Origin of the sequence: Paraburkholderia sp. Clong3 (genome assembly GCF_050436485.1) — a bacterium.
Taxonomy (GTDB): Bacteria; Pseudomonadota; Gammaproteobacteria; order Burkholderiales; family Burkholderiaceae; genus Paraburkholderia; species Paraburkholderia tuberum.
This window is the reverse complement of the sequence record NZ_JBNDMH010000002.1, coordinates 344686-400668: the sequence shown is the minus strand read 5'-3', so window position 1 is coordinate 400668 and position 55983 is coordinate 344686. Positions and strand designations below refer to the sequence as shown.

General features: G+C 64.9%; 56 protein-coding genes, 1 tRNA gene, 1 pseudogene and 1 riboswitch (1 of these 59 only partly in view). Of the genes and pseudogenes, 27 read left to right on the top strand and 31 right to left on the bottom strand.

Annotation, left to right across the window (positions count from 1 at the left end; all coding sequences use genetic code 11):
• The 9 genes from OKW30_RS06180 to OKW30_RS06140 form a co-directional block, all read right to left on the bottom strand.
• Positions 1–1359 carry the 5' portion of a cbb3-type cytochrome c oxidase subunit I gene (locus tag OKW30_RS06180; protein ID WP_429346263.1) on the bottom strand. Its footprint begins 264 nt before the window's first position, so 1359 of the gene's 1623 nt are visible here — the first part of the coding sequence; it begins with the start codon at positions 1357–1359; the stop codon falls past the left edge of the window.
• Positions 1349–1918: a cytochrome C oxidase subunit II gene (locus OKW30_RS06175; RefSeq protein WP_429346262.1), complete on the bottom strand. Its 570-nt coding sequence runs from the start codon at positions 1916–1918 to the stop codon at positions 1349–1351. Before OKW30_RS06175 ends, OKW30_RS06180 begins: the two co-directional genes overlap by 11 nt.
• A 29-nt stretch (positions 1919–1947) precedes the next feature.
• Complete coding sequence (locus OKW30_RS06170) at positions 1948–2139, bottom strand: hypothetical protein (protein ID WP_429346261.1); 192 nt, start codon at positions 2137–2139, stop codon at positions 1948–1950.
• Positions 2140–2146: 7 nt separating this feature from the next.
• On the bottom strand, positions 2147–3430 hold the full coding sequence (locus OKW30_RS06165; protein WP_410452363.1) for a c-type cytochrome: 1284 nt from the start codon (positions 3428–3430) through the stop codon (positions 2147–2149).
• A gap of 13 nt (positions 3431–3443) precedes the next feature.
• Positions 3444–4112, bottom strand: a complete 669-nt coding sequence (locus OKW30_RS06160) for a c-type cytochrome (protein ID WP_184071144.1) — start codon at positions 4110–4112, stop codon at positions 3444–3446.
• Positions 4113–4482: 370 nt separating this feature from the next.
• Positions 4483–4854 carry a response regulator transcription factor gene (locus OKW30_RS06155; RefSeq protein WP_184071019.1) on the bottom strand — a complete coding sequence of 124 codons (372 nt, stop codon included), beginning with the start codon at positions 4852–4854 and terminating at the stop codon, positions 4483–4485.
• Between the two features lie 265 nt (positions 4855–5119).
• Positions 5120–5248: a hypothetical protein gene (locus OKW30_RS06150; RefSeq protein ID WP_260336567.1), complete on the bottom strand. Its 129-nt coding sequence runs from the start codon at positions 5246–5248 to the stop codon at positions 5120–5122.
• Between the two features lie 73 nt (positions 5249–5321).
• Complete coding sequence (locus OKW30_RS06145; RefSeq protein ID WP_429346260.1) at positions 5322–5810, bottom strand: hypothetical protein; 489 nt, start codon at positions 5808–5810, stop codon at positions 5322–5324.
• 412 nt (positions 5811–6222) lie between these two features.
• A tRNA-Leu gene (locus OKW30_RS06140) sits at positions 6223–6307 on the bottom strand.
• A gap of 144 nt (positions 6308–6451) precedes the next feature.
• Between OKW30_RS06140 and OKW30_RS06135 the strand changes: the two genes are divergently transcribed.
• The 8 genes from OKW30_RS06135 (at position 6452) to OKW30_RS06100 (ending at position 14142) form a co-directional block, all read left to right on the top strand.
• Positions 6452–7546, top strand: coding sequence for a LacI family DNA-binding transcriptional regulator (locus OKW30_RS06135; protein WP_184071023.1), 1095 nt, complete (start codon positions 6452–6454; stop codon positions 7544–7546).
• Positions 7547–7630: 84 nt separating this feature from the next.
• Positions 7631–8713 carry an ABC transporter substrate-binding protein gene (locus OKW30_RS06130; RefSeq protein WP_184071025.1) on the top strand — a complete coding sequence of 361 codons (1083 nt, stop codon included), beginning with the start codon at positions 7631–7633 and terminating at the stop codon, positions 8711–8713.
• Positions 8710–9534: an ABC transporter permease gene (locus tag OKW30_RS06125; RefSeq protein WP_187626599.1), complete on the top strand. Its 825-nt coding sequence runs from the start codon at positions 8710–8712 to the stop codon at positions 9532–9534. Before OKW30_RS06130 ends, OKW30_RS06125 begins: the two co-directional genes overlap by 4 nt.
• Before the next feature lie 50 nt (positions 9535–9584).
• Complete coding sequence (locus tag OKW30_RS06120) at positions 9585–10499, top strand: ABC transporter permease (protein ID WP_184071028.1); 915 nt, start codon at positions 9585–9587, stop codon at positions 10497–10499.
• Complete coding sequence (locus OKW30_RS06115; RefSeq protein ID WP_429346259.1) at positions 10496–11542, top strand: ABC transporter ATP-binding protein; 1047 nt, start codon at positions 10496–10498, stop codon at positions 11540–11542. Before OKW30_RS06120 ends, OKW30_RS06115 begins: the two co-directional genes overlap by 4 nt.
• 57 nt (positions 11543–11599) lie before the next feature.
• Positions 11600–12424: a phosphodiesterase gene (locus tag OKW30_RS06110; protein WP_184071032.1), complete on the top strand. Its 825-nt coding sequence runs from the start codon at positions 11600–11602 to the stop codon at positions 12422–12424.
• Positions 12425–12565: 141 nt separating this feature from the next.
• Positions 12566–13765 carry an MFS transporter gene (locus OKW30_RS06105; protein WP_184022067.1) on the top strand — a complete coding sequence of 400 codons (1200 nt, stop codon included), beginning with the start codon at positions 12566–12568 and terminating at the stop codon, positions 13763–13765.
• A 23-nt stretch (positions 13766–13788) separates the two neighbouring features.
• Positions 13789–14142 carry a DUF1493 family protein gene (locus tag OKW30_RS06100; protein ID WP_429346258.1) on the top strand — a complete coding sequence of 118 codons (354 nt, stop codon included), beginning with the start codon at positions 13789–13791 and terminating at the stop codon, positions 14140–14142.
• 23 nt (positions 14143–14165) lie between these two features.
• Here the strand turns inward: OKW30_RS06100 and OKW30_RS06095 are convergent, their stop codons facing one another.
• The 5 genes from OKW30_RS06095 to OKW30_RS06075 form a co-directional block, all read right to left on the bottom strand.
• On the bottom strand, positions 14166–14597 hold the full coding sequence (locus tag OKW30_RS06095) for a response regulator (RefSeq protein ID WP_018421103.1): 432 nt from the start codon (positions 14595–14597) through the stop codon (positions 14166–14168).
• 20 nt (positions 14598–14617) lie between these two features.
• Positions 14618–15250, bottom strand: coding sequence for a response regulator (locus OKW30_RS06090; RefSeq protein ID WP_187626596.1), 633 nt, complete (start codon positions 15248–15250; stop codon positions 14618–14620).
• A 162-nt stretch (positions 15251–15412) separates the two neighbouring features.
• Entirely contained in the window at positions 15413–15958 is a 546-nt protein-coding gene (locus OKW30_RS06085; protein WP_429346257.1) for a ferritin-like domain-containing protein, read from the bottom strand.
• A 208-nt stretch (positions 15959–16166) separates the two neighbouring features.
• Positions 16167–16328, bottom strand: a complete 162-nt coding sequence (locus tag OKW30_RS06080; RefSeq protein WP_006052455.1) for a DUF1328 domain-containing protein — start codon at positions 16326–16328, stop codon at positions 16167–16169.
• A gap of 93 nt (positions 16329–16421) precedes the next feature.
• Positions 16422–16598 (bottom strand): DUF1328 family protein, encoded by a 177-nt coding sequence (locus OKW30_RS06075; RefSeq protein WP_090805380.1) that lies wholly within the window; start codon positions 16596–16598, stop codon positions 16422–16424.
• A 24-nt stretch (positions 16599–16622) separates the two neighbouring features.
• Here OKW30_RS06075 and OKW30_RS06070 point away from each other — a divergent pair, with 24 nt between their 5' ends.
• The 3 genes and pseudogenes from OKW30_RS06070 to fadH all read left to right on the top strand — a co-directional run.
• On the top strand, positions 16623–18278 hold the full coding sequence (locus OKW30_RS06070; protein ID WP_429346256.1) for a sensor histidine kinase: 1656 nt from the start codon (positions 16623–16625) through the stop codon (positions 18276–18278).
• 230 nt (positions 18279–18508) lie between these two features.
• The gene (locus OKW30_RS06065) at positions 18509–18646 is read left to right on the top strand and encodes an entericidin A/B family lipoprotein (RefSeq protein ID WP_184022056.1); all 138 of its coding nucleotides are present in this window, start codon (positions 18509–18511) and stop codon (positions 18644–18646) included.
• A gap of 96 nt (positions 18647–18742) precedes the next feature.
• Positions 18743–19168, top strand: a pseudogene (gene fadH / locus OKW30_RS06060) (NADPH-dependent 2,4-dienoyl-CoA reductase); the annotation flags it as partial.
• Between the two features lie 36 nt (positions 19169–19204).
• On the opposite strand, the gene OKW30_RS06055 reads toward fadH, so the two are convergent.
• From OKW30_RS06055 to OKW30_RS06030, 6 genes are all read right to left on the bottom strand, one after another.
• Positions 19205–20134, bottom strand: a complete 930-nt coding sequence (locus tag OKW30_RS06055; RefSeq protein ID WP_184071038.1) for an EamA family transporter — start codon at positions 20132–20134, stop codon at positions 19205–19207.
• A 436-nt stretch (positions 20135–20570) separates the two neighbouring features.
• Entirely contained in the window at positions 20571–20813 is a 243-nt protein-coding gene (locus tag OKW30_RS06050; protein WP_187626594.1) for a pentapeptide MXKDX repeat protein, read from the bottom strand.
• A gap of 92 nt (positions 20814–20905) precedes the next feature.
• Entirely contained in the window at positions 20906–21709 is an 804-nt protein-coding gene (locus OKW30_RS06045; protein ID WP_184071041.1) for a molybdopterin-dependent oxidoreductase, read from the bottom strand.
• A gap of 70 nt (positions 21710–21779) precedes the next feature.
• Positions 21780–22424 (bottom strand): cytochrome b/b6 domain-containing protein, encoded by a 645-nt coding sequence (locus OKW30_RS06040; protein ID WP_184022043.1) that lies wholly within the window; start codon positions 22422–22424, stop codon positions 21780–21782.
• A gap of 48 nt (positions 22425–22472) precedes the next feature.
• Complete coding sequence (locus tag OKW30_RS06035) at positions 22473–23336, bottom strand: DUF1223 domain-containing protein (protein WP_429346255.1); 864 nt, start codon at positions 23334–23336, stop codon at positions 22473–22475.
• A 112-nt stretch (positions 23337–23448) separates the two neighbouring features.
• Entirely contained in the window at positions 23449–23907 is a 459-nt protein-coding gene (locus OKW30_RS06030; protein ID WP_187626591.1) for a hypothetical protein, read from the bottom strand.
• A 594-nt stretch (positions 23908–24501) separates the two neighbouring features.
• On the opposite strand from OKW30_RS06030, the gene OKW30_RS06025 reads away from it, so the two are divergent.
• The 6 genes from OKW30_RS06025 to OKW30_RS06000 all read left to right on the top strand — a co-directional run bounded on the left by OKW30_RS06025 (position 24502) and on the right by OKW30_RS06000 (position 31392).
• Positions 24502–24903: a GreA/GreB family elongation factor gene (locus tag OKW30_RS06025; RefSeq protein WP_429346254.1), complete on the top strand. Its 402-nt coding sequence runs from the start codon at positions 24502–24504 to the stop codon at positions 24901–24903.
• A gap of 143 nt (positions 24904–25046) precedes the next feature.
• A riboswitch (TPP riboswitch) is annotated at positions 25047–25164 on the top strand.
• An 89-nt stretch (positions 25165–25253) separates the two neighbouring features.
• Positions 25254–27185 (top strand): phosphomethylpyrimidine synthase ThiC, encoded by a 1932-nt coding sequence (thiC, locus tag OKW30_RS06020; RefSeq protein ID WP_184071047.1) that lies wholly within the window; start codon positions 25254–25256, stop codon positions 27183–27185.
• Positions 27186–27331: 146 nt separating this feature from the next.
• Positions 27332–27556 carry a glycine zipper 2TM domain-containing protein gene (locus tag OKW30_RS06015; RefSeq protein WP_184071049.1) on the top strand — a complete coding sequence of 75 codons (225 nt, stop codon included), beginning with the start codon at positions 27332–27334 and terminating at the stop codon, positions 27554–27556.
• A gap of 244 nt (positions 27557–27800) precedes the next feature.
• A complete protein-coding gene (locus OKW30_RS06010; RefSeq protein ID WP_187626590.1) occupies positions 27801–28280 on the top strand; it encodes a hypothetical protein in 480 nt (159 codons plus the stop codon).
• A 295-nt stretch (positions 28281–28575) separates the two neighbouring features.
• Positions 28576–30174 carry an L-lactate permease gene (locus OKW30_RS06005; RefSeq protein WP_429346253.1) on the top strand — a complete coding sequence of 533 codons (1599 nt, stop codon included), beginning with the start codon at positions 28576–28578 and terminating at the stop codon, positions 30172–30174.
• A gap of 291 nt (positions 30175–30465) precedes the next feature.
• Positions 30466–31392, top strand: a complete 927-nt coding sequence (locus OKW30_RS06000) for a DMT family transporter (RefSeq protein ID WP_260336569.1) — start codon at positions 30466–30468, stop codon at positions 31390–31392.
• A gap of 170 nt (positions 31393–31562) precedes the next feature.
• On the opposite strand, the gene bamC is transcribed toward OKW30_RS06000, so the two are convergent.
• A complete protein-coding gene (bamC, locus tag OKW30_RS05995; protein ID WP_184071057.1) occupies positions 31563–32798 on the bottom strand; it encodes an outer membrane protein assembly factor BamC in 1236 nt (411 codons plus the stop codon).
• Positions 32799–33196: 398 nt separating this feature from the next.
• On the opposite strand from bamC, the gene OKW30_RS05990 reads away from it, so the two are divergent.
• Together OKW30_RS05990 and OKW30_RS05985 are read left to right on the top strand one after the other, a co-directional pair.
• Positions 33197–33661: a DUF2844 domain-containing protein gene (locus tag OKW30_RS05990; protein WP_429346252.1), complete on the top strand. Its 465-nt coding sequence runs from the start codon at positions 33197–33199 to the stop codon at positions 33659–33661.
• Positions 33662–33730: 69 nt separating this feature from the next.
• Positions 33731–34999 (top strand): DUF3443 domain-containing protein, encoded by a 1269-nt coding sequence (locus OKW30_RS05985; RefSeq protein ID WP_187626586.1) that lies wholly within the window; start codon positions 33731–33733, stop codon positions 34997–34999.
• Between the two features lie 49 nt (positions 35000–35048).
• Here OKW30_RS05985 and OKW30_RS05980 read toward each other — a convergent pair whose 3' ends face one another.
• Positions 35049–35492 carry a hypothetical protein gene (locus OKW30_RS05980; RefSeq protein WP_429346251.1) on the bottom strand — a complete coding sequence of 148 codons (444 nt, stop codon included), beginning with the start codon at positions 35490–35492 and terminating at the stop codon, positions 35049–35051.
• A gap of 206 nt (positions 35493–35698) precedes the next feature.
• Between OKW30_RS05980 and OKW30_RS05975 the strand changes: the two genes are divergently transcribed.
• A complete protein-coding gene (locus OKW30_RS05975; RefSeq protein ID WP_187626691.1) occupies positions 35699–36325 on the top strand; it encodes a cadmium resistance transporter in 627 nt (208 codons plus the stop codon).
• Positions 36326–36424: 99 nt separating this feature from the next.
• Here OKW30_RS05975 and OKW30_RS05970 read toward each other — a convergent pair whose 3' ends face one another.
• Positions 36425–36757, bottom strand: coding sequence for a hypothetical protein (locus OKW30_RS05970; protein ID WP_184071067.1), 333 nt, complete (start codon positions 36755–36757; stop codon positions 36425–36427).
• Positions 36758–37154: 397 nt separating this feature from the next.
• Between OKW30_RS05970 and leuA the strand changes: the two genes are divergently transcribed.
• Positions 37155–38861 (top strand): 2-isopropylmalate synthase, encoded by a 1707-nt coding sequence (gene leuA / locus OKW30_RS05965; protein WP_429346250.1) that lies wholly within the window; start codon positions 37155–37157, stop codon positions 38859–38861.
• A 128-nt stretch (positions 38862–38989) separates the two neighbouring features.
• On the opposite strand, the gene OKW30_RS05960 is transcribed toward leuA, so the two are convergent.
• From OKW30_RS05960 to OKW30_RS05940, 5 genes are all read right to left on the bottom strand, one after another.
• A complete protein-coding gene (locus OKW30_RS05960) occupies positions 38990–39769 on the bottom strand; it encodes an amino acid ABC transporter substrate-binding protein (RefSeq protein WP_429346249.1) in 780 nt (259 codons plus the stop codon).
• A gap of 277 nt (positions 39770–40046) precedes the next feature.
• On the bottom strand, positions 40047–41285 hold the full coding sequence (boxA, locus tag OKW30_RS05955; protein ID WP_429346248.1) for a benzoyl-CoA 2,3-epoxidase subunit BoxA: 1239 nt from the start codon (positions 41283–41285) through the stop codon (positions 40047–40049).
• Positions 41286–41344: 59 nt separating this feature from the next.
• Entirely contained in the window at positions 41345–42772 is a 1428-nt protein-coding gene (gene boxB, locus OKW30_RS05950) for a benzoyl-CoA 2,3-epoxidase subunit BoxB (protein WP_429346247.1), read from the bottom strand.
• A 98-nt stretch (positions 42773–42870) separates the two neighbouring features.
• A complete protein-coding gene (gene boxC / locus OKW30_RS05945) occupies positions 42871–44550 on the bottom strand; it encodes a 2,3-epoxybenzoyl-CoA dihydrolase (RefSeq protein WP_184071077.1) in 1680 nt (559 codons plus the stop codon).
• A 114-nt stretch (positions 44551–44664) separates the two neighbouring features.
• Positions 44665–45666: a helix-turn-helix transcriptional regulator gene (locus tag OKW30_RS05940; protein ID WP_184071079.1), complete on the bottom strand. Its 1002-nt coding sequence runs from the start codon at positions 45664–45666 to the stop codon at positions 44665–44667.
• Positions 45667–45904: 238 nt separating this feature from the next.
• Between OKW30_RS05940 and OKW30_RS05935 the strand changes: the two genes are divergently transcribed.
• From OKW30_RS05935 to OKW30_RS05915, 5 genes are all read left to right on the top strand, one after another.
• Positions 45905–46372 carry a DUF4863 family protein gene (locus OKW30_RS05935; protein WP_429346246.1) on the top strand — a complete coding sequence of 156 codons (468 nt, stop codon included), beginning with the start codon at positions 45905–45907 and terminating at the stop codon, positions 46370–46372.
• Positions 46373–46431: 59 nt separating this feature from the next.
• Complete coding sequence (locus OKW30_RS05930; protein ID WP_429346245.1) at positions 46432–48021, top strand: benzoate-CoA ligase family protein; 1590 nt, start codon at positions 46432–46434, stop codon at positions 48019–48021.
• Between the two features lie 11 nt (positions 48022–48032).
• Entirely contained in the window at positions 48033–48893 is an 861-nt protein-coding gene (locus tag OKW30_RS05925) for an alpha/beta fold hydrolase (RefSeq protein ID WP_429346244.1), read from the top strand.
• Positions 48894–49013: 120 nt separating this feature from the next.
• On the top strand, positions 49014–49325 hold the full coding sequence (locus OKW30_RS05920) for a hypothetical protein (protein WP_409340054.1): 312 nt from the start codon (positions 49014–49016) through the stop codon (positions 49323–49325).
• Positions 49326–49454: 129 nt separating this feature from the next.
• Positions 49455–51572 carry a phosphocholine-specific phospholipase C gene (locus tag OKW30_RS05915; RefSeq protein ID WP_429346243.1) on the top strand — a complete coding sequence of 706 codons (2118 nt, stop codon included), beginning with the start codon at positions 49455–49457 and terminating at the stop codon, positions 51570–51572.
• Between the two features lie 106 nt (positions 51573–51678).
• Here the strand turns inward: OKW30_RS05915 and OKW30_RS05910 are convergent, their stop codons facing one another.
• Together OKW30_RS05910 and OKW30_RS05905 are read right to left on the bottom strand one after the other, a co-directional pair.
• Positions 51679–52059, bottom strand: coding sequence for a DUF5594 family protein (locus tag OKW30_RS05910; protein WP_090800962.1), 381 nt, complete (start codon positions 52057–52059; stop codon positions 51679–51681).
• A 49-nt stretch (positions 52060–52108) separates the two neighbouring features.
• Positions 52109–53773, bottom strand: coding sequence for an acyl-CoA synthetase (locus OKW30_RS05905; RefSeq protein ID WP_429346242.1), 1665 nt, complete (start codon positions 53771–53773; stop codon positions 52109–52111).
• A 319-nt stretch (positions 53774–54092) separates the two neighbouring features.
• On the opposite strand from OKW30_RS05905, the gene OKW30_RS05900 reads away from it, so the two are divergent.
• Positions 54093–54959, top strand: coding sequence for a hypothetical protein (locus OKW30_RS05900; protein ID WP_184071094.1), 867 nt, complete (start codon positions 54093–54095; stop codon positions 54957–54959).
• Positions 54960–54969: 10 nt separating this feature from the next.
• Here OKW30_RS05900 and OKW30_RS05895 read toward each other — a convergent pair whose 3' ends face one another.
• Entirely contained in the window at positions 54970–55878 is a 909-nt protein-coding gene (locus OKW30_RS05895; protein WP_429346241.1) for a LysR family transcriptional regulator, read from the bottom strand.
• Positions 55879–55983: the final 105 nt, after the last annotated feature.

The window sequence follows — 55983 nt, the reverse complement described above, 5'->3', positions numbered from 1 at the left end:
GATCGCCGACATCACCACCCAGATCGCCTGCGCCGCGATCTCCGGGTCGGTGTAGTCGTAGTACGCCATGCGGCGCGGCATGCCCAGAATGCCGACCCAGTGCCACGGGAACGTCAGCACGATCATGCCGATGAACCACAGCCACAGCTGCAGGCGCATGAGCCTCCAGTTCGTCATCGCGCGGCCCGTGATCTGCGGCCACAAGTCGTAGGCGATCGCGAAGTACATGATGACGATCGCGCCAGCGTAGATCAGGTGGAAGTGCCCGGTAATCCACTGCGTGTTGTGGATCGTCAAGTCGAGCTGGTAGCTCATGTTGATGAGGCCACCCGCGCCGCCGAAGCCCAGCATCACAAACGAGAGCGCGAGCGCTAGCATCTGCGGGTTGTCCCACGGCAGCGCGCGAAGCCAGCCGAACGCGCCCTTGCCGCCGCGCAGGCGCGCGGCAATCTCCACCGATGCACAGATCGTGAACACCGTCAGAAGCGTGGGCACCGCCACCAGCGCCGTGAACACCGACTGCAGGAACTTGAAGCCCGAGCCCACTTGCGGATCGGCGAACAGGTGGTGAATGCCAATCGGCATCGCCACCACGAGAAACAGGATGAACGCAATGCGCCCCATCATATCGCTGTAGAGCCGCCCGCCGATCGCGCGCGGCACGATCGTGTAGAACGCGATATAGGCCGGCATCAGCCAGAAATAGACAATCGCGTGAAGCGTCCACGAGAAGAACACGCGCGCGAGGCCCGCATCGATCGTCGTCTTCCAGCCGAAGGCGACCGGCAGGATCTGGAAGATGATTTCGAGCGCCGCGCCCACGGCGGTCCACCCCCACAGATAAGCACCCGCCACGGTCGCGAACATCGGCAGCGGCACCGGCGTGCCGGGGTTGTCGCGCTTCCACGCCGCGAGGTTCACCGACATCAGCGCCACCCATATCCACGAGCCCACCACCACCAGCACCACGCCGAGGTAATAGAACACGCTGCCGATCGTCGGCGGATAGAACGTGTAGAGCACCGAGGCCAGCCCGAGCGCGACCGTGATCGAGGCCATGACCGCGCCCGCCGCCACCAGCACGAACCCGAGCCACGCCCAGCGCACACCGATGAGCGTGCGCTTGAGAGAAAGCTCGGTGACCGCATAGCCGAAGCCCATCGCCACGAGCGTCGGGAACACGTAGCCCATGACAGTGCCGTGCTCGGTCACCGAGCGGTAGTAGATTTCGGAGTTTTGCAGCCACGCGTGCAGCGGGCTGCGCACATACATCTGCCACGCGCCGAGCAAGAGCGCTGCGCCGAAGACGCCGAACGCCAGCCAGAAATGCGAGAGCACGAGTCGCTTGTTATTTAACACAGCTGAGTCTCCGCGAATTGGCGGCCATTTGCATGAACCTGGCCTTGTCGATGACCTTCACATGCGCCCACATCCCCTGGTGGCCCGTGCCGCAATATTCGTGGCACGGCATCAGGTGATCGCCCGGCTCCGGGAAGGTGGTGCTGAAAGTGGAGATATAGCCGGGCTCAACCATCGAGTTGATGTTGGTATGGGTGACGAGAAAGCCGTGCACGACGTCGGCGCTCGTCGCGCGAAAAGTAATCGGTGTTTCAGCGGGAACCAGTAGGCACTGCGGCGTGAACGAGTACTGCTGCGCGATGATGCGCACGGTGACTGAGCCGTCGGACTCGAGAGCGCTGCCGAGATTGCTCTCGATAAATTCGCCTGCGATGTTCAGCGTTTCAGGCCGGATCGTCTCGACGCGCGAGGGCGGCATCGCCGCCCAGTGCAGTCCGGTGAAGATCACCACTGCGACGGTGCTCGCGATGAGCAGCACCGCGAGTGCTGCCCAGCGGCGCTCGATGCGCGCGGCGACTTCAGCGGAGGTGTGCGGGTCGGGAACGGTAGGGTTCGACATGGCGCCATCTGGTTCGATGAGGGGTTCGCTTATTGGATGACGCCGCGCGGCAGGAACACCAGGAAGTAGAACGCGTACCACATGCCTATCACGATGGCCGTCGCGACGCCGGCCACCGCGATCGCGCCGCGCGGGCCGCTGCTGACGATCTGGTCGACGCGTTCTGCTTCGTCGCGGGAAGCGGCGCCGTCGTCGCCTGAAGGGAGGGGGGATTGGATCATCACTGCCTCAAAAGAGCGGTGCCGGGCGCAACTCGTTGACTTCCTTCACGGTCACGGGTGTGCCGTGATTGCCCCATGCCGTGCGGATGTAGGTCACCACGGCGGCCACTTCTTCGTCCGACAGGGTCTGGGCGAACGGCGGCATGCCGTACGGCATTGGATTCTTGCTGGTGCCCGGCGCATAGCCGCCGTTCAGGACCATGCGGATCGGATTGACCGACGAGCTCATCTGGATCGACTGGTTTTCGGCGAGCGGCGGGAAGTTCGGCAACTTGCCCTGCCCCTGCGCAGCGTGGCAGATCGCGCACTGGGCGTCGTAGATTTTCTTGCCGAGCGGCGTCAGGCGATTCTCTTCCTCGGTCATCGCGGCGCCGGGCGGGTTCTGCTGCGCTTCGCCGGAGCGCGCCGGCAACGCCTTGAGGTAGACCGCAACCGCGCGCACGTCGTCTTCGGAAAGGTACTGGAAGCTGTCATAGACGACTTCGGCCATCGGCCCGTACACCGCACCGCGCCGCGACACACCCGAGTGCAGCAGGTCGACGATGTCGTCGATGCTCCAGTCGCCAAGGCCGGCTTCCTTGTTCGAGGTCAGCGACGGCGCATACCAGTTCTGCATGGGAATCAGGCCGCCTTCGAACTGCTTCGAGGGGGAGTTGCCGCCCAGCGCGTTGATCGCCGTATGGCACATTGTGCAGTGGCCAAGCCCTTCGACAAGATAGGCGCCACGATTCCATTCGACCGACTGCGTCGGGTCCGGCTGATACTCGCCCTCGTGCATATACAGCGCGCGCCAGCCGCGCAGCAACTGGCGCTGGTTGAACGGGAAGCGCAGTTCGTGCGGACGGTTCGGCTGATGGATCGGCGGCACCGATTGCAGATACGCGTAGATTGCATCCGAGTCGGCCCGCGTGATCTTCGTATAGGACGCGAACGGCATGGCCGGATACAGCAGCGAGCCGTCGCGCGACTTGCCGGTATGCATCATCCGGTAAAACTCGTCGGCACTCCACTTGCCGATGCCGTCGACCTTGTCCGACGAGATATTGGGCGTATAGAGCGCGCCGAACGGCGTGTCCATCGGCCGGCCACCGCCGAACAGCTTGCCAGCGGGCTGGGTGTGGCAGGCGATGCAATCGCCGGCGCGGGCCAGATATTCGCCGCGCGCGACGATGTCCGCGCGGCTGTCTACCGGCGTGCCGGCCTGCGCGACGGAAACGCCCAACAGCGCTGCGGCGCAAAGCAGCAATCCGGCAAGTGCGGTGACGGCGGTGGGCTTTCGGAAACTGGGCACTTCGCAGCCTCGGCTAGTGAGAAACGCTGCCGCAAGCAAGCGGCATCTTCAAGGTGCCCGCAGCGGCGGGCTGCGGATCGGCAGGCGCGGGCTGCGCGGCGAGCCACGCCGCGATCGCAGTGATGTCGCTGTCGCTCAAATGCGTCGCAATCGTGTGCATGCAGTCCGGCGCCACGGTGCGGCGCGTGCCATAGCGGAACGCGCCCAGTTGCGCGCTGATGTAGTCGGCGTGCAACCCCAGCAGCCCTGGAATCGCCGGCTCCATGCCGGTCAGCGCCGCGCCGTGACAGCTGGCGCAGGCGGACACGCCGCGCGCGCGGTCGCCGTCGCTCACGAGCGCCTTGCCGAGCGCGAGCGTCTGCGCGCCGACGCTCGCGGTGGCAGGCACGGGATAAGGCGGACGCTCGGCGGCGAAGTAGTCCGCGATCTGGCGCAGATAGGCGTCGGGCAAATAGGCCAGCAGATAATTCATCGGCGGGTACTTGCGGCGGCCATCGCGAAACGCCAGCAACTGGTTGTACAGATAGCCGGCCGGCTTACCGGCAAGGCGCGGGAAATAGTCATTGTCAGTGCCTTCACCGTGCGCGCCGTGACAGGCCGCGCAGCCCATGACGCGAGCCTGCATGGTGTCGGGCGCCGCCTCGGCGTTGGGGCTCGAGACGTGCGTCGGTTCAGCGGACATCGCGCACACCGAATACAGCGCGACGATGGACAATGCGATGCGATTCGTCACCAGTTTCCTCGTACGGATTGCCTTGGCTGAAGCGAAGTTGACCTTCGCCGTGTTTGCTTGACCGCCTTTCTTCTAGCGCCGCCCCACCACCCTCGTGCGTCTGCGCGCTGCCACAAAATCAACTTAGGTTTTCAAGAAAACAAAGCCCGTTCTACGAACGGTTGGCATACACCTGCATAGCTACGGCAAACTCATACTTGTCCCGAGTGACCCGACAGTCTAAAACCGACGACCCAGCACTCTTCATACGCGACAAGCGCTACGGCAACGAGCACGAAGTACTCCATTTCCAGCGCCCCACTTGCGAGCATCGCACCGCCTACGGCTGGCCCAGCGCGACATTGAGCCAATGCGCCATGGCAGCGGCGCCAACCGGCTTCTCGAGCAAAACCAGTGCGCCGTTCGCCTGGATTTCCGCCTGCAGCGAAGCGGTCGGAAACGCAGTGATGAAAATGATCGGCGGCGCAGCTCCTAGTCCGAGAAGGTGAGTGTGCATGGCAACCCCCGACATGCCGGGCATCCGCACATCTGAAATCAGGCATGACGTGTCGCCGACGTGGCCAGACCGCAGGAATTCCTCCGCCGACGCAAAGGTGCGCACACTCCAGCCCAGGGAACGCACGAGGCTAGAAGTCGCCAGACGAACCGCCTCATCGTCATCGACTATCGTAACTATCTGGGAGGTATCCAAACGGAGGACCCCGGTCTTTCGGGAAATGGGACACAAAAGCGCGATCAATTACGAGCACGTCCATTACAGCAAGCGTAGTTCGGAGCAAACCAAACGAGAATCATACGAACGTATAGCGCATCGAACATGTGACGGCTACCCGAAAAGACGGGCACGCTCACTGATCGACAGGTATGGTCGATTCATACTTTCGTGTGGGTGCTCGAACCGGTCACCTAAACACTACGCAACAATCGGGCACCGGATCTCATCGTCATGTCATTCGCTATTGAATGCAGACTCGGCTCAGATCGACGGTCCTTCGATAGATGTTCTTGTTCAGCCATGGCACGAACGTGTACTCGTCGTATGCGTTGCTGCCGATAAAAATCCAGTTATGCAGAGCGTTCAACATGACGGCATCCTCGAATCAACCCATCCCAGTGTGACTAACTGCGCACGCGCTAACTACGTCGCGACATGCACCACTAAAAACGGCGTTCAAATACTTCCTCGGTGTGCGGTCCTTCCGATGGCGTTGCGCGAAGGTATTCCGCGCAAGCGCAAACAACAATCGCGGTTTTTCCTACGCATTCGACCAATGAGATGAACACGATCAAAGTTGACTCTTTGAACTCCAATGGCAACATCGGTGCGATGGCTATCACGCTCGTGCCGCAGAGGAAGACGAAGATTGCCCGGGCGAAGCGGACATCCACGACAGCCGCAAAACCTTCCACGATAACGATCAGTCTTGCCACAACGGCAGCAGGCAGCATGGCATCATTGTTTCCCATGCCGAACTCCGATGGCACTTCGATCAACGAATACCAGCAGACAAAAATAATCAGGGGCGTGGCGGTCGTTTCCGAAGCCAATCGCGGCATGTCCGAGGCGAACGGACTCGATACGCGCTTTGAAGAAATGTGGTCGCCATTGACGTTGGCCCACTCACATCCTATGTCTTGCTCGATCATCAGTCGTCTCCTTCTGAAGTCGTTTGACCTTCCCGAAAGACGGTTCATGGAAATTGAACCGAGCAACCGTACCGGCCATGCAATCATGGTTAGGCAAACAGGACCGGCAAAGCTATTCTACGAACGGTTGAGATAGTCCCCGCATAGGTGTTGGGAACTCATACGTGGGTATATCCCATGGGCTGCGAGAGGCAGTGGATGGCAGCCGATGCCCGCAGTCGGAATAAGGACTCGCGCGACGTTCAAAGGAGGAATGGACGGGCGATGCCAATTCTCGATAAACATGACGAAACGGTATGCCGCATCATGAACATATGATGCATTTCGTCGGAATACGCCGGAAACAAAAAACCCGCCATGCTTACGCTATAGCGGGTTTCAAGGTTTCTTCGGAACTACAGGGACCACTAGATGGTGCCGGGGACCGGACTTGAACCGGCAAGCCCGAAGGCGGCGGATTTTAAGTCCGCTATGTTTACCAATTTCATCACCCCGGCAAAGGTGGCAATCGCGCGTGGTCGCGAATTCTACCATCGCCTCGCGGCAGCCCCAAAAAAGCGCCCGACACCCGCATTCATCCCAAAGTCACAAACGTTGCCGATAATCCGCTCACGAAAACGATTACAGCGGGCCGAAAACCGATGACGCCGACGATCAAGGATGTCGCCGCCCACGCGGGCTTTTCCATCGCCACGGTATCGCGCGCGATCAACGCGCCGCACACCGTGAACCCCGTCACGCTCGACAAGGTACGTCAGTCGATCGACGCGCTGAACTTCCGCCCGAGCCCGCTCGGCCGGCAATTGCGCGGCGAGCGCACGCGCCTCGTCGGTGTCGTTCTGCCGACGCTCGCGAACCCGGTGTTCGCCGAATGCCTGCAAGGCATCGACGATCTCGCGTCAGCGCAAGGCTATCGGCTGATGCTGATGACCACGCAGTACGACGTGGACCGTGAACGTCACGCAATCGAAACGCTGCGCGAGCATCGCGTCGAAGGACTGATCCTGACCGTCGCCGATGCCGACACCCATCCGCTGCTCGACGAACTCGACCGCGACGGCCTGCTATACGTGCTGATGCACAACGACACGGTGCGCCGCCCGTCGGTGTCGGTCGACAATCGCCTCGCCGCCTACGACGGCGTGCGCCGGCTCATCGCGCACGGCCATCGCCGCATCCTGATGCTGGCCGGCTCGTTCGCGGCCTCGGATCGCGCGCGTCAGCGGCATCTCGGCTACACGCAGGCGATGCAGCAGGCCGGCCTCACGGCCGCGCCCGCGCTCGAAGTCGATTTCAACGCCGACGAACTCGCGCCGTCCGTGCTCGCGCACCTGACGCACGGCGCAAACCGTCCGACCGCCCTCTTCTGCAGCAACGATCTGCTCGCGATGGTCGTGATGCGCGGCCTGCGCCGCGCGCGTCTGAGGATTCCGCAGGACATGTCGATTCTCGGCTTCGACGGCCTCGCAATGGGCGAACTGCTGTCGCCGGCGCTCGCGAGCATCTGCGCGCCGAATCGCGAAATCGGCTGTGCGGCGTGGCAGCGCCTGCTCGCACGCATCGGCGGCGCGCGCGACGAGCGCGCGTTCTGCGCAACCTCGCGCGCGTTGACGCTGCCGCATAGCTTGCGCGAAGGCGCGACGATCGCGGCGCTCGGCTCGCACGCGAATCTCGACGGAGCGTCGCCGACCCACGTCCCGAGCGCTGCGGCCGCCACCGAAAAGCCGCTCGCATAAGAAGCCCAATGAAGGCACGCGCATACGCGCGCCCTAGCTGTCATCCCCAACCCTCGCAACCCATCCGACACAGGGAGACCCGCAGTGCCCCGCTCAACCTCACGCTTCGCATCCTCGCTCATACCGCTGTGGCAGAAACTCTCGCGCGCCGCCGCGACCGCACTGCCGGCGAGCCTGCTCGTCGCCGGCGCGGCGCTCGTCGCGCTCGCGCCGCAAGCCGCGCGCGCCGACGAAACCGCGATCTGCTACAACTGCCCGCCCGAATGGGCCGACTGGGCGAGCCAGATCAAGGCGATCCAGCAAAAGACCGGCATTCGCGTGCCGTTCGACAACAAGAACTCAGGACAATCGATCGCGCAGCTGATGGCCGAGCAGAAAAGTCCGGTCGCCGACGTCGTGTATCTCGGCGTCTCGTCGGCGTTCCAGGCCAAGGACAAGGGCTTGATCCGGCCGTACAAGCCCGCGCACTGGGACGACATTCCCGCCGGCCTGAAAGACCCGCAAGGCTACTGGTTCACGATCCACTCGGGCACGCTCGGCTTCTTCGTCAACAAGGACGCGCTCGAAGGCAAGCCGGTGCCGCGCTCGTGGGCCGATCTGCTGAAGCCCGAATACAAAGGCATGATCGGTTATCTCGATCCGTCGAGCGCATTCGTCGGCTATGCGGGCGCGGTCGCGGTGAACCAGGCGCTCGGCGGCACGCTCGACAACTTCGAGCCGGGTCTCGACTGGTTCAGAAAGCTCAAGGCGAACGCGCCGATCGTGCCGAAGCAAACCGCGTACGCGCGCGTGCTGTCCGGCGAAATTCCGATCCTGCTCGACTACGACTTCGACGCGTACCGCGCGAAGTACAAGGATCACGCGAACGTCGAGTTCGTGATTCCGAAGGAAGGCACGATCTCGGTGCCGTACGTGATGAGCCTCGTGAAAGGCGCGCCGCACGAAGCGAACGGCAAGAAGGTGCTCGATTTCGTACTGTCCGACGAAGGCCAGAAGCTGTGGGCGCAGGCGTATCTGCGGCCGGTGCGCGCGAGCGCGATGAGCGCCGAGACGGCTGCGCAGTTCCTGCCCGCGAGCGAATACGCGCGCGCGAAGCCGGTCGACTTCGCGAAGATGGCCGACAAGCAGTCGAGCTTCGGCGAGCGCTATCTGCAGGTGATGCATTGAACGAAGTCACGTTCCCGCTGCGCTGGCGCATCGCGTTGCTCGCGCCCGCGCTCGCGGTCTTCATCGCGTTCTGGCTGCTGCCGATGGTCGCGCTCGCGCAGCTCTCCGGCGGCGGCCATGCGTTCGCGACGTATCGCGCAATGCTGACGAATGCGCGTTACATGTCGAGCCTTGGCGCGACCGTCGTGCTGGCGGCGGCGGTCACGGCGGCCACGCTGGTGCTGTCGGTGATCGCGGGGCTGCTGCTCGCGCGTCGAGAGTTCGCCGGCAAGCGCACGCTGCTCGCGCTGCTGACGTTTCCGCTCGCGTTTCCGGGTGTCGTCGTGGGCTTCATGGTCATCATGCTGGCGGGACGTCAAGGGTTGATCGGCGCGCTGTCGCTGAAACTCGCGGGCGATCGCTGGGTGTTCGCGTATTCGATGAGCGGCCTGTTTCTGGGCTATCTGTACTTCTCGATTCCGCGCGTGATCGTCACCGTGATGGCTTCGGCGACCAAGCTCGATGCATCGCTCGAAGAGGCCGCGCGCTCGCTCGGCGCATCGCCGTGGCGCATCATGCGCGACATCGTGTTGCCGGCGCTGTCGCCCGGACTGATCGCGGCGGGCGCCGTGTGCTTCGCGACCGCGATGGGCGCGTTCGGCACGGCGTTCACGCTCGCCACCGACATCGACGTGCTGCCGATGACCATCTATACCGCGTTCACGCTGAACGCGAACATGGTGACGGCCGCGGGCCTGTCGATCGTGCTGGGCATCGTCACGTGGGCAGTGCTGGCGATCGCGCGCAGCGCGAGCGGTTCGGGCGTGGCGGCGAGCGCGTGAACGGCGCGTCGCCGGAGCCGCGCGTTCGCGCACGCAACGACTACCTACCTATGAACTCAATCACCGCCCCTTCGCCGTCTTCGCAACCGGCAGCGGGACCGCGCGCGCGACGCGCGTGGCCTGCCACGCGAACATGGCTCGCCGCGGGTCAATGGTTCGTCACACTACTGCTGTGCGCGTTCCTGATCGTGCCGGTCGTCATGTCGATCGTCGCGGGGCTGACGGTCAACTACTTCAAGGGCGTGTCGAGCGGACTCACGCTGCGCTGGCTCGTCGAAGTGTGGACCCAGTATCACGACTCGGTGTGGCTGTCGCTCGAAGTGGCCGCGGCGACGCTCGTCGTCACGCTGCTGACCGGCGTGCCCGCGGGCTATGTGCTCGCGCGCAGCAAGACGCGCTTCGCACGCATCGTCGAAGAGTTTCTGGTGCTGCCGATCGCGCTGCCCGGCCTCGCATCGGCACTCGCGCTGCTGGTGATCTACGGCGGCTTCACGGCGTTTCGGATGAGCGCGGCGTTCATCGTCGTCGGGCATGTGGTGTTCACGCTGCCGTTCATGGTGCGCGCGGTCGCGGCGGTCTGCGCGAGCAGCGATCTGCGCACGCTCGAAGAAGGCGCGGCGAGCCTCGGCGCGAGCTTCTTCACGCGCTTCGTCACGATCGTGCTGCCGAACGCGCGGCCAGGCATCGTCGCGGGCGCGCTCGCGGTGCTCACGCTGTCGATCGGCGAATTCAACCTCACGTGGATGCTGCACACGCCCGACACGAAGACGCTGCCGGTCGGCCTCGCCGACACCTACGCGTCGATGCGCATCGAGATCGGCAGCGCGTACACGATCCTGTTCTTCATCATGACGATGCCGCTGCTCGTCGCGATGCAATGGCTCGGCGTCGATGCGACCGGCCAGCGCAGCGCGTCGAAGAAGCGCGGCGCCGCCTCTTCCGCGAAGCCCATCGACACACCATGAAACTGACCTCGGTTCCCATCACGCTCACGCAGTGCGCCAAAACGTTTCGCGGCACGCGCGTGCTCGAACCGCTCGACCTGACGATCGGCGCGGGCGAAACCCTCGTGCTGCTCGGACCGTCGGGCTGCGGCAAGACGACGACGCTGCGCCTGATCGCGGGCCTCGAAACACCTGACGCGGGCGGCCGCATCGCATTCGGCGACGACGACGTGACCACGCTGCCGATCGAAAAACGCGCGGTCGGCATGGTGTTCCAGAGCTACGCGCTGTTTCCGAACCTGACCGTGCGCGGCAACATCGGCTACGGTCTGAAGATCAAACGCGTGCCGGCCGCAGTCGCGCGACAACGCGTCGACGAACTGCTCGGCATGATGCGGCTCATCGCGCACGCCGACAAACCGATCGATCAACTGTCGGGCGGCCAGCGTCAACGTGTGGCGCTCGCGCGCGCACTCGCGGTGCAGCCGCGCGTGCTGCTGCTCGACGAACCGCTGACCGCGCTCGACGCGCGTCTGCGCGACGCATTGCGCAGCGAGATGAACGCGCTGTTGCGCGAACTCGGCATCACGACCGTCTACGTGACGCACGATCAGGCCGAAGCGATGGAGCTCGGCGATCGCATCGTCGTGATGAGCGCGGGACGCATCGAGCAGATCGGTTCGCCGCGCGACATCTACTATCGTCCGGCCAATCGCACGGTCGCGCAGTTCGTCGGCACGATCAACCGTGTCACGGGCGAGCCCCGCGACGGCATGCTCGCGACGAGCGGCGGCGCCGTGCCGTTGCCCGCGCATGCGTCGAACGCACGCGGCGCGCACGAAATCTTCTTTCGCCCCGAGGATGCCCGGCTCACCGACCCCGCGCTCGCGCAGCTGCGCGGCCAGATCGAAAGCACCGCGTTCCTCGGCGAACGCACGCGGCTGACGATTGGCGGTGCCGCGCCCGAGCCGCTCTTCGTCGACGTCGCGGGCCGCATCGAGCTTGCGCGCGGCACGCCGGTCGGCATCTCGATCGAACCGGACGCACTGATTGCGCTATCGTAGGTAAAAACAGCGCCGCATCCTGGCGCCCGACACGAAGCAACCCGAAGGACCTCTGTCATGCTGCTGGCTCAAATTAGCGACCTGCATATCAAGCAACCCGGCGCACTCGCGTATCGCCGCGTCGATACCGCCCCCTACCTCGCGCGCTGCGTCGACGCGCTCAACGCGCTCACCCCGCGCCCCGACGCGGTGCTGATCACCGGCGACCTCGTCGATCAGGGCGACCCCCAGCAGTACGCGCGCCTGAAAACACTGCTCGCGCCGCTCGCGATCCCCTACTTCCTGATGGTCGGCAATCACGACGAACGCAACGCGCTGCGCGCGGCGTTTCCCGAGCGCGAGGAATTGCTGAGCGGCGGCGAGTTCGTGCAGTACGCGCTCGACGTCGGCCCGCTGCGCGTGATCGCGCTCGATTCGCTGGTGCCCGGTTCGAGCGCCGGCATGCTGTGCGACACGCGGCTCGCGTGGCTCGAGCGGCAGCTCGATGCGGCGCGCGGCAAGCCGGTCGTGGTCGCGCTGCATCACCCGCCGTTCGCGTGCGGCATCGGGCACATGGACGAGATCCGGCTCGACCGGGCGGCGTCGCACAAGCTCGCGGCGTTGATCGCTCAGCATCCCAACGTCGAGCGCGTGCTCTGCGGGCACGTGCATCGGTCGATGTTCGTGCGCTTCGGCGGCACGATCGCGAGCGCGATTCCAGCGCCCGCGCACCAGGTGGCGCTCGATTTTCGCGAGGACGGACCGTCGGCGTTCGTGATGGAACCGCCCGCGTATGCGCTCCATTACTACGATCCGGCGACGGGCATCGTCACGCATCATGCGTATGTCGACGCGGCCGACGGCCCGTATCCGTTCTACGACGCTGGCGCGTTGATCGACTGAACCGCCGGACACACTTCGCAACCGCCTGATATTGGATGCGCGGGCGAGCCTCGCGCGGCCGTCAGCACGAACCCCGCCGCTCCGGTATGATCGGCACGCTTGAGGACCGCGCATGGGCCGGTCCGTCGATCCGCCCCTGTCATGTCCACTTCCGACGCTTCCACTTCCGCTTCCTCCGCCCGGTCGCTGCGCGGCGTGTTGCTGCTGCTCGCGACGATCGCCGGTGTCTCGGTCGCAAACATCTATTTCAACCAGCCGCTGCTCGATAACTTCCGCCAGTCGTTTCCGGGCAGCGCGTCATGGGTCGGCGCGGTGCCGGCCGTCACGCAGCTCGGCTACGCCGCCGGCATGCTGTTGCTCGCGCCGCTCGGCGATCGCTTCGACCGGCGTCTGCTGATCCTGCTGCAGATCGCCGGCATGTGCGTCGCGCTCGTGATTGCGGCGTCGGCACCGACGCTCGCGGTGCTGATCGTCACGAGTCTCGCGATCGGCGTGCTCGCGACGATCGCGCAACAGGCGGTGCCGTTCGCGGCCGAACTCGCGCCGCCGTCCGAGCGCGGCCACGCGGTCGGCACCGTGATGAGCGGCCTGCTGCTCGGCATCCTGCTCGCCCGCACCGCGGCGGGCATCGTCGCCGAATACTTCGGCTGGCGCGCGGTGTTTGGCGCATCCGTCGTCGCGCTGCTCGCACTCGCGGTCGTCATCATTTTGCGTTTGCCGAAGAGTCAGCCGACCTCGACGTTGCCGTACGGCAAGCTGCTCGTGTCGATGTGGCACCTGGTCACCGAGCATCGCGCGCTGCGCGAGGCATCGCTGACCGGTGCGGCGTTGTTCGGCGCGTTCAGCATTTTCTGGTCGGTGCTCGCGCTGCTGCTCGCGGGCGCGCCGTTTCATCTCGGGCCGCAGGCGGCAGGGCTGTTCGGTATCGTCGGCGCGGCCGGCGCGCTGGCCGCGCCGCTCGCCGGCAAGTTCGCCGACCGGCGTGGACCGCGCGCGATCATCACCGTGTCGCTCGTGCTGGTCGTGATCGCGTTCGTGATCTTCGGTGCGTCGGCGAAGAGCATCGCGGGACTCGTGGTCGGCGTGATCATTCTCGACATCGGCGTGCAGGCCGCGCAGATTTCGAATCAGTCGCGCATCTACGCCTTGAAGCCCGATGCGCGCAGCCGCGTGAATACCGTGTACATGGTCGCGTATTTCATCGGCGGGGCGCTGGGCTCGGGTGTCGGCGCGATCGTGTGGCCGGTGTTCGGGTGGGTCGGCGTGACGATCGCGGGGATCGCGTTTGCCGGGCTCGGCGCGTGGAATCATTTGCGGTTGCCGGCGCGGGCTGGGCATTGATATCAGCCGGAGGATCGTCTGTAATGAACGACACGTGGCTCGATCTCGCTCGGTTCATCCGCGAAATGCGCACTCCCGCCGGGCTGCCTCTCGACGACAAGCTGACCCGTGACATGGATCTGTATCACGATCTGGATTGGGAGCCGGCGAAAATCGTCGAGGTGATGCACGCATGGGCTGACCGCTTCCACGTGGACCTGCGCGATTTCGACGTCGCTTACCACGTTCCATCCGCCAACATGCGAAAGCGCGACATCGTCGTGGCCGCGTTGAAGTCCCCGTTCAGTTCCAGCGCGCGAGAATTGCTCGGCGGACGTTCGCTTACCCTTGGGATGCTCGAAGAAGCGATGAAGCGCGGAGTGTGGAAACAGGACTAGAAACGCCAACTACGGCCGAGTCGTTACACCCCGCCACCCCTCCCCAACGCATACTCATGCAGCGCATCGAGCACGCGATCGAACTCGAACGATTTGTCGTAAAAGTGCCGCACGCCATACTGCTCGCAGCGCTCGCGGTACGCGGGCAACGCGTGATTGGTCAGCACCGCCGCGAACATCGAATCGATCAGCCCCTCGCGCTGCAGATACGCGAGCACCGGCACGCCCGAGCCCTGCTTCAGCTGCAAATCGACGATCACCGCGTCGAACGCTTCGTCGCCGAGCAGCGCGATCGCCTGATCGGCGGAATCGGCATAAGCGGCCACGCGCAGCAGGCCCGACGCATCGATCGCCTCCACGAGGCTGCGGCGGATCAGCGGCGAATCCTCGATCAGCAGCACGCGCAACGGCGCGCGGCTGGCTGACTCGGTAGCGGGGTTCGGTTCGCTGTTCATCGGGATATCTCGATCGTCCGTCATTCGATCAGGCCATTCTTGATCGCGTAATACGTGAGGTCCGCGTTGTTCGCGAGACGCATCTTCTCGAGCACCCGCGCGCGATACGTGCTCACCGTTTTGACCGACAGATGCAGCTCTTCGGCAATCTCGGTCGGCAACTGGCCGGCCGCGAGCTTGCAGAAGATCTGGAATTCGCGCTCCGACAGCGCTTCATGCGGACGCCCGGCGGCAGGCTTGTCGAGATTGTCGGCAAGCGCGTCGGCGACCGCCTCCGACAGATAGCGATGCCCGCGCGCGACCGAGCGGATCGCGCGCACGATTTCTTCCGGCTCGCAGTCCTTGTTCAGATAGCCGTTCGCGCCCGCGCGCAGCAGATTGATCGCGTACTGGCTCTCGGGATAGCCCGATAGAATCAGCACGCCCTGCTCGGGACGCACCTGCTTGATCACACGCAACGTGTCGATGCCGTTCTTGTCAGGCATCGCGATGTCGAGCAGCACGACGTCGAATGCCTGCTCGCGCACGAGGCAGATCGCTTCCTCGCCGGTGGCAGCCTCGGCGGCGACGCACATGTCCGGCTCGTCGGCGACGAACTGTCTGAAACCACCTCGAACGATCGCATGATCGTCAGCTATCAGCACTCGAATCATCGGTTGGGTTCCGTGCAAAGGGAGTCGCTCCGATGCGGACATGGTAATGATCCGGGGCCGCGGCCGGACGCGGAATGCGAGGGCGGCTTCGCACCGCAGCTGCCGGCATTCCCGAGTTCGCCCGCGACCCGGTCCTTCGACGCTTCCTTGTCGCCTGGGGCGCTACTCGCGCCCCGCGAGCAGATCCGCCATATCGTCGGCATGCTCTTCTTCGACCGCGAGAATCTCCTCGAATAGCCGGCGCGTGGTCACGTCCTTCTCGCCGAGATACCGTACGATCTCGCGGTACGTGTCGATCGCGATGCGCTCCGCGATCAGGTTCTCGCGAATCATGTCGGTCAGATCGGCGCCTTCCTTGTATTCCGAATGCGCGCGTGCCTTGATGCCGTCCGGCGCGAAATCCGGTTCGCCGCCAAGCTGCACGATGCGCTCGGCGATGCGATCGGCGTGCTCCTGCTCCTCGGTTGCGTGCTCGGCAAATTCCTTCGCGACCGCTTCGGAATTGATGCCCTTCGCCATGAAGTAATGGCGCTTGTAGCGCAGCGTGCAGACGATCTCGGTGGCGAGCGCGTCGTTGAGCAGCTTGAGCACCGTCTCGCGATTCGCGCCATAGCTCTGCGTGACCGGACCATCCGACATATGCTTGCGCGCGTCCTCGCGGATCTTCTTGATGTCCATCACGAACGTGTCGCCAGATTGCTTCGCCATCGAACTTCTCCTTTATCCGGTATTGGCTGAATCGCGCATCAGCACGAATCGCGCCTGATGCGCCCAGGGTGGAATGACGGCGCGCTTCGAACGCGGGCGCCTCAATCGGGGATTCAAACGCCGCGCGTTCACGCGCCTTGTTGACTACCTGTTCCTACATTGCGTACTTCGCTGCCTACCTCATGTTGCGTGCATCCGGCTCGCGCGGCTAGGTTCGAAACACGCCGAGCAGCAACGTGACCACGAACACGACGAGAAAGATGTAGAACAGGATCTTCGCGATTTCGGCCGCGCCGGCCGCGATGCCGGTAAAGCCGAATACGGCTGCGATGATCGCAATCACGAAGAAGACGATGGCATAGTGAAGCATGGCATTTCTCCCTTTTGTTGGCCTTCCAATCGACTACCAGCAAATCGCTCGCCTGCTGTGAGGGCGCGGCTTGCCGCCACCGCGATGGCCGCGCTAATCGATCATTTTCTTCGTCACGACGAAGCCCAGCACGAGGAACACCACGCACAGCACGACAAAGACGAAGAACAGGAACTTCGCGATCGCCGCCGCGCCGGCCGCGATGCCGGTGAAGCCGAGAAGACCGGCGATCACCGCGACGATCGCGAAGAACAGTGCCCACTTCAACATGATGGCTTCCTCCCGAAACATTGCATGAACGATCGGGTCCATGCTATCGATGCGCGGCGCCGCGCGCATTCCGACGCTCGCCGTTTTTCGTGTGAGAATCCGCTTACATTGGATTACGACGACATTACGCGCGCGGCTTCGCGCGATGCCGGAGTCGATGCCGGTGTCGATGCCCTCTTTCTGGAGCCGAAAGTGTCGAATCTGCAGAACCCGCCGGAACAACCTGGCGCGCGCGCCACGGCGCGGCTCGCCGAGTGGATGCGCAATCGCAGCTGGGCGATCGCGATGACGGTGGCGATCGTGATCACGGTGGGAGGCCTCGTGATTCTGGAGACCGCGCGTCAGCGCATCACCGCCGAGTATGAGACCGCGCTTGAAGCGCGCGACGTCACCGTGCGACTGAGCACACTCGCGAGCGATCTGTCGCGCCTCACCGCGCAACAAAACCAGTTTCTTCTGACGAAGGACGACGCATCCGCCCACGCGTTCTGCGCGAGCGCCGCGCGCATCCGCGACACCACCCAGCAGTTGGACCACTTCTATCGCGGCGGCCGCGCGGACAGCGCGGAACTCGCGAGCTTCACGCAGATTCTCGCGCTGATCGACGCGCGCATCGGCGCGGGCGCCGCCGCGATGCAGCACGCCGCGCCGCATCCGCTCGATCTCGGCGCATGCGGGAGGGCAAGCGACGTCAACCCGGCGGACGCGTCGTTGATCGACAGTACGCTCGCGCTGCTGCGCGACAACGAGGAGCGCCGCGCTCAGCACGCGCTGGCCGCGAGCCGCGCCGACCAGCGGCTCTCGACGCTGTGCGCGGCGGGTCTGTCGGCGCTGAACATCGTGCTGTTCATTCTGCTGTTTCGCAATCTCGGCATCCAGATCGACCGGCAGGCGCGCGCGCAGCGTCAGTTGATCACGCAGCAGGAGGAACTCGACCAGCTCGTCAACGAGCGCACGCGGCAGCTCGAAGCGCTCGGCTGGCATCTGCAGGCGGTCAGCGAAAACGAAAAGACCCAGCTCGCGCGCGAGTTGCACGACGAGCTCGGCGCGATTCTGACCGCATGCCGGATGGACGTCGCATGGGCGCGCCGCAAGCTGAAGGACAGCGAGCCGGACATCGCCGACAAGCTGCAGCGCGCGCTCGCCAATCTCGACCAGGGCATCGCGTTGAAGCGGCGCATCATCGAGGACATGCGGCCGACCGTGCTGGCCAATTTCGGGCTCGTTACCGCGCTGCGCACGCTCGCCGACGAAGCCGCGCAGCGCAACAACTGGACGCTCGAGCTGCACCTGCCCGCCGACGATATCCAGCTCGACGAGCAGACCGAAATCGCGCTGTTTCGGGTCGCGCAGGAATCGCTGACGAACGCCGCCAAGTACGCGCGGGCCTCGAAGGTCGGCATCGCATTGCGGGTCGGCGACGGCGAGGTCGCGCTGCATATCGCGGACAACGGCGTCGGCATCATGCCGGCCGACCTGAAGCGCACACATACGCACGGCCTGCTCGGCATGCGTCAGCGCGTAGCCGCGCATGGCGGGCGCTTCGACATCCGCCGTGGCGCGCAAAACGGCACCGACATCGACGTCGTGATGCCGAGCGCGAGCGCCGCGACGCCTTCGGTCGATCAGCCGCTGACCTCGCCGGCCACGCCGCCCACTTCGTCGCAAAGCCCCGTCTGACAGATGCTCGTCGCAGCGCCCCCAAGCCGTTGTAGGAGTGCGCCGACGCAAACACCGGAGCACGCCTACGACAAAATCGCGGCACGGCCGACAGCGCCGCCCCCCGCCCTTTTTTTACCATGCAATCAGACCGGTTCGAAACCGGTTCGAAACCGGATCGAGACCTGATCGACTGGCATGGCCCCGGTCGGACGACATCAACCGATGCATTCTCGACAAGGAGAAGTTTCATGACTCGACTGATCGCTTTGCTTGTGCTCGCAGGAACTGCCATGCTTGTCACCGGCTGCAACACGATGGCGGGCGCCGGCGAAGATATTTCGAAGGGCGGCCACGCCATCACGAACGAGGCGGAAAAGGCGAAATAAGCCGGCACATGGCAGCAGGATTTGCAAAGCCCGTCGCGGGATGCCGCTGCGGGCTTTTTTTTCGTGAATGATTGCGTGCTGGCTGGCACTCGACGCGACGCGTTGGTGCGCGAGCGCGGCGGCCTGAAGCCGCCTGTTGCCGCGCAACCGGTGCGGCAGATCTGGCTATTGCAGCACACGGCCGGCAAGCTCGGCGCGGGCCTCGGCAAGACGTCGGGCTGGGTGCGTCGCGCGACGCTCGCGCGCAACGGGGTGCAAATGCTCGGCGGCGTCGAGTATCGGGAGATCAGCGCGCGCGGTCTCAGAATCGCGCGAGACGGTGCCGACGCATGGCTCGACGTCGATACGATCGTCGTGTGCGCGGGGCAGGAGTCGTTGCGCGAGCTGTTGCCGTCGACGGTCGATCGCAACCACGGCAGCGGCGGCCCGCGTTTTCATGTGATCGGCGGCGCGAAGCTCGCGACCGGGCTCGATGCGAAGCGCGCGATCCGCGAGGGCGCGGAGCTGGCGGCAAGGCTTTGACAGCGGGCGCGCGGTTCGACGAGAACCGCGCCGCTATCAGGCGCTGCGCTTCTTCCGGTAATCGAACCAGAAAGACAGGCCGACGCTGATCAGAATCACGATCGTCGCGATTACCGTCGAGCGGGTGACCGGCTCGCCGAGCAGCAGCGCGCCCAGCGCGACCGCGACGACCGGATTCACGTACATGCAGCTGCTCGCGATGATCGGGCTCGTGTGGCGAATCAGATAACCGTAGGCGACGTACGCCGCCATCGTCCCAATCAACATCAGATACAGGAACGCGACGAGAGGCAGCAAATGCAGCTCGAGCATCCGCTCGCCCGACGCCCACGCGACCAGCGTCGACATCGCGCCGCCGAGGCCGATCTGCAGCGAGGTCGACAGAAACAGGTCCGACGGCAGCTTCAGCTGCCCGGCCAGATGCGCGCCGCCGGCCCAGAACAGCGCGCCGCACAGAATCGCGAGACTGCCGCCCGTCGAGCCCGGCGTGCTGTCGCCGTGACTCAGAATCACGATGCCGGCGAGCCCCAGCCCGACCGCGAACCATTCGCCGCGGCCGATCTTGCGTCCGGCGACGGCCGCGATCACGGTCGCGAACAGCGGCACGGTCGCGACCATCACGGCCGCGGTGCCGGTGCCGACCGTGCGCATGCCGTAGGCGAGCATGCCGCTCGACAGACCCACCAGCATGGTGCCGACGAGGCCCGCGTTGCGGATTTCGGCGAAGCTCGGCCAGATCGGCTTGCGGCGCGCGGCGAACACGAACAGACCGATGCCGGCGAACAGGTTGCGCAAGCCCGACATCAGCAGCGGCGGGAACGAGCCGAGCGCGACGTGCACGCCGAGGTACGTCGAGCCCCACACCAGATAAACGACGGCAAGCGCGAGCGCGATCCGCCCGTTGCGCGACTGCGGCAGACGCAGCGGCCATCCGCGCGGAGAAAAAGCTGAACGTTGCAGCGACATGCTTCAGTCCGCCGTCGCCACTCGACCCGCGCGATGCGCTCGATGCCCGCGAGGCGCCGAGCCTGCGTCGATACCTTTCGGGCGGGATGGCGGGCACCGCATCGGCGATGCGGTCGGACGGGCGAGGCTGGCGGACATGTCGGTGGAACGGTAAGACGATGGGCGGCGCCGGAAGCGCCAGAAACGGCGGTGGCGGCGGCGCCGGTCAAAACGACACGATGCAACGCGGCCGCGCTGCGCGGCGGCAAGGTTGGCAAAGCCGCGGCGCGCACCGCATTATGCAGTAAGCGCCGAGAACACCACGCGAGAGAATCGTAACTTTTGGGTTTCCTGCAACAGAAAAGCCGGGGACGCATCCCCGGCTTGCGGTCAGTGTCGGATCCGTTCGATGCGCGGCCGTGCATCGGCAGGATCGCCAGGCACCCTCGGCGCCGACTCAGTTGCCCATCGTGCCCGACGCCTCGTGTTTCATCGCGTCGCCGCCCTTTTTCATCGAGTCGTGCTTCATCGTGTCCTTTTTCATGCCGTCCTTCGACATGCTGTCTTTGGGCATCGAATCTTTCGACATCGCATTCTTCGACATCTCATCGTTCGACATCGCGCCGCTCGCCTGCGCGAAGGCCGCGCCGCCGCTTGCCAGCATCAACAACGCGATCGTGGTAACTGCAATCTTCTTCATGGGATGACTCCTTGGGGGTGGATGAATCGAAGCCGGCGAGAGCCGGCGTGCTTCCGAAGCCGCTGCCGCAAGCGCGCGTGCGCCCGCATGCGTCAGGAGCCTCCGAACCAGTTGTAGCCCTGGTCGACCCAATAGCCGCCGGGATACGTGTTGGTGACGAATATTTCGACGATGTGCTTCGGATTCTTGTAGCCGAGCTTGGTCGGCATGCGCAGCTTCATCGGGTAGCCGTATTTCGCGGGCAGCCGTTCGCCGTCGTAGGAAAACGTCAGCAGCGTTTGCGGATGCAAAGCGGTCGGCATGTCGATGCTTTCGAAGTAGTCGTCCGCGCATTTGAAGCCGACGTACTTCGCCGTCGTGTCCGCGCCGACGCGCCGCAGAAAATCGCCGAATGGCGTGCCGCCCCAGCGGCCGATCGCGCTCCAGCCTTCGACGCAGATATGTCGCGTGATCTGCTCCGCGTGAGGCAGCGCGTACAGCTCGGGCAGCGTCCACACGCGCTGGCCGGTTACGAGACCGCTCAGCTTCAATTGATAATCTGAGCCGTCGACGTGCGGCACGTCGTCGATGCCGTAGTACGCGTTGAATGGAAACGGCCGCGTGATCTGCGCTTCGGTGTAGGTCGGCGCGAGCTGCTTCGGATCGAACAGCGCGGCCTGCGCGCGATCGTTCAGCCGCGACACGGCGGTGAGGAAACGATTCACGGAAGCGTCGTCGGTCAGCGAGCAGCCGGTCAGCATCGACAGGCCGCCGAGCGTCAAGAGCTGCTGGCCGAACAGGCGTCGCGACGGCATCGCCAGTTCGCGCTTCGCATCGAGCAGGATCGACGCGCGGTCGAGCTTGTGGCTCACACGATGTGCGGATGGGTCCGCTGGTTTCTCTATCGGCTTGTTCATGATTCGGTATCCGTTTGGAATTCGCGTTGCGATTTCATGAGCGTGAGCATGCGCGTGGGTAGCCGCGGGCTCAACGTCCGCGCAACATCGCGAGCAACGAGCGCGGCACGAGCGCGACCATCGCCAGATGCACGGCGAGAAACGCGGCCAGCAGCGACATCGCGCTGAAGTGCACGATGCGCGCGTTGTCGTAGCCGCCCATCAGTTCGCGCAGCAGCGGAAACTGCACCGACTTCCAGATCGCGAGCCCCGATAGCACGAGCACGATCAGATCGGCGATCGCGAACAGGTAGGCGAATTTCTGCACCGCGTTGTAGACGCGCAGATCGCCATGCGACAGCTTCCCGCGCAACGCGGCGACGAAATCGCGCAGTACCGCGCGCGGCGTCAGCGGCAGGAACTTGCGCACGAAGCGCCCGCTCGCGAGATTCAGCGCGATATACATGAGGCCGTTGAACACCAGCAGCCACATCGCCGCGAAGTGCCATTGCAGCGCGCCGCCGAGCCAGCCGCCCAGCGTGATCGCGGTCGGGAAGCTGAACGCCGGGAAGATCGGCGACGCGTCGTAGATGCGCCAGCCCGACAGCATCATCACGATCGCCGCGAGCGCATTCAGCCAATGCGTGATGCGCAGCCACAGCGGATGAATGACGCCGCGCTTCGGCGCGGTGGGCGCGGCGGGTGCGCTGGGGCGCAAGGCGTGGGGTGTGGACATGGGGCTCTCCTCGAGCAGCGGTAGTGAATGCGGCGCGCGCGATGTCGATCAACGGCACGCGGGAAGGTCGGTCGCTTGCAGCACGTCGCCGCTCGCGTCGCTTTCGACGAACGCGACCACGCCGAAGCGGCCGGCGGCGTTGGCGCCCGGATCGGCTTGCGCATCGAAGCTCGCAGCGTGTACATCGATGTCCTGATGAATCCGCGCGTGACCGGAGACGAGTGGCACGGGCCCGAACCAGGCGCGCACGACGCGCTCGTGATGCAGCGTCGCGCCGCGGTTTTCGCCCGCGCCGACCTGCGTCGTCAGCGCGTTCTCATAGATCGCGAGATAGGCGCTCAACGCACCCGTGGCGGCGGCTGCCGTCGTGCTGAACTGCGCATCGACATCGAACGCGCCGGGCGCACGCGGGCTCAGCGCAAGTGCGACGCTCGCCTGGGCGGGTTCGGCGACGAGCTCGTCGATGCGGCGCTCGAAACTGTCGCGTTGCGACCAGTCGCGCAGCTCGCGGCCCGCGACGAACACTTCCGGCGTATAGAGCGTGTGCGCGCCCGCGAGACGCGTCAGCGTTTGCTGACGTTCAGTGAAGCGATGCTGGGAAAAGCGGTCGGTCCAGCCGAGGCTGTTCCAGTAGTCGACGTGCAGCGCGAGCGGCACGATGCCGTGCGCGGCACCGTTGCTTTTCCATTGACTGAGCCAGCGGTCGGCGGGCGGGCAGCTATCGCAGCCCTCGCTGCTGTACAGCTCGACGAGCGCGACGCGGTGCGCGGGGCTGTGCGTGGCGCATAGGGGCCCGGCCGCGTCGGCCGCACTGATCCCGGAACCGCTCAGCAGAAAAAGCGCGAGGCCGACGGCGGGCGTCGAAAAAGTCGTAAAGCGCTGAAGTATCGAGCGATTGTGCGCGGTCGACATGACGTGCTCCGATCGTAATCTGCACGTTTGTCGAGCCGCGCGGCCGGTTATGACAAGCCTCTTTTAATTTTTTTTCCGGCGCGGGATGAGCCAGCCAAAGCTCGCCCGCGACTCAGTCGTAACTGACCACCACCGTCACGCGCGTGTCCGTATCGGTGCGCTTCGCGTTCAGCGACAGCACGCCGCCCGCGCGATCGACCGCGTAGTGGCCGTCGCGGGCCGTCGCGACGCGCCCGGTGCCATCGACGAAACGCGCCGCCACCAGATCGCGCGACTGCGTGCCGCCGTTCACTTCGAGCGCGACATCGGCCCCGCTGACGACGCCCGGCGGCGCGCTGAACGTCACCGTGCGCGAGAAGCGCTGACCCGCCACGCTCGCGCTACCGACGGCGACGCCTGGGGGCGCCGTATCCACGCTGATCTGCATCGGCGGTGCAACGATCATCCCCACGAACCGGATCACGCCGCCCGTCACCGTCGATGCCGCCGGCGCCGCCAGCGGCGCGGCGAGCAATGCCACCACCGCGACTGTGCGACCGAACGTTCGCCACCGCCTGCTTTCCGCTTTCATGTGCACCTCTTTGTCAATCGGCGCGAGTCGCCTCGCGCCATTCACGCGCCATCCCGCGAATCGCTTCGCCGGAGTGCGGCCTTCGCTGCACTTTGTTTAACGGCAATCCTCTGACTGGCTTGAACGCAATGCGGACCACACCGCTTTCTTCTCGCACCGCACAAAAACGGTCAATCGACGGGCGCGACGTCGCAAACGGAACTGCGTGAGACAGCGTGCTACCATCAAACTTTCGTCTCGCTGCTGCCGCGCGGCCTCACGCTTTGTCGCCCGGCGCCTCTCGATCGCTCTTCCCCAACACCTGGTCGTTTTGCCCGTGACTTCTCTGCGTCGTCCGACTTTCCGTGCTCTCGCCCGCTTGCGCCCATGCCGCGCAGGCGAGTGCGCGCGCGCGGGCGTCGCGTCGCACGGCCCCGGCGAGACGTCCCGAACGGTCCCGCTTCACGCCGCCCGGCGCCCTCGCTGACGCAGTCCGCCAATTCCCAGGGCCGCGTCGCCGGGCACCGGGCTCTCCCATTCGTCCACTCATCCGCCGACCACCCCATGGGTCGTTGCACGCGGCCATCCATGACCGCCTTATCCGGAGTCCTGATGATGAAGAAGATCAAAACCTGCTACCTGACCGAACTCGACGTGACCCGCCTCGAGAAATACGCGGCCACCGACGCCAAGTTGCAGCACATGCTCGACGATGTGCTCGAACGCGCGGTGATCGTCGACTCGCACGACATCCCCGCCGACGTCGTCACGATGAACTCGCAAGCGACGCTGAGCGACGCGGCGAGCGGCGAACAGATGACGTGGACCGTCGTCTATCCGCCCAACGCCGATCTCGCGCAAGGGCGCCTGAACGTGTTCTCGCCGGCTGGCCTCGCGCTGCTCGGCGCGCGCCGCGGCGAGAGCATCCGCTTCACGCCACCCAGCGGCGATCAGAAAGTGCTCAAGCTCGACAAAATCCTGTATCAGCCTGAAGCCGCCGACGATTTTTCACTGTAAGGCAGCCGTTCCCTCGCTGTAAGTTGCCCTGTCCGATGCGGTCTCGAATCAAGCATAGGAGATGTCTGGGGTTTCATCCGGACCAGTTTTTTGAATCATTCAGACAGGTTGCCAAACCGCGGGCGGGCGGTGTATCGTGTGCGCTGCTAACGCGGGGGTCCTGCGTAGCGCGGAGCTGGAGGTCCGTGTTGCGTGGGTGAGAAATACCCTTTGAACCTGATCTGGATAATGCCAGCGCAGGGAAGCGTACGGATTTCGCTCCAGCCTCAAGGGCCTCACCTCTGCGCGATTTTCCGACTACTTCCATCTCGGTCTCCTGCTTAGCCGCCCCACTTTGTACGGAGACTTACATGAACGCCAACCCGAAGTTTATTTCCGCCGAAGCCCACGTGGACGAGGCCGCCGTCGCGCCGTTGCCGAATTCGCGCAAGGTCTACGTGACCGGCTCGCGCCCCGACATCCGCGTGCCGATGCGCGAAATCTCGCAGGCCGACACGCCCGACAGCTTCGGCGGCGAAAAGAATCCGCCGATCTACGTGTACGACACCTCGGGCGCCTACTCCGACCCGGACGCCAGGATCGACATCCGCGCGGGTCTGCCCGCGCTGCGCGAGGCGTGGATCGAGGAGCGCGGCGACACCGAGCCGCTGACCGGTCTGTCGAGCAGCTTCAGCCGCGAGCGCGCCGCCGATCCGGCCACCGCGCAGCTGCGCTTTCCGGGACTGCATCGCACGCCGCGCCGCGCGATCGCCGGCAGGAACGTGACGCAGATGCACTACGCGAAGCAAGGCCTCATCACGCCGGAAATGGAATACATCGCGATTCGCGAAAACCAGCGCCGTGCCGAGTACCTCGAGACCCTGAAGACGAGCGGCCCGAACGGCGCGAAGCTCGCCGCGATGATGGGCCGTCAGCACCCCGGCCAGGCATTCGGCGCGAGCGCGTTCGGTCCGAACGGCCTCACCGAAATCACTGCGGAATTCGTGCGCGAGGAAATCGCGCGCGGCCGCGCGATCATCCCGAACAACATCAATCACCCGGAAAGCGAGCCGATGATCATCGGCCGCAACTTCCTCGTGAAGGTCAATGCGAACATCGGCAACTCGGCGGTGACATCGTCGATCGGCGAGGAAGTCGACAAGATGACGTGGGCGATCCGCTGGGGCGGCGACACGGTGATGGATCTGTCGACCGGCAAGCACATTCATGAAACACGCGAATGGATCATCCGCAACAGCCCGGTGCCGATCGGCACGGTGCCGATCTATCAGGCGCTCGAAAAGGTCAACGGCAAGGCTGAAGACCTCACCTGGGAAATCTTCCGCGACACGCTGATCGAGCAGGCCGAGCAAGGCGTCGACTACTTCACGATCCACGCGGGCGTGCGTCTGCAATATGTGCCGCTCACGGCGAACCGGATGACCGGCATCGTGTCGCGCGGCGGCTCGATCATGGCGAAGTGGTGTCTCGCGCATCACAAGGAAAGCTTCCTGTACGAGCATTTCGAAGAGATCTGCGAAATCATGAAGGCCTACGACGTGGCCTTCTCACTCGGCGACGGCCTGCGTCCCGGCTCGATCTACGACGCGAACGACGAAGCGCAACTGGGCGAGCTGAAGACGCTCGGCGAACTCACGCAGATCGCGTGGAAGCACGACGTGCAGGTGATGATCGAAGGTCCGGGCCATGTGCCGATGCAGCTGATCAAGGAGAACATGGACCTGCAGCTCGACTGGTGCGACGAAGCGCCGTTCTACACGCTCGGGCCGCTGACCACCGACATCGCGCCGGGCTACGACCACATCACGTCGGGCATTGGCGCCGCGATGATCGGCTGGTTCGGCACCGCGATGCTGTGCTACGTGACGCCGAAGGAACACCTCGGTCTGCCGAACAAGGACGACGTGAAGACCGGCATCATCACGTACAAGCTCGCCGCGCATGCCGCCGATCTCGCGAAGGGTCATCCGGGTGCGCAGGTGCGCGACAACGCGCTGTCGAAGGCGCGCTTCGAATTCCGCTGGGAAGACCAGTTCAATCTCGGTCTCGACCCGGACAAGGCGCGCGAATTCCACGACGAAACGCTGCCGAAGGATTCGGCCAAGGTCGCGCATTTCTGCTCGATGTGCGGCCCGCACTTCTGCTCGATGAAGATCACCCAGGACGTACGCGAGTTCGCCGCGCAACAAGGCGTCACCGACGACGAAGCGCTGAAGAAAGGCATGGAAGTAAAGTCGATCGAGTTCATGAAGCAAGGCGCGGAGATTTATCAGCGGCAATGAGCGGATTGCGCGATTCGCGCTAACCGGCACTGCAGTATCGAAGCCCGCCGGCATGGCGGGCTTTTCTTTTCCACCGCATCGAGCAGGCACGTTGCGTGCTAAGAGAAGGGAAACATCTGTTTCCAACAACGAGCGGAGTCAGCATCATGAAATCGATCCGTCATCTCGGTACTCGTCTTGGTACGGTCGCAACCGCCCTTTCACTTGTCGCGGGTCTCGCGGCATGCGGCGACATGTCCCCACGCACACGCGATACCGCGATCGGCGCGGGTGTCGGCGGCGCCGCTGGCGCGGCGATCGGTGGCAGCGGCTTATCGACGTTGGGCGGCGCGGCGGTAGGCGGTGTCATCGGTAACCAGGTCGGCAAGTGAGCGGCAAGTGAGCGTTGCGTCCGATGACGCGTCTAACGATTCATACAGGACAGCAAACGATTTTTTCGGACCACGATCCGGACTGCCGAGGGCGGCGGATGCGGTGCGCCCTCGTCCCGACAACGCGCGTGGAAATAGGCTGAAATATGCGGTTGCAGTTTTGCCACAGCGCTGCCGCGGCAAGAGCGTAAGCTCCTCGTAACGACGTCGCGCAAGGCGGCATCGGTTCATCGAGGAGCGCGCCATGAAGTCCCGCGTCGTCACCCATCTTTGCGTGGTGCGCCTCTCGACGCCACGCGATTCGTCCAGTTTTTCCGCGAGGTTCGCGCGTCCCGCCACCGCGATTTGCGTGCTCGCCTCGAGTCTCTTTTTGGCAGGCTGCTATTACCCCGCCGGCTACTATCCCGCCGGCTATTACCCGTCGTACTATTCGACCGCGCCCGCGACCACAGCCGACCAAACCGCGCCGGCGACCGATCAACAGCAGCCGCCTCAAGCCCAGGCGCAAATGCAGGTCGCACCGCAAGACATGCCGCCCGGTTATGCGGTCCCCGCGCCCGGTTATGCGGCGCCGCCGGTTTATCCCGCCTACTATCCGCCGCCGGCTTATCCTTATCCCGCTTATTACGGCTACCCCGCCTACTACGGACCGTCGATTGCGATCGGCATTGGCGGTTATTGGGGCGGCCATTGGGGCGGTCATGGGGGCGGCCACTCGCATTGACCTGTCCTCTTTCGTCGCGGAGCGTGCACGCGCCGGCACTTCAACTGCCGGCGCGCGCGCTTCTTCATGAGTCGTTTTTCCGCGCGTATCGCCCTCCACCGCGCATACCCCGCCCGTACTTTCCCGGCTTGACGCGCCGGTAAGGCGCTCTATCCTTGGAAGGTTTCATGCAGCACCCGCTTAAATCGCGCGACGCCGCTTTGTCGAGGCCACTTGCGAGCGTCCGCCGAATCAGAGCGACGCGCCGTCATGCGCAATCCCCCGCGTCGAATTACACAACAACGAAGGAGACGTAATGTTTCATCAACTACTCACTCCGGTTGGCAATTCGCTTTTTCCGTCGTTCATCGTCGCCGCGCTGCCGATCATCGCCGTGCTCGCGCTGCTCGGCTGGGCGCGCAGGCCCGCGTGGCAAGCGTCGCTCGCGGGACTGATCATCGGTTTGATCGTGGCGATTTTCGTCTGGCAGTTTCCGGTCGGGCTCGCGTTCAACTCGGTCGCGGCTGGCGTCGTGTTCGCGATCTGGCCAGTGATGTGGATCGTGGTCACCGCGATCCTGCTGTACAACATCGCGCAGCGCTCGGGACGCTTCGAGGCCTTCCGCCTGTGGATGATCGACAACCTGCCGAACGACCGGCGCATCGTGCTCGTCGTGGTCGGCTTTTCGTTCGGCGCGCTGCTCGAGGGCATTTCGGGTTTCGGCACGCCGGTCGCGATCACGAGCTCGCTGCTGATCATGCTCGGCTTTCCGACGCTCGAAGCGCTGACCTTCACGCTGATCTTCAACACCGCGCCGGTCGCGTTCGGCGCGCTCGGCGTGCCGATCACGGTGCTCGGCGCGGTCACCCATCTGCCGTCCGATGTGCTCGGCAAGATGGTCGGGCGGCAATTGCCTTTCTTCGCGGTCCTGCTGCCCTTCTATGTGATCGCCGTGTACGCGGGCTTTCGCAACATGCTGCGGATCTGGCCGGTGCTGCTGGTCGCGGGCCTGAGCTTCGCGCTGACCCAGTTCGTCGTCTCGAACTTCATCAACTACAGCCTGACCGACGTGCTGTCGTCGCTGGTTTCGCTGATCCTCACCGTTGCTTTCCTGCGCGTCTGGAAGCCCGCCGTCGATCCGAAATTCGCGGTCAACGTCGATCGCATCAGCGAGGTGCGCGGCAAGATCGGCGGCGCACAGGGCTGGTATCCGTGGATCATCGTGTCGGTCGTCGTGATCATCTGGACGATCGCGAGGATCTTCACGATCGGCGACATCAAGGTGTCGTGGCCCGGTCTCGACAAGGCCGTGTTCATCACGCTCTACAACACGCCGTACGGCGCGGTCTGGGACTTCCAGCCGCTCGCGACCGGTACCGCGATCCTCGTCGCCGCGCTCATCACGGCGTTCGTCGTACGGCTCTCGCCCGCCGAGTTCGGCAAGGCGATCTCCGATACGTGGGTGCAAACGCGCATCGCGATCCTGACCGTGGCAACGATCGTCGGCCTCGCTTACCTGATGAACTACTCGGGACTCACCTACACGCTCGGTCTCGGCGTTGCGTCGGTCGGGCCGCTGTTTCCGCTCGTGTCGGCGTTCCTCGGCTGGGTGGCGGTGTTCCTGTCGGGCAGCGATACGTCGGGCAATGCGCTGTTCGGCAATCTGCAGGTGGTCGCGGCCAACCAGCTCAATCTGAATCCGGTGCTGATGGCGGCGACCAACTCGTCGGGCGGCGTGATGGGCAAGATGATCTCGCCGCAGAACATCGCGACCGGCGTCGCGACCACCGAGTTGAAGGGCAAGGAAGGTGTCGTGTTCGCCAAGACCTTCAAACATTCGATTCTGCTGACGGTGCTGCTTGGCGTGCTCGTCTGGGCGCAGCAGAACGTCCTGCAATGGATGATTCCGCATTGAGGTCGCGCCAGTAACGGTGCAATGCAATTCACATCTTTTCGGACGGCCGCCCGCGCATCGCGGGCGCCGTTTCCGATCCCATCCCCACTGCCGTTCCGCCGATCGCAATTTTTCTCACATATCGGCGAGAATTGCTCGTTTGGCGCGCGCCCTCGCAGCGCTTACCATCTACCTCACCGGACGCGGCCGTCTCCCGGATCTTGCCGTTTCATCCTGTACTGAAACGATTCGCGCGATCGCACTGTTACGATGAGCTGGCGTCCCGACTCAACTGCGCGCGGCGCCATTCCAATGAAAACCAGAAACCTGCTGCAACTGCTGATCCTCGCTGCCCTGTGGGGCGCATCGTTCCTGTTCATCCGCGTCGGCGTGACCGACTTCGGCGTCGCGCCGCTGATGGCGCTGCGCGTCGGCATCGGCGCCCTCTTTCTCGCGATCGTGCTGATCGCGCGACGGCCGCTGCAACAGTCCGCCACCGTGTTGCGCACGCACGCAGCGCCGCTGCTCGTGGTCGGTATCGTCAATTCGGCGGCGCCATTCTGCCTGTTCGCGTATGCCGAGCTGACACTGTCGGCGGGCGTCACGTCGGTGATCAATGCGTGCGCGCCGCTGTGGGGCGCGCTGGTCGGCTTCCTGTGGCTGCGCGACCGGCTCAGCGCACTGCGCACGCTCGGTCTCGTGGTCGGCTTTCTCGGCGTGCTGATGCTCGTGTGGGATCAGATCGCGGCGCCGGCCGGCTCGGCCGCCTCGCCGCTGAGCGTCGCGCTCGCGGCCGGCGCCGCGCTCGGCGCCACGCTGCTCTACGGCATCGCCGCCAACTACACGAAGCGTCACCTGACTGGCGTCGACGCGCTGACCGTCGCGACCGGCACGATGATCGGCGCGACGATCGTGCTGCTGCCGCTCGCGGTCATCTACTGGCCCGCCGCGCCGATCTCGCTGCGCGCGTGGGGCGCGGTGATCGCGCTCGGCGTCGCCTGTACCGGCATCGCGTACATGCTTTTCTTCCATCTGATCGCAGTCGCCGGGCCGACGCGCGCGATCACCGTGACCTTCGTGATTCCGATCTTCGGCATTCTGTGGGGCGCGTTGTTTCTCGGCGAGACGGTGTCGCCCGGCATGCTCGAAGGGTGCGCGGTGATTCTGGTCGGCACCGCGTTGGCGACCGGCGTAGTCAAGCGCTTGCCGTGGATGGGGACGCGGCGCGCGGATACCTGAGCGCACGGAGTCAATCGGCAACCGCGTCGGGTCGCGGCTTGCCGATCCGGTCACGTTACATCGGCTCACGCGCGCGCCGTTCGCGCGTCAAATGCATAGTCAAAAAAAACCGCCCGGATTTCTCCGGGCGGTTTCGTCGAACCGGCGGCGTCGGCCGCGAGGCTCTCGTATCAGTGCAGCTGGTCGGCCATCAGGCTCATGATCTGCTTGGCCTGCGAGCTTTCGTCGAGCTGACCCTTGTCGTCGACCACGGCCACGCGGGTCTGGTTCGGCGTCACGGCGCGCACGTTCACGCGATACTGCCTGGCGACCTTCTCCTTCTTGCCGTGGAAGACCTGGCTCCAGAAGCCCTGCTCGGCCGACGACATATCCTTCGGATCGACGTAGCGCACGAAATAGAGGCCGCGGCTCATGTCGCGATCGTCGACCGTGAAATTGCTGCGATCGAGCGCGAGGCCCACGCGCAGCCACGCGCGGTCATACGGCTCGGCGAGTGTGAGTTCGGTCGATGAGAGCTGCGCCGACGTGTTGTTGGCCGAATCCGCGTCCGGCATAGGCGGTTGCGCCGCGAGAGCGACGTTCTGCGCGACAACGGCGGCCGTCGCCGACTTCGCACCCGCCGTCGCCGCGTTCGGCGCGATCTGCGTGCCCGCGGGCGACAGCTCGGCGTTCTGTGTGCCACCCGCGTTGCTACCCGAATCGGCCCGCGCCAGCGAGACCATCAGGCGCTTCAGGTATTCCTCCTCGAGCGCCGGGTCGTTCGGCTTGGGTTGCCACTGGGTCGACTCGTTGTTCGTACCGGTGATCGCCTCACGCATGCCTTTCTGGCTGACGAACACATAGGTGCCGCCGTTCGGCGCCGCTTCGAGACGCGTGCGGAACTTGTTGCGCTCCGAACTCACGTAGCTGTTGCCCATCGCCTTCGACAGCGTGTTGCGGATAAAGCCGTCGTTGATCTGCGCGTGGGTTTCGTTCCAGTCGGTTTCCATCACGCCCTTGTCGCGCTGGTCGACGACGAGCAGGAAGCCCTGCTCCTGCCAGAAGCGGCGGATTTGCGGCCAGGCCTGATCGGGCGTTTTGTTGTCGATCACGAGCCAGCTCTCGGTGCCGTCGCGCTGGATGTGGATGCCCTGGACGGGCGGCACGACCGCGACCGCGTCGCCGGCCGGCGCCTGTGCCTGCACCTGTTTCAGCGTGGACAGCGAGGTTTCGCCGCCCTGCGGCGGCAGCGAACGCTGATCGGCCGTCTCGTCGATCATGTTCGGCGGTACGGCAAGCGATACCTGCTTCGAACGGGAGTCGCTCCTATAGTCGATTTTGGTCGGCGACGAGGTGCCGCAGCCGGCGACCAGCCCGCCTGCCATGAGCATTACTGCAAACCGCTTGGTGAGACGAAAATCAGTCATGTTCGGGGAATCCTTCCGCTACGCCACGGCAAGTTTCCGTGGATCAACCCAACATTTTACCGGTCCCGGCGAGGCCTGTGCAAAAACTGGGGTTTGCCCGCGAATCGCCACATGCCACGGCTACGAAGCGACCACGGGAAAAAAGTCCGCGCCCATCATGCTATTTGCCTTCTTATGAGGTAAATTTAACACTCAATAACACTTTCGGGTTGACCTTGGGAGTATTCCCAAGTCTTTGCCGGAGGCCCGCCGAATAAGGGCTTCCGGTCTGCATGCGGCTTGTTTTTAAACATGGCGCGCGGTCCTGTCCGCCGCGATGTGCAAAGACCAGAAAAAACCAGCGCTAGATTAATCGAGTTATCTCAATAAAAAATCCGGCGCCAAACGAGGAAGGCCTCATGTCCCAGTCCTGTCTCAATCCATCCGCGATCGCCTCGGCGATCGCCGTCGTCGCGTGCTGCGCGAGCTTCGGCGCGCATGCCGAATTGGGCGGCACGATGCCGAACCAGGCGGTGTCGGGCGCGAGCGCGCCGCGCACGCTGCTCAATGGCGCACTGCGCGAGCGCACGTGGACCGACGCTGGCAATACGACCATCATCGAATACGCGACCAGCACCGGCCTGATCGTCGCCTACGCGTGGCAAGGCCCGACGATGCCGGATCTGCACGCGCTACTCGGCAAATACGGCGACTCGTACAAGACAGGCGCCGCGGCGGCGGCCGGCAGCGGCAATCTGCATTCGTCGCGGGTCACGCGCGCCGACGTGATCGTCGAGTCCGGCGGACCAATGCGCGGCTACGTCGGCCGCGCGTGGCTGCCGGCGGCTTTGCCCGCCGGCGTCACCTCCGACGACATCCAGTAACGCGTGCGCCCCGCACGCGTCGCTCGCGCCCCCTTCACGCCTGAGTTCCACCCGACGGATCGCCACGCCATGAAATCCGCCTTGCGTTTCCATGCCCTGCTTCTGATCGTCTGCGCGGCCCTCGTCGGCTGCGGCGGCGGAGGCGGCAGTTCCTCGTCCAGCTCGTCCGGCTCGGGCTCGACGCCGTCCGCGACCGCGCCGACCTCGTCGACCAGTTCCACGAGCGCGTCGAACACGACGCAGAGCGCGAACGTGCCGCAATCGACCACGCCCAACGTGCAACTGGTCACGGTCGGCGTATCGCCCGGCAGTACGCGCAACATGCTGACGACGAGCGTCACCGTCTGCCAGGCCGGCACCAGCAACTGCGCGACGATCGACGACATCCAGGTCGACACCGGCTCGAACGGCCTGCGCATCCTCGCATCGGCGCTGCCGACGACCCTGTCGCTGCCGAGCATCGCCGCGGGCGGCGGCGTGAGCGCCGAATGCGCGGTGTTCGGCAGCGGTTATGCGTGGGGCTCGATCCGCAACGCGGACGTACGCATGGCTGGCCAACAGGCGTCATCGATTCCGATCCAGGTAATCGCCGACAGTGCGCTGCCCGCTGCACCCACCGACTGCGCGAACTCCGGCGCGTCGCTGCTGACGGTGTCGAGCCTGCACTCGAACGGGATCCTCGGCGTGGGCCTGTTCCCGGTCGACTGCGGCAACGGCTGCTCGAACTCCGCATTGCCGCGCTGGTACTACAGCTGCACGACGAGCGGCTGCACCGCAACCGCGCAGCCGCTCGCACAGCAGGTGACCAACCCGGTCAGCAGCTTCCCGCTCGACAACAACGGCGTCGTGATCGACCTGCCGGCCGTCGCCGATGCGGGCGCGGCCAGCGTGTCGGGCTCGTTGATCTTCGGCATCGGCACCCAGTCGAACAACACGCTGACGAGCCCGAACGTCCTGAAGGCGAACGCCGCGACCGGCTACGTGACGACGAACTCGGGCGGTCAGACCTATGCGGTGAGCTATCTCGACAGCGGCTCGAACGGCCTGTTCTTCCACTCGACGCAGTTCCCGTTGTGCGGCTTCTGGTACTGCCCGACTTCGACGCAGTCGGCGAGCGCGTCGATCTCCGGCATCGATGGCGTGTCGAGCACGGTGTCATTCGACATAGCCAATTCGAGCACGCTGTTCTCATCGTCGAACAACGCGTTCGACAATCTCGCCGGCAATTCGAGTCAGGGCTTCGGCTGGGGCTTGCCGTTCTTTTACGGCAAACGCATTTACACGGCGATTGCGGCGCGCAATACGTCGGCCGGCCAGGGGCCGTATTACGCGTTCTGAGATTGATTGGGTTGGATGCGCAGCGATGGCGCGAGACGCGGACGGGAACTCAGCCCGCCGCGCTGGCCGGTTGCGCGGCCGGCGCGGCCAGCTTTGCCGGCGCGAGCCAGCGGAATACGTCCAGCTCTTCGCCGTGGAACGTGCACTCGGCGGCGGCCGGCGTGCTGACCCTCTTCGGCTCGGCCTGCTTCGCGGCCACGCTGACGTCCGTCGCCGCTTGCGATGCCGATGCCGCGAGCGGCGCAGAGACCGCCACCTCGGACGCGCTTAGCCGATGCTCGATCGTCCCCTCCACCACGACGCGCGAGCCGCGAATCGCGGCCCCGCGATGCGTGACCCGCAGCGTATCCGACGACATCCCCGACGACGCCTCGGCCAGCTTGCTGCGCATCAATTGTTCGCATGCGCCCGAGTTGCGGGTACCGATCGTGCAGGCCGCCAGCAGCGCCGCGGCGCTCGCGACACAGGCGATAGAGAGAAGGCGAATCTTCATCGATGTTCCGTTGTTCCAGGCCTCGGTCATTGTAGCTTACGACCCCATCGCCCGGCTTAGCGGCCGCCTGCCGCTTGACCTTGATGCGGCGCATCGGCATTGTGTTGACCGGTCGCGCGCTCGATGGCGCAGCCGGCAGCCCGGTTGCCCACATTGCGCGGCGAATTCAAAACGACTCTACCCCCGGTAACGATCTCGGCTTCTTCATGCTCAGCCTCGTCCTGCTCGCGATCGTCGCCTACGCCGCGACCAATATCGACAACCTGTTCGTGCTGCTCGGCTTTCTGACCGAAACGGGCGTGGAGCGGCGCCGCGTGGTTGCGGGACAGTACGCGGGCTCTTTGATCCTCGTCGCCGCGGCGCTCGTGCTCGCGGCCTTGCTCACGCGCCTGCCGGCCGGTTATGTGGGCCTGCTCGGCTTGCTGCCGATCGTCGTGGGCCTGCACAAGGCCTGGCAGCGCTTCGGTCCCGGCCACGCGCGGCGCAACGCCAGCGAAGATAGCGAGGACAGCCGCGCAAGCGCTCCGCCATCCGTTCGCGGCTCATCGAGCTGGACCGTCGCGAGCGTCGCCATCGCCAACGGCTCGGACAACCTCGCCGTCTACGTGCCGCTGTACGCGAGTCGTACGCCCGCCGAGAACGCGCTGGTTTCGCTCGTGTTCGTCGTGATGATCGGGCTCTGGTGCGCGGGCGCGGCATGGCTGGTCGACCACCCGTTGCTCGGCGCGCCGATCCGACGCTACGGCTCGGCGCTGCTGCCGCTGATCCTCCTCACGATAGGCGTATCGGTGATTGTGAACAGCGATACGTTGCGACTTTTGTCCGGCGCGTGATCAACGCGGGGCGTCGACGAAGACTGCGCGGCACGCACCGGCTTCAGCTTGCCGCCTTCAGCGTCGTAGTCTTCGTCTGCCGATCCTGCTTCGCCAGTCTCAATTCGCCGGCTGGGTCGGTTGCACGTAAGTACGCAGGCCCGCCAGCGGCGCGCCATAGCCGCCCGCGCTCGCGTTGTTCGGCAAGCCGTTGACCAGTTGCGCACGCGGATCGGTCGGATTCAGATTCAGCTCGCCCGCCTGCTGGTTGCCATGCGTCGGATACTCGCTGCCGCGCGCCGCCTGCGGCATCAGACGCGTACTGTTCTGCGGCGCGTTCATGTCGTTCTGCGCGCTGAGCCCCTGCGCGCCGGCCTGCCCGACGAACCCACATGCCAACGCCGCGCACGCGCAGATCCTCGCGAGGCTGGATATCTTCGCTACCCTTTTCATGTTCACCTCCTGCTCTGTGAATTGACGACGCCTAGTGAGCTCACCCCTGAATCGAGTGCCGCGCGAGCGTCCCACGGCACCTTCCATACGAGCGGCCGCTCGCCCCCTTCTGCAGCCGAGCAGGCCGCGGCCCACTCCACCTCGGCCCTTGACGCTTTCTCAATAATATGTTCCTATTGCGCACTATGTACCGCGCCCAGACCACCCTATCGCTACTACTAGCCCGCTCTACCGGGCTAGGTCTGCTGCTGCGCGCGTCCGCTTCTCTCTGATACACCGAAGCATCGCTTGAATCCCCAGTAACTGACCCAGCCCCGGTTTCCGACCGGCGGCCCAGTATCGCGTTTTCGTCGTCCGGTCGACACCCATTCCACGGTCTCTCCCCCGGATGATGAAAATGTTGAAAAACCCTGCTACCAAGTACCGTTCGTTCAAGCCGATCAATTTGACGGATCGCCAGTGGCCGTCGCGCACCATCACGCGCGCGCCGATCTGGATGAGCACCGATCTGCGCGACGGCAACCAGGCGCTGTTCGAGCCGATGAACGCCGAGCGCAAGATGCGCATGTTCAAGACGCTGGTGCAGATCGGCTTCAAGGAAATCGAAGTCGCGTTTCCGTCGGCGTCGCAGACCGATTTCAACTTCGTGCGCGAGCTGATCGAGGGCGGCCATATTCCCGACGACGTGACGATCGAAGTGCTCACGCAGGCGCGCGACGATCTGATCGAGCGTACTTTCGAATCGTTGCGCGGCGCCCCGCGCGCGATCGTCCATCTGTACAACGCGACCGCGCCGGAATTCCGCAAGATCGTGTTCGGCCTCGAAAGGAGCGGCGTGATCGAACTCGCGCAGAAGGCCGCGCGCACGATGAAACGTCTCGCCGACGCGCAACCGGACACGCACTTCACGCTGCAATACAGCCCGGAAGTATTCAGCGGCACCGAACTCGAATTCGCGAAGGAAGTCTGCGACGCGGTGTTCGACATCTGGCAACCGACGCCCGAGCACAAGGCGATCGTCAATCTGCCGGCCACCGTCGAAATGGCCACGCCGAACGTCTACGCCGACCAGATCGAATGGATGCACTGCAATCTCGCGCGCCGCGACTCGCTGATCGTCTCCGTCCACCCGCATAACGACCGCGGCACGGCCGTCGCGGCCGCGGAGCTCGCGGTGATGGCGGGCGCGGATCGCGTCGAAGGTTGTCTGTTCGGCAACGGCGAGCGCACCGGCAACGTCGACCTCGTCACGCTCGCGTTGAACCTGTACACGCAGGGCGTCGACCCCGAGCTCGATTTCTCGAACATCAACGAAGTCGCGCGCACGGCCGAGGAATGCACGCAGTTGCCGGTGCATCCGCGTCATCCGTATGTCGGCGATCTCGTCTTCACCGCGTTCTCGGGCTCGCACCAGGACGCGATCAAGAAGGGCTTCGCCGCGCAGAAGCCGGACGCGATCTGGGAAGTGCCGTACATGCCGATCGATCCGAGCGACCTCGGCCGAACCTACGACTCCGTGATTCGCGTGAACAGCCAGTCGGGCAAGGGCGGTATCGCGTACCTGCTCGAGCAGAGCTACGGCGTCGTGTTGCCGCGCCGCCTGCAGGTCGATTTCAGCTCGGCCGTGCAGCGCTTCACCGACCAGAGCGGCCAGGAAGTCACGCCCGCGCAGATCTGGGAACTGTTCCAGCAGGAATACGTGCGCACGGCCGAGCCGGTCCGCTATATCAGCCACAGCCTGTCCGAGCATGACGGCCGCGAGCACATCAAGCTCAACGTCGAAATCAACGGCACGCCGCGCGTGCTGGGCGGCGCCGGCAACGGCCCGCTCGACGCGCTGATGCACGCCTTCGACGTGCCCGTGCGCATCCAGCACTACGAGGAACGCGCGCTCACGCAGGGCGCCGATGCGCGCGCGATCGCGATCGCCGAAATGGCCGGCACCGATGTGGCCGGCAGCGCGTTCGGCGTCGGTGTCGATGCGAACCTGATCACCGCGTCGATCCGCGCGGTGATCAGCGGCGTGAACCGCGCGTATGCACGCGTGAACACGGATGCCCAGGAGCGCTTCTTCGACGCCGCGCTGAGCGACGCGACGGTGTGAGGCCAGCGTCTGCCGCGTTGAACGTGCGGCACGCCGCAGGTTCGACGGGCTGACGACAACCAAGAAGGGGCGTTTCGACGCCCCTTCTTTTTTAATGTGGATTTATCCGCGTCAACGTCGGCCGACGGTCAATGAAACACGTCCCGGCCGAAGTACTTCAGCGAAATCCGCTGATACGTACCGTCTTTTCTCATGCCGGCGAGCGCGTCGTCGATCGCCAGGCGCAGCTTCGGATTGCCCTTGCGGATCAGTACGGCCGACTTGTCGCTGCTATCGGGCGACGTATCGACCGCGACGACCTTGATCCTCGCCTCGGGCTCGCGCTTCCTGTAGTCGAGAAACGACAATGAATCGTTGACGGTCGCGTCGACGCGGCCCGCGAGGAGCAGCTCGATCGATTCGTCGAAGCCCTGCGCCGGAATCACCTGCGCGCCGTGCGCGGCCGCGATCCTGCCGACGTTGCTGGTCAGCGTATTGGCCGATTTGCGGCCCTTCAGGTCGTCGAAAGATTTGATCGTCGTGTTGCCCGATGCGACGATCAGCACCGCGTGCGACGTGATGTACGGGTCCGAGTAATCGTATTTGAGCTTGCGCTCGTCGGTGATCGCGACCTCGTTGATCACCGCGTCGTAGCGATTGACGTCGAGACCGGCGATCAGTCCTTGCCATTTGCCTTCGATGAATTGCGGCTTGACGCCGAGACGCTGCGCGATCGCGCTCCCAAGCTCGACGTCGAAGCCGGTCAGCTTGCCCGCGTCGTCGTGGTAGGTGAACGGGGCGTACGTACCTTCGGTGCCGATCCGGAACACGCCCGATGCCTTGATCCGCGCGAGATCGTCGGCGCTAGCCGGATGCGCGAGTGCTGCCTGCAACAGCGCAATCATCACAAGTGAACGAATCGGCTTCATCGGACGGCTCCGTCTGAGTGCCTGCGTAGGTGGCGGACTGCCGCGTTGGCGGGGAGTCCCGGCGTGCGGCCGGCTGTGTGGGCCGACTGTAGCAAACCGTCCGCGATTTTCAAAGCGCTTCGCGCGCGGTGCGTCGATCCGCACAGGTCAGCCGCTGCGCTCTTCCGTCAAGCATATGACGCAGGCAAAAAGGCCCCGCAAGCGCTCATGCTTTCACGAGCCTTTGCGGAGCCTTTTCGCGGAGCTTTCGGTGTGGGTCGGCGCGTCGGCGCGCCGCTCAGTACGTCTCCAGATGCAGCCGCCCTTCCCGCTTCAGCTTCGCCCACAACGCTTCCCAATCGAGCTGATGCTGCTCGCCGATATCCTTGAGCGCCTGCAGCACACCGTCCTCCATGCCCTTGAGGCCGCACACGTAGATATAGGTGTTGTCGTCCTTCAGCAGGTTCGCGACGTCGGCCGAACGTTCGCGCATTGCGTCCTGCACGTAGCGCTTAGCCTGTCCCGGGGTGCGCGAAAGCGCGAGCGTGGTGTCGATGAAATCCTTCGGCAGATTCGTCAGCGGTCCAAAGTACGGCAGCTCCTCCTTGGTACGCGCGCCGAAGAACAGCATCAGCTTGCCGGTCGCGCCTTTGAGGCGCTTGCGGCGGCGATACTCGGTCATCGCGCGCATCGGCGCGGAACCGGTGCCCGTGCAGATCATCAGCAGATGCGAGTTCGGATGATTCGGCATCAGGAAGGTGCTGCCGAACGGACCGATCACGTTGACCACGTCGCCCTTCTTCAGATCGCACAGATAGTTCGAGCACACGCCGTCGATCGCGTCGCCGTGCTGCTGCGACACCCGCTTGACCGTCAGCGACACGTTGTTATAGCCGGGCCGCTCGCCATCGCGCGGACTCGCGATCGAGTACTGGCGCGCGTGATGCACGCGGCCGTCGGCAGCAGCTCCCGGCGGCAGAATGCCGATCGACTGGCCTTCGAGCACCGGAAACGGCATCGAGCCGAAATCGAGCACGATGTGATGGATGTCGCTCGACGTCGCGCTGTCGGTGAGCCGGTAGTTGCCGACCACCGTCGCGGTGGTCGGCGCCTTATGCGTGTAGAGATTCACGTACGGCTTCGCGGCCGACCACGGCGGCACGAGCGCGCCGCGCACGGTATCCACTTCGATGCCGTCCGCTTCGGCGGCGCTGTCGCCCGCGGTAGACGCGGCCACCGGTTCTTCAGCCGGCACCGCCATCGTGTTCTGCTCCGGCAACACGTCCCACGTAAACTGCTCGTCGATCGAATACGCGTCGGCCTTCAGCACGGTGCGCCAGTTGTCGATCGCGCCGGTCGGGCACGGCGGCACGCAGGCCATGCAGCCGTTGCAGACGTCGGCCTTCACGACGTAGTTGTTGGCGTCGTGCGTGATCGCATCGACCGGACAGGTCTCTTCGCAGGTATTGCAGCGAATGCAGATCTCCGGATCGATCAGATGCTGCCGCAGAACTTCGACCGATACTGGCCCGTTCATGACTTCCTCCACCTGGTAATACGGCGCGCGTGCAGCGCGCCTTTCGTGCTTCGCCTGCTTCAGTTGAAGCGCACGTATTCGAAATCGACCGGCTGACGGTTCACGCCCATCGCGGGCGGCGCGATCCAGTTCGCGAACTTGCCCGGCTCGGCGACGCGGCCCATCAGCGAAGCGACGAACGCGCGGTCTTCCGGCGTGGCGAGCCAGTTCGCTTCGTTGGCGGCCCATTCGGCTTCGCTGAGCACGCGGCCGTCCGGCGACACCCGCGTGCCGGCGAACGTGCCGATCTGCCGGTTGAACGCCTTGTGCGGCACCGTCATGCGAAAGTCGACGCCGGCCTTCTCGAGCACCTTGTTCCAGCGCCCAACGCCCGCAACCGAGTCCTTGATGTAATCGTCGCGCAGCACTTCGTTCATCGCGTTGAGCATCGGCACTTCGCGCTCGACGAGCTTGCCGTCCTGCACGTCGAGCAGCTTGTAAGCATGCTCGTTCAGGCGATGATCGTCGTCGCGCTTGCCTTCCTCGTAGCGGCCCTTCAGACCCGAGCTATAGAACGTCGCCGCGTTCGACGAATGATCGGCGCCGAACAGGTCGATCGTGACCGAGTAATGGAAGTTCAGATAGCGCTGGATGGTCGGCAGATCGATCACGCCGGCCGCGCGGATCTTCGCGACGTCGTCGGTGCCGAGTTCGTTCATCACCTGAGCGGTGCGCTGGATCACGCGCGACACGCCCGATTCGCCGACGAACATATGATGCGCTTCCTCGGTCAGCATGAACTTCGTCGTGCGCGCGAGCGGATCGAAGCCCGACTCCGCGAGCGCCGACAACTGGAACTTGCCGTCGCGGTCGGTGAAGTACGTGAACATGTAGAACGCGAGCCAGTCCGGCGTTTTCTCGTTGAACGCGCCGAGAATGCGCGGGTTGTCCTCGTCGCCGGAGCGGCGGCCGAGCAAGGCTTCGGCTTCCTCACGACCGTCGCGGCCGAAGTAGCGATGCAGCAGGTACACCATCGCCCACAAGTGGCGGCCTTCCTCGACGTTGACCTGGAACAGGTTGCGCAGATCGTACAGCGACGGCGCGGTCAAACCGAGGTGACGCTGCTGCTCGACCGAGGCCGGTTCCGTATCGCCCTGCGTGACGATGATGCGGCGCAGGTTCGCGCGATGCTCGCCGGGCACGTCCTGCCACGCGGCTTCGCCCTTGTGCTCGCCGAAGTGGATCGTGCGATCCTGCTCGCCCGGCGTGAGGAAAATGCCCCAGCGGTACTCGGGCATCTTCACGTAGTCGAAGTGCGCCCAGCCGCCCGCATCGACGCTGACCGCGGTGCGCAGATACACGTCGTACCCGTGCGAGCCTTCCGGGCCCATGTCGCCCCACCATGACAGAAAGTTCGGCTGCCATTGTTCGAGCGCGCGTTGCAGCGCGCGGTCGTCGGCGAGGCTGACGTTGTTCGGAATCTTTTCGCTGTAGTTGATCGAGGACATGGTCGGTTCCCTGGGTCAATTCCCTGTTCGGAAGCTGCAGTGGCGAGAGGCACGTATCGACAGGCGGCGTCGTTTAGTCCGAGTGAGCGCGGCGCATCTCACACGCGCGACACATCGAATTGCGCCTTGCTGCCCTTGCCGTACACCTTGAGCGCACCCTTCTCGCCCACTGCGTTCGGCCGGTTGAAGATCCAGTTCTGCCAGGCGGTGAGACGGCCGAAAATGCGCGTCTCCATCGTCTCCGGCCCATTGAAGCGCAGATTCGCTTCGAGGCCGGTCAAGGCATCGGGCGACATCGCCGCGCGTTCTTCGAGCGCGATGCGGATTTCGTCGGCCCAATCGATGTCGTCAGGCGATGCGGTGACGAGACCGAGGCGCTCCGCGTCGAGCGCCTTGACCGGCTGGCCGATCAGCGCGCGCGCCGCGTCGAGCGGCTCGGCTTCCTCGTAAAAGCGCCGCGCGAGCCGCGACTGATGCGTCACCATCGGATACAGGCCGAAGTTGACTTCCGACAGCGTGATCGCCGGCTCTTCGTCCTCGTTGTCGGGCAGCGCGGCCATGTAGATGCGATCGGCGGCGAACGCGAGTTCCGCGAACGTGCCGGCGAAGCATGAACCCGGCTCGATCAGCGTGAAGATGGAGCGCGACGACACGTCGAGGCGCGCGAGCGTGCGGCGCAGCATGCCGATCGTTTCGCGCACGAACCAGTGATCCCGGTGCTGCAGCAGCGTCGCATCGACCGCGAGCAGGTGGCGCGCGTCGCCTTCGGTCTTGAACACCCAGGTGCCGATGTCGAGCGCGTTGGTGCGCATCGAGAGGATCGCGTCGTCGAGTTCGCGGGCGAATTGCAGCGGCCACCAGTTGGCGCCGGCCGCGGCGATCGCGGCGATGCCGGTCGGTTGCTCGGTCTGTGGCGCGCGCGCGGTGAAGGTCGCCACACGTTTCGCGCGATCGATCGTGACGTCGACCGTCTGATAGCTGAGGCCAGCTTCGCGATCCGTGCGTTCGATGCGCGTGAGCGCGACGCCCGGCGCTCCGGCCGGACGATCGCTGTGCGCGCCGAGTTCGAGCGCGCGCGCCTGAATGGCCTGCTCGAACTGGTTCGGCTTCACGACTTCGTCGACGAGACGCCAGGCCTTCGCGCGTTCGCCGCGCACGCCCTCGACCACCGTGCAGAAGATATCCGCGCGATCGTGGCGCACCTTGCGCTTATCGGTCACGCGCGTGAGTCCGCCGGTGCCGGGCAGCACGCCGAGCAGCGGCACTTCCGGCAGCGACACCGAAGAGGAACGATCGTCGATCAGATAGATTTCATCGCAGGCGAGCGCGAGTTCATAACCGCCGCCCGCGCACGCGCCGTTCACCGCGGCGAGAAACTTAAGCCCCGAATGGCGCGACGAATCTTCGAGCCCGTTGCGCGTTTCGTTCGTGAATTTGCAGAAGTTGACCTTCCACGCGTGCGATGACAGCCCCAGCATGAAGATATTCGCGCCCGAGCAGAACACCCGGTCCTTCAGGCTCGTCACCACCACCGTGCGGACTTCCGGATGCTCGAAGCGAATGCGCTGAATCGCGTCGTGCAGCTCGATGTCGACGCCGAGATCATACGAATTGAGCTTCAGCTTGTAGCCGTCGCGAATGCCGCCGTCCTCGGCGATGTCGATGCCGAGCGTCGCGACCGGACCGTTGAAGCTGAGCTTCCAATGCTTGTACTGCGACGGGTCGGTGCGATAGTCGACCGGCGCGGCCTGAGCAACGGCGGTGGGTGCTGTGGACATGGGGCGTCTCCTGACTGGACGATGCAATCTGTTTTTTGAACAATAGTGCATCGTCACGCCAGCGTAAAGCACTTTAGTGCATTTTTACGGGGAAACCCTGGCGCCCGCGATCGGTCAGTTCACGCGCGCCTCGTCGGGGGCTTCCGCCGCGAGACGCGCGGCGAGACGGTCGCGCAACTGCAGGTACGCATCGGCGAGCGTCCTTTCGCTGGTGTCGAACGACATGTCCGCGCGTCCGTACAGCTCGGCGCGCCCGGCGAGGATGCGCTTCAGGTCGTCCATCGCCTCGCGGTTGCCGGACATCGGCCGCAGATCGCCTTGCGCGACGACGCGGCGCATATGTTCCTCGGGCGTCGCCTGCAACCACACGGTGAAGCAGTGCGACAGCAGCAGGTTGAACGTGCCCGCTTCCGACACGAGCCCGCCCGGCGACGCGATCACCGCGTGCGGATGCTCGTGGATCACCGCCTCGAGCGCGCGTTGCTCGTAGCGTCGATACGCGCTCGCGCCGTACAGCGAATGAATCTCCGACGGCGGACAGCCCGCGAGCTGTTCGATCACGCGCGTGAGCTCGATGAACGGCACCTTGCGCTCCTGCGCGAGCATGCGCCCGAGCGTCGACTTACCCGCGCCGCGCAGGCCGATCAGCGCGATGCGGTCCTTGCGGTGCGGGTCGCGCGGCGCCTGCGCGAACATCTCGGCGAGCGCGATGCGCGCGCGCTGCAGTGCCGCCTGGTCGCGCCCCCGCAGCAGCTCGCGGATCAGCAGCCATTCGGCGGACGCGGTGGTTTCGTCGCCGATCACCTCGGCGAGCGAGCAGTTCAGCGTGGCCGCGAGCTGCCGCAGCACCAGCACCGACGCATTGCCGACGCCCGATTCGAGGTTCGCCAGATGCCGCTCCGACAAACCGGTTTCGGCCGCCAGCGTCTTGCGCGTCATGCCGCGGCGCGCGCGCAGCAAACGCACACGCTCGCCCATCGCGGTCAGGAACGGATCGCGTTCTTCGCGCTCGCCGCCACGTTCGGCCGTGCGTTCACCCGCGCGCCCGGTGCGTTCGGCGCGGGCCGCGCCGTCGTCGGTTTCGTCCAACGGTGCGGGAGGGTACTTTTGATTCATGTTTTGCGACCTCGTGACTACGATACATGTACTATAGTGCTTGACACGCACCAGGTGAACGGTTTAATTTTCGCCAAAAGCTGATCCAATCACAAACACAGTCGCGCGCCGCCTTGGCATTCCGGCCGCGTCACGGAGACGGCGCCGCAATACGCATGCACCCAAGTTCCGGCGGCCGGCGATCCGGCGGCCGGCGACCCGGCGGCCGGCCTGCGTGAGCGCGCTTCTGGAGGCTCGCATGTCCCCACAGGAATTCCAGCGCCTGATCGCAGGCGTCACTGGGCAACTCGCCGGGCGGCCGCTCGACGCCGCGCTCGCGGACTGGCTGAACGACACCTGGCCCGCCGGCAGCCCCACCTTTCACGAACTCGCGAACGCATGCCGCAGCGGCGTCGCTGAAGGCTGGCTGTGCAACCGCGAGGCCGGCGGCATCCGCTACGGCCGCATCTTCAAGGCGCTGCCCGACACGCACGGCTTTTCCGTCGACGTCGTCGACATGCAGGACATTGCCGGTCCGCACCACGTCCATCCGCACGGCGAGATCGATCTGATCATGCCCGTCACCGACGGCGCGACGTTCGACGGCCATCCGGCCGGCTGGTGCGTGTACGGCCCCGGCTCGGCGCATCGTCCGACCGTCGCGAACGGCAGGGCGCTGGTGCTGTATCTGCTGCCGCAAGGGGCGATCGAATTCACGCGCGCGTGAGCCGCGAACAGATCACGATCACACAAGAGCCGGACCGTGTCCACGGATGGAGGAGACATATGGAAGCCCTGCTGGAAACGAGCGCACGCGAGCCGGTTGCGCCGCCGCCCCCGCTGTTCAACTTCGCGAGGCATCTGTTCCAGTTGAACGAAGCGCGCGCGAGCAAAGTCGCCTATATCGACGACGACGGCGCGATGACCTACGGCGAACTCGAACAGCGCGCGCGGCGCTGCGCCAGCGCACTGCGTGCGCTCGGCGTGCATCCCGAGGAACGCGTGCTGCTCGTGATGCTCGACACCGTATCGCTGCCGGTCGCATTTCTCGGCGCGCTTTACGCCGGCATCGTGCCGGTCGTCGCGAACACCTTGCTGAGCGCCGCCGACTATACGTACATGCTGACGCACAGCCACGCGCGAGCGGTGATCGTATCGGAACCGTTGCTACCTAACGTGACGGAGGCGCTGAGCAGCATCGACAACGACGGCTGCCAACCGATCGTCTCGCAGCCTCACGCCTGCACCGAAGCGCCGCTCGCGGCGCCCCGCTTCGAAACGCTGGTCGACACCGCGCTACCCGCCGTCAAAGGCTGTGCAAGCAACGCGGACGACATCGCGTTCTGGCTCTATTCGTCGGGCTCGACCGGCAAGCCGAAAGGCACCGTCCATACGCACGCGAATCTGTACTGGACCGCCGAGTTGTATGCGAAGCCGGTGCTCGGCATCGTCGAGAGCGACGTGGTGTTTTCGGCGGCGAAACTGTTCTTTGCATATGGGCTCGGCAACGCGCTGACGTTTCCGCTGTCGGTCGGCGCGACCGCGATCCTGATGGCCGAGCGCCCGACCGCCGAGGCGATTTTCGCGCGCCTCGTCCGGCACCGCCCGACCGTGTTCTACGGCGTGCCGACCTTGTACGCGAACATGCTGGTGTCGCCCAACCTGCCCGCGCGCGCCGACGTCGCGATCCGCGTGTGCGCGTCGGCCGGCGAGGCGTTGCCACGCGACGTCGGCGAACGCTTCACCGCGCACTTCGGCGCCGAGATTCTCGATGGCATCGGCTCGACGGAAATGCTGCACATCTTCCTGTCGAATCGCGCGGGCGAAGTCGAATACGGCACGACCGGGCGCCCCGTGCCGGGCTACGAAGTCGAGTTGCGCGACGAAGCCGGGCGGCCGGTGCCCGATGGCGAAGTCGGCGATCTGTTCATCAAGGGGCCGAGCGCGGCGCTGATGTACTGGAGCAATCGCGAGAAAACGCGCGCGACGTTTCTCGGCGAATGGATCAGAAGCGGCGACAAATATCGGCGTCTCACGAACGGCTGCTATGTCTACGCGGGCCGCAGCGACGACATGCTGAAAGTGAGCGGCCAATATGTGTCGCCGGTCGAGGTCGAGATGGTGCTCGTCGCGCATCCGGCGGTGCTCGAAGCGGCGGTGGTCGGTGTCGATCATGGCGGGCTCGTGAAAACGCGCGCGTTCGTCGTGCTCAAGCGCGACTTCATGCCGTCCGACCTGCTCGCCGAGGAACTGAAGACCTTCGTCAAGGAACGGCTCGCGCCGCACAAGTACCCGCGCGATATCGTGTTCACCGACGATCTGCCGAAGACCGCCACCGGCAAGATTCAACGCTTCAAGCTACGCGAACAGTCATAGGTGATTCATTGATGCAGAACCGAGGTACCGCCCCTGCCACTTCCTCCGCGAGCGCCGCCAGCCGCCTTGCCGAACTGCCGGCGAGCGCGTCGCATGGACCGCTGCGCATCGAGTACCGCTGGGTCAACGAGCAGGCGAATGCTCAGCAGGACGATTCGCCGATCGCGGTATTCCTGCACGAAGGTCTCGGCTCGATCGCAATGTGGCGCGACTGGCCGCAGACGTTGTGCGCGCGACTCGGCATGCGCGGACTCGTCTATTCGCGGCCAGGCTACGGACTCTCGACAGCGCGTGCATCTGACGACAAATGGCCGGTCGATTTCATGACCGCCCAGGCGCGCGACATCCTCCCCACCCTGCTCGACGCGCTCGATATCGACCTGCGCCAACGCCAACGCATGTGGGTGATCGGTCATAGCGACGGCGGCTCGATCGCGCTGCTGTATGCGGCGCTGTACCCCGATGCGCTCGCGGGCGCGGTCGTGATCGCGCCGCACGTATTCGTCGAAGACATCTCGGTGCAAAGCATCGCCCATACGAAGCAGCTTTACGAATCCACCGATCTTCGCGCGAAGCTCGCCCGCTATCACGCGGACGTCGATTCCGCGTTCTACGGCTGGAACGATATCTGGCTCGACCCTGCGTTCAGGCGCTGGTCGATCGTCGAGGCGCTCGCGCCGATCCGTCGACCGCTGCTCGCGATCCAGGGCCACGACGACAACTACGGCACGATGGCGCAGATCGACACGATCGCCGCGCGCGTGCCGCACGCGCAACTCGTGAAGCTCGACGCATGCGGACACTCGCCGCATCGCGACGCGCCCGCCGCACTCAACGACGCCATCGCGGCGTTCGTGCGCGCACAACGATAAGCGGCGCCCGTCTGTTACCGATACTTCATAAAAATTACACGGATCGGCGATTATGCTGCTGCATCGCTGACCTCGGCACATCGATTGCGAGGCATCCCTTCCCCGCCAGGAGACAGTGCCATGCCCTTCGTGTCGAAGCCGAGTCGTGCGCCCCGTCGCAAACGTTTGACGGGCGCCATCGCGGTGATCGCGCTGTGCGCGCTAGCGGGAGCGTGCAGCGACGACGCCCCGCCCGCCAGCACGAATACGATCAGTTCAACCGACCATTCCGCCGCTAATCCCGGCGACCCATCGATCGCCCCGCCGCCGGCCGACTCCGCGCCGCCGACGCTGACGATCCAGACACCGGCGGCACCCGCATCCGAAGCCGGCACGGCGCTGTCCGCCACCTCGCCGCCGCTGGCCAGCCCCGTCATCCATACCGTCGATTGAGAATCGCGCCGCGCGCGGCGGCTAGCCCGCCTTCGCGCGTCCGACGCAGCATCGCCGTTTCAGTACCGCAATTTGTCGTCCCCGTGCCTTTCTCCTCCACCGAAGATCAAAGCCACCACCGCCCCAACCATGACCTCAAACAATCGTCGTGATTTTCTGCGCTCGGCCGCGCAAGCCGCCGGTTCCTTCACCGCGTTGAGCATGCTGCCGCCGGGCATCCGCAATGCGCTCGCGATTCCGGCCAACAACCGGACCGGCACGATCCGCGACGTCGAGCACATCGTCGTGCTGATGCAGGAGAACCGTTCGTTCGACCACTACTTCGGCACCCTCAAAGGCGTGCGCGGCTTCGGCGACACGCGCGCGATCAACCTCGCGAACGGCCAGCCGGTGTGGTATCAGCCGCAAACCGCCGATGCCAGCGGTGCCAGCTACGTGCTGCCGTTCCGTCCGGGCGCGCCGAACCTCGGCCTGCAATTCCTGCAGGATCTCGCGCACGACTGGGGCTCCACGCACGCCGCATGGAACGGCGGCCGCAACGATCAGTGGGTACCGTCGAAAGGCGCGACCACGATGGCCTACCTGACGCGCGACGACATCCCGTTCCACTATCAGCTCGCCGACGCATTCACGATCTGCGACGCCTACCACTGCTCGCTGATGGGCCCGACCGATCCGAATCGCTACTACATGTGGAGCGGCTGGGTCGGCAACGACAGCAGCGGCGGCGGTCCGGTAATCGACAATTCGGAACTCGGCTACGGCTGGTCGACCTACCCCGAAGTGCTGCAGAACGCGGGCATCTCGTGGAAGATCTATCAGGACATCGGCACCGGGCTCGACGCGAACGGCTCGTGGGGCTGGACGCAGAACGCGTACATCGGCAACTACGGTGACAACTCGCTGCTGTATTTCAATCAGTACCGCAACGCGCAGCCGGGCAACCCGCTATACGACAACGCGCGGACCGGCACCAACGCGGCCAACGGCGACGGCTACTTCGACATTCTGAAGCGCGACGTGCAGAACGGCACGCTGCCGCAGGTGTCGTGGATCGTCGCGCCCGAAGCGTACAGCGAGCATCCGAACTGGCCGACCAACTACGGCGCGTGGTACATCGATCAGGTGCTGCAGATCCTCACGTCGAACCCGGACGTGTGGAGCAAGACCGTGCTGCTGATCAACTACGACGAAAACGACGGCTTCTTCGATCACATCGCCGCACCGTTCGCGGCCGCGTCGAGCGCGAACGGTTTGTCGAGCGTCGACATCACGAACGAAATCTATGCGGGCGACGCGAAGAACGTCGCCGGGCCGTACGGGCTCGGACCGCGCGTGCCGATGCTGGTGGTCTCGCCGTGGTCCAAAGGCGGCTACGTGTGCTCGGAAGTGTTCGACCATACGTCGGTGATCCGCTTCATCGAAAAGCGCTTCGGCCAGCAGCACAATCTCGGCGAATCGAACATCACGCCGTGGCGTCGCGCGGTGTGCGGCGATCTGACCTCCGCGTTCAACTTCGCGAATCCGAACGCGTCGGTGCCGTCGCTGCCGGGCACGAGCGGCTACGTGCCGCCCGACCAGAACCGTCACCCGGACTACGTGCCGCAACCGCCGACGGTGCAGACGGTGCCGAAGCAGGAAGCGGGCGTGCGCCCGGCGCGCGCGTTGCCGTACGAACTGTTCGTGCGCGTCGAGGAAGGCTCGAACGGCAAGCTGACGATGCGCTTCGTCAACACGGGCCGCGCGGGCGCGGTGTTCCTCGTGTACGCGGCCAATAGCGCCGACGCGCCGCGCAGCTATACCGTCGAAGCGGGCAAGCATCTGCAGGACGCGCTGCTGCTCAACGCCGACGGCAGCTACGACTTCAGCGTGCACGGGCCGAACGGCTTCCTGCGCCGCTTCGCGGGCAAGGTGGTCGCACGGAACTGGTGGAATGGTTCGGACACCGCACGGCCGGCCGTCGCCGAAGGCTACGATGTCGCGAACGGCAATCTGCAACTGCGGCTCGAGAACGTCGGCAGCGCGCGTTGCCAGTTCACGATCGTCAACGCGTACGACGCGAGCCATGTGATCAAGCATTCGGTACGCGGCGGCGACACCGACAATCTGTACCTCGATCTGCGCAACGCATACGGCTGGTACGATCTCGCGATCACCGTCGATACGGACCCGACGTTCGCGCGCCGCATCGCCGGTCATGTCGAGACGGCAAACAACAGCATGAGCGATCCGGCGCTGGGCGGCTGAGCGTCGCTGTAACCCAACGCTGCAAAAGCAACGGCCGCTGGCTCTTCGGGCACAGCGGCCGTTTTTCATCCAGCTCTCGAACGCAAGCCCGCCATCGCGCGCGCGTCTACGATTCGAAATCGAGCCCGCCGATCAACGTAACCGGCTCACCCTGCGTGTGCGTGGAGAAATCGAGTTCGCGCGCCTGGGTCCACGCATTGAGCTTGCGCGGCAGCGCGGCCAGATATCTGGCGAAACGCGTCGCGCCCTGCTCGCCCATCAGCCTTTCTATTTCGTCGCTGTCCCAGGTCAGATACAGATTCAACGGATGCGGGTAATGACCGAGCTCATCGAGCGGCGTGGCGTGAATCCGCACGCGGGTGGGCTGACCCTGTTCGCCATGCGGCAACACGTCGGTGTGCACGGTCTTGGCGATACACGCGGCGATCGCCTCGGCAATGCGCGGCGCGAACTCCTGGTCGAAACGCATTGCACTCTCGGGGCGCATCCAATCTCTCCGCTGTGATTCCCATCGTGGGTTGGTCATCGTAGCAGACTCAGTTTTTCGCCGGTGGGATCGCGTCCGGACCGTGCGTCACCGCCTCGCGCAGCGTCTTGCGGATCACCTTGCCGGTGGCCGTCATCGGCAGGCCTTCGACGAAGCGAATCTCGCGCGGATATTCGTGCGCGGCCAGACGCGTCTTCACGTGCTGCTGGATCTCGCGCACGAGTGCGTCGTCGCCGACGAAACCCGCTTTCAGCACGACGAACGCCATCACGATTTCGGTGCGCTCGCGATCGGGGGCGCCGACCACGGCCGCCATCGCGACGGCCGGATGACGCAGCAGCGAATCCTCGATCGACGCCGGCCCAATCCGGTAACCGGCGCTCGTGATCACGTCGTCGCCACGACCGACGAAGCGGATGAAGCCGTCCGCGTCGCGCGTGCCGAGATCGCCGGTCAGCAGAAACCTGCCGCGGAATTTGTCGTTGGTGGCCGCAACGTTGCGCCAGTAGCCGAGAAACATCACCGGATCGGGCGCGGCCACCGCGATATCGCCGATCGCGCCCGGCGGCAGTTCGTTGCCGGCGCCATCGACGATCGCGACATGGTGCCCCGGCACCGCGCGCCCGATCGCGCCGAAGCGCGGCTCGAACAGCGCCGCGCACGACGACACCACGACGTTGCACTCGGTCTGCCCGTAGAACTCGTTGATCGTCACGCCGAGTGCGTCGCGCCCCCAGCCGATCAGTTCCTCGCCCAGCGATTCGCCGCCGCTCGCGACCGATTGCAACGCGAGACGCAGATGAGCGGGCCGCTCGACGCCGCGCATCATCTTCAGCGCGGTCGGCGGTAGAAACGCATGGGAGACCGCGTGACGCGCGAGCAGATCGAACGCGGCGTGGCCGTCGAATTTCGCAAAACGGCGCGCCAGCACCGCGACACCGTGATGCCACGATGGCAGCAGCACGTCGAACAGACCGCCGATCCACGCCCAGTCCGCGGGCGTCCACATCAGCGTCGCGCGCGCGGGAAAGCCCTGCTGCGACATCTCGACGCCGGGCAGATGCCCGAGCAATACGCGATGCCCGTGCAACGCGCCCTTCGGTTTTCCGGTCGTGCCCGACGTATAGATGATGATCGCCGGATCGTCCGCGGCGGTGTCGGCCGGCGTGAACTCGGCGCAAGCGCCATTCAACGCCTGCCAGAACGACCGCACGGGCGCGTCCGATGCTTCGTCATCCTGCTCGATATCGACACTGAACACGTGTCGCAACTCGGGCAGCGCGCCGCGAATTTCGTCGATCTTTCGCACGCCGGCGTGATCGGTGATCAGCGCGAGCGCGCCGCTGTCGCCGAGCCGATGCTCGATCGCGTCCACGCCGAACAGCGCGAACAGCGGCACCGCGACCATGCCGGCCTTGTAAGCCGCGAGATGCGCGATGGCCGTTTCGATCGATTGCGACAGAAAGATGCCGATGCGCTCGCCGCGCCGCGCGCCCGCCGCGAGCAGCGCATTGGCGAAGCGGTCGGACAGGGCTTTCAGTTCGTCGAACGTATAGCGGGTCGCGCGCCCGTCGGCGTCTCCGTAGATCAGCGCGAGACGCCCCGAGCCATCGGCCCACCTGTCGCATGTGTCGACGCCGATGTTGTAGCGCGGTGGAATACGCCACGCGAATCTGGCCGTGAGCGAATCGTAAGTCTCGCCGTCGAGGTTCATCGGGTCTCCTGATATCGTCGTTCTCGCTGCATGGCGTGATGCATGGTCCGTCGCTTGCTGCCTCTGCGCGCACGACCGATGTTCCGCAGTTTAGCCCACGACCTTGCGCACTCGGTTGATGCATTGCCGTGCGCAACTGAATTCGCCAGATACGACATAGTCCCGCTCATAATCGCCGACTCGTGGCGCTGAACTCAACGTTTTGCGACAACTCCTGTGCGATTCAAGCCCTTTACATCTGACCTGTGCCGTGCCCGTCTAGGATCGTTACACAGGTTCGGCGCGCATGTTGCGCCGCACGATCGCTACCGGATGACATATGCGCAAGGCAAGGTTTGCATCGTTCTGGCATGGCCCGGAGCTTTCTCCCTACGAGATCGCCTGTCTGAATTCGTTCACGCTGTACGGCAGCGAGGTCGCGCTCTATAGCTACGAGCCGATCGACACTCTGCCGCCCGGCGTGATCGCGAAGGACGCGACCACGATACTGCCGCGCGACTCGCTGAACGACTTCCCGATTCACGGCGTGCCGTCGATGCAGCATTTCACCGACTATTTCCGCTTCGTGATGTTCACGAAGACCGATGAGATCTGGGTCGATACCGACATGCTGCTGCTACGCGATTTCGATCTCAACGCCAAGGGCGATCTGATCGGCCGGGAAACCCAGTCGAGCATCTGTAATGCGATTCTGAGGCTCGATCCGGATCAGCCGCGCTTGCACGAGGCGATCGAACGGGTCGAAGCGATGAAAGGCCGGGCACTGAAGTGGGGCGACACCGGCCCGCGTCTGCTGACCGCCATCTACGGTGTGAAGGCCGGTCTTCCCGAAAGCCTGTTCTATCCGGTGCACTTCAACGATTACTACAAGGTGTTCCTGCCGCGCTATTTCGACGAGTGCGCGGCGCTCTGTTCCAATGCGTACACGCTGCATCTGTGGAACAACCGGGTGGTCAAGATGGGCCTGTTCAAGCGCATCGGCCCCCCCGTTGGGTCGCTCCTGCACCACGTGTTCGAGCAAACCGGCGCCAACACGCTGTTTCGCGAGTTTTATCCGGCGAGCGTGATGCAGGCGATGATCGACAACGCGGTGGAGAAAGTCGGTAGCGACGAAGGCGTGCGCAAGCTGCTGCGCGTCGGCGTGCCGATGGTCACGACGGCCATCGCGCGCAGACTCGGCGCCTGAGTTCGCAGCTTCAGTTCGCGCCGCCCCTGCCCGAGCCCTGCGCCTGCTCCAGCACGAAGTCGATGAAGGTCGCCGCCGCGCGCGTGTGATGCCGATTCGGCATGTACAGCATGTACATGTGCGTGCCGAAGATGCTGAGCCGCCAGCCATCGAGCGCGGTCAGCACGGCGCCGAGCTTCAGATCGTCCTGCACCACGTAGTCGGGCACGAGTCCGACACCGAGACCGGCCAGCACCGCCTGGCGCAAAAATAGAAAGTTTTCCGAAATAATCGTCGGTTCGAGCAGGACTTCATGACGCTCGTCGCGCAGATACGCGGCGAGCCGCAACTGCTTGCCGATCACGGCCGCGGTAATCAGCGGCGCGGTGCGCAGGTCGTCGAGCGTCGCGGGCATGCCGTGTGTCCGCGCGAATTCGGGGGATGCGCAGGCCACGTACCGGACTGGCCCCATGTCCCGCGCGACAAGGTTTTGCGGCGGCTCCGACATCACGCGCACCGCAATGTCGATCTCGTCGCGCATCAGATCCTCGACGCGGTTCTCGAACATCACATCGAGCACGATACCCGGATACAGCCGCTTGAACGCGATCAGCCAGTCGGACATCACGAGTTGGCCATAGCCGCTCGGCACGCTGAGCCGCACGCGCCCCTGCAGGCTCTGGCCCAGTGTCGTCACCGACTCGCGCGCGGCCAGCAGCGCGTTGCGGATCGTGCGGCCGTGCTCGTAGAGCCGCAGACCGATCTCGGTCGGCTCGACGCGACGCGTGGTGCGTCGCACCAATTGCAGGCCGACCGAACGCTCGAGCTGATTCAGGTGATAGCTGACGTTCGCGCGGCTCATTTTGAGCCGGCGTGCCGCTTCGCTCAGATTGCCGGCGTCGAGGATGTCGACGAGCAGGGTCAGCGAGTTGACGTCCATCGCCCAGTCTTTGTCAAAATAATTTTGACAGTCTGTCAATCAACGGTGTAATTGTCAATGAACGTTGACCACTCCAGAATGGGACGATCCGGCGCGCCTCGCCAT

Bases quoted from the DNA above. Each gene is read 5' to 3' on its own strand.
- OKW30_RS06175 (WP_429346262.1), bottom strand. From the start codon at position 1,918: ATGTCGAACCCTACCGTTCCCGACCCGCACACCTCCGCTGAAGTCGCC.
- OKW30_RS06170 (WP_429346261.1), bottom strand. From the start codon at position 2,139: ATGATCCAATCCCCCCTCCCTTCAGGCGACGACGGCGCCGCTTCCCGC.
- OKW30_RS06160 (WP_184071144.1), bottom strand. From the start codon at position 4,112: ATGTCCGCTGAACCGACGCACGTCTCGAGCCCCAACGCCGAGGCGGCG.
- OKW30_RS06150 (WP_260336567.1), bottom strand. From the start codon at position 5,248: ATGTTGAACGCTCTGCATAACTGGATTTTTATCGGCAGCAACGCATAC.
- OKW30_RS06145 (WP_429346260.1), bottom strand. From the start codon at position 5,810: ATGATCGAGCAAGACATAGGATGTGAGTGGGCCAACGTCAATGGCGAC.
- OKW30_RS06135 (WP_184071023.1), top strand. From the start codon at position 6,452: ATGACGCCGACGATCAAGGATGTCGCCGCCCACGCGGGCTTTTCCATC.
- OKW30_RS06120 (WP_184071028.1), top strand. From the start codon at position 9,585: ATGAACTCAATCACCGCCCCTTCGCCGTCTTCGCAACCGGCAGCGGGA.
- OKW30_RS06115 (WP_429346259.1), top strand. From the start codon at position 10,496: ATGAAACTGACCTCGGTTCCCATCACGCTCACGCAGTGCGCCAAAACG.
- OKW30_RS06110 (WP_184071032.1), top strand. From the start codon at position 11,600: ATGCTGCTGGCTCAAATTAGCGACCTGCATATCAAGCAACCCGGCGCA.
- OKW30_RS06105 (WP_184022067.1), top strand. From the start codon at position 12,566: ATGTCCACTTCCGACGCTTCCACTTCCGCTTCCTCCGCCCGGTCGCTG.
- OKW30_RS06100 (WP_429346258.1), top strand. From the start codon at position 13,789: ATGAACGACACGTGGCTCGATCTCGCTCGGTTCATCCGCGAAATGCGC.
- OKW30_RS06095 (WP_018421103.1), bottom strand. From the start codon at position 14,597: ATGAACAGCGAACCGAACCCCGCTACCGAGTCAGCCAGCCGCGCGCCG.
- OKW30_RS06090 (WP_187626596.1), bottom strand. From the start codon at position 15,250: ATGATTCGAGTGCTGATAGCTGACGATCATGCGATCGTTCGAGGTGGT.
- OKW30_RS06085 (WP_429346257.1), bottom strand. From the start codon at position 15,958: ATGGCGAAGCAATCTGGCGACACGTTCGTGATGGACATCAAGAAGATC.
- OKW30_RS06080 (WP_006052455.1), bottom strand. From the start codon at position 16,328: ATGCTTCACTATGCCATCGTCTTCTTCGTGATTGCGATCATCGCAGCC.
- OKW30_RS06075 (WP_090805380.1), bottom strand. From the start codon at position 16,598: ATGTTGAAGTGGGCACTGTTCTTCGCGATCGTCGCGGTGATCGCCGGT.
- OKW30_RS06070 (WP_429346256.1), top strand. From the start codon at position 16,623: ATGAACGATCGGGTCCATGCTATCGATGCGCGGCGCCGCGCGCATTCC.
- OKW30_RS06065 (WP_184022056.1), top strand. From the start codon at position 18,509: ATGACTCGACTGATCGCTTTGCTTGTGCTCGCAGGAACTGCCATGCTT.
- OKW30_RS06055 (WP_184071038.1), bottom strand. From the start codon at position 20,134: ATGTCGCTGCAACGTTCAGCTTTTTCTCCGCGCGGATGGCCGCTGCGT.
- OKW30_RS06050 (WP_187626594.1), bottom strand. From the start codon at position 20,813: ATGAAGAAGATTGCAGTTACCACGATCGCGTTGTTGATGCTGGCAAGC.
- OKW30_RS06045 (WP_184071041.1), bottom strand. From the start codon at position 21,709: ATGAACAAGCCGATAGAGAAACCAGCGGACCCATCCGCACATCGTGTG.
- OKW30_RS06040 (WP_184022043.1), bottom strand. From the start codon at position 22,424: ATGTCCACACCCCACGCCTTGCGCCCCAGCGCACCCGCCGCGCCCACC.
- OKW30_RS06035 (WP_429346255.1), bottom strand. From the start codon at position 23,336: ATGTCGACCGCGCACAATCGCTCGATACTTCAGCGCTTTACGACTTTT.
- OKW30_RS06030 (WP_187626591.1), bottom strand. From the start codon at position 23,907: ATGAAAGCGGAAAGCAGGCGGTGGCGAACGTTCGGTCGCACAGTCGCG.
- OKW30_RS06025 (WP_429346254.1), top strand. From the start codon at position 24,502: ATGAAGAAGATCAAAACCTGCTACCTGACCGAACTCGACGTGACCCGC.
- thiC (WP_184071047.1), top strand. From the start codon at position 25,254: ATGAACGCCAACCCGAAGTTTATTTCCGCCGAAGCCCACGTGGACGAG.
- OKW30_RS06015 (WP_184071049.1), top strand. From the start codon at position 27,332: ATGAAATCGATCCGTCATCTCGGTACTCGTCTTGGTACGGTCGCAACC.
- OKW30_RS06010 (WP_187626590.1), top strand. From the start codon at position 27,801: ATGAAGTCCCGCGTCGTCACCCATCTTTGCGTGGTGCGCCTCTCGACG.
- OKW30_RS06005 (WP_429346253.1), top strand. From the start codon at position 28,576: ATGTTTCATCAACTACTCACTCCGGTTGGCAATTCGCTTTTTCCGTCG.
- OKW30_RS06000 (WP_260336569.1), top strand. From the start codon at position 30,466: ATGAAAACCAGAAACCTGCTGCAACTGCTGATCCTCGCTGCCCTGTGG.
- bamC (WP_184071057.1), bottom strand. From the start codon at position 32,798: ATGACTGATTTTCGTCTCACCAAGCGGTTTGCAGTAATGCTCATGGCA.
- OKW30_RS05990 (WP_429346252.1), top strand. From the start codon at position 33,197: ATGTCCCAGTCCTGTCTCAATCCATCCGCGATCGCCTCGGCGATCGCC.
- OKW30_RS05985 (WP_187626586.1), top strand. From the start codon at position 33,731: ATGAAATCCGCCTTGCGTTTCCATGCCCTGCTTCTGATCGTCTGCGCG.
- OKW30_RS05980 (WP_429346251.1), bottom strand. From the start codon at position 35,492: ATGAAGATTCGCCTTCTCTCTATCGCCTGTGTCGCGAGCGCCGCGGCG.
- OKW30_RS05975 (WP_187626691.1), top strand. From the start codon at position 35,699: ATGCTCAGCCTCGTCCTGCTCGCGATCGTCGCCTACGCCGCGACCAAT.
- OKW30_RS05970 (WP_184071067.1), bottom strand. From the start codon at position 36,757: ATGAAAAGGGTAGCGAAGATATCCAGCCTCGCGAGGATCTGCGCGTGC.
- leuA (WP_429346250.1), top strand. From the start codon at position 37,155: ATGTTGAAAAACCCTGCTACCAAGTACCGTTCGTTCAAGCCGATCAAT.
- OKW30_RS05960 (WP_429346249.1), bottom strand. From the start codon at position 39,769: ATGAAGCCGATTCGTTCACTTGTGATGATTGCGCTGTTGCAGGCAGCA.
- boxA (WP_429346248.1), bottom strand. From the start codon at position 41,285: ATGAACGGGCCAGTATCGGTCGAAGTTCTGCGGCAGCATCTGATCGAT.
- boxB (WP_429346247.1), bottom strand. From the start codon at position 42,772: ATGTCCTCGATCAACTACAGCGAAAAGATTCCGAACAACGTCAGCCTC.
- boxC (WP_184071077.1), bottom strand. From the start codon at position 44,550: ATGTCCACAGCACCCACCGCCGTTGCTCAGGCCGCGCCGGTCGACTAT.
- OKW30_RS05940 (WP_184071079.1), bottom strand. From the start codon at position 45,666: ATGAATCAAAAGTACCCTCCCGCACCGTTGGACGAAACCGACGACGGC.
- OKW30_RS05935 (WP_429346246.1), top strand. From the start codon at position 45,905: ATGTCCCCACAGGAATTCCAGCGCCTGATCGCAGGCGTCACTGGGCAA.
- OKW30_RS05930 (WP_429346245.1), top strand. From the start codon at position 46,432: ATGGAAGCCCTGCTGGAAACGAGCGCACGCGAGCCGGTTGCGCCGCCG.
- OKW30_RS05925 (WP_429346244.1), top strand. From the start codon at position 48,033: ATGCAGAACCGAGGTACCGCCCCTGCCACTTCCTCCGCGAGCGCCGCC.
- OKW30_RS05920 (WP_409340054.1), top strand. From the start codon at position 49,014: ATGCCCTTCGTGTCGAAGCCGAGTCGTGCGCCCCGTCGCAAACGTTTG.
- OKW30_RS05915 (WP_429346243.1), top strand. From the start codon at position 49,455: ATGACCTCAAACAATCGTCGTGATTTTCTGCGCTCGGCCGCGCAAGCC.
- OKW30_RS05910 (WP_090800962.1), bottom strand. From the start codon at position 52,059: ATGCGCCCCGAGAGTGCAATGCGTTTCGACCAGGAGTTCGCGCCGCGC.
- OKW30_RS05905 (WP_429346242.1), bottom strand. From the start codon at position 53,773: ATGAACCTCGACGGCGAGACTTACGATTCGCTCACGGCCAGATTCGCG.
- OKW30_RS05900 (WP_184071094.1), top strand. From the start codon at position 54,093: ATGCGCAAGGCAAGGTTTGCATCGTTCTGGCATGGCCCGGAGCTTTCT.
- OKW30_RS05895 (WP_429346241.1), bottom strand. From the start codon at position 55,878: ATGGACGTCAACTCGCTGACCCTGCTCGTCGACATCCTCGACGCCGGC.